The organism is Muriicola sp. (assembly GCF_049669965.1).
Classification (GTDB): Bacteria; Bacteroidota; Bacteroidia; order Flavobacteriales; family Flavobacteriaceae; genus Muriicola.
This window is the reverse complement of sequence record NZ_JBATLB010000058.1, coordinates 1-57014: the sequence shown is the minus strand read 5'-3', so window position 1 is coordinate 57014 and position 57014 is coordinate 1. Positions and strand designations below refer to the sequence as shown.

Sequence of the window (57014 nt, the reverse complement as noted above, 5' to 3'; positions counted from 1 at the left end):
CTTGGCTGTAACCGTACACTGTCCTTAAAATAGGCAGGGATTAGAGAGATCTTATCGCTTTTATAGAGGGTAACTACATTCCCGTAAAGTGGGAGGGAAGTTATCTCGGGCGAGAAGGCACTATCGTAATCCTCCCAGGCCCAACCCGGCCCAAACCTATCCTCAACATAAGATCCTGTAACATACTTCAGAGTTTTAAATCGTTTTATGAACTGAATGCTGCTGCTATCCTGAAAATGGGGATGTAGCGCAGAAGGGTCACCCGTTCCTGAAAAGTAAAGCGTATCTTGTTTATTCACATATTTTAAGGCAGGAATAGAATCTGGCAGAATTTTTAAAGCCGTGTAAAGCGTAAAAATCTTCGTATTACTGGCAGGTGTAAAATATTTATTGCTATTAATACTTAATAGAGTATCCGCGTTTTGAGGATTATAGATCAGCAGGCCCGTAAAATGATCCTCAAAACTATCCACACGTAGTGCTTGCAAAACTCTTTTCTTTAAACGTCTTTCTTTTTGAGAGGCACAAGAAGCTAAAAATATGAATATCAGTACAATAAGACTTTTTCTAAGAATTGTCTTAAGACTTATGTATGCGTATTTAGCTGTGTATTTCATCGATGATAAAGTGAAATTATCTAATATTTAACTAACCCCATGCAATAATAACTACCTTTTTTTTGTTAAATTCGATGAAACAGTCTAACTACTAAATACGCACGTATGGCTAGAGCTATGTTGGAGTATTACAAAACAGTACTCCAGAAAGTCAGTTTCGATGCTAAATTGTTTAGCAAAGAACTGCAAAAAGCAATTTCGAAGTTGTTACCTTATGAAATTGAAGAACTAAAACGCTGGTTGCGCCAGTTCATCTGCGATAAACCCGAATTACAAGAGAGTTTATTGTACATAAAAGCCTAAAAATAACCGCCTAACTGGCGGTTTTTTTGTGGTACTTTCTGATTTGTATCCGGTCAATTCTGCGACAACGGACTAATAATATTCACATCCTGAAATTTTATCGCTCCCCTCACCACGGAGTCTATGACATCTCTGAGCGCATTCGTAATGTGTAGCTTCAATTCCTTTTTGTGATAAATAAGGCTAATTTCTCTGGCGGGTGGCGGATCCTGAAAATACCGCAAATTAGATCTTTTACCTTCATCGAGTTCCAGGGTATTCAAATAGGGCAACAGGGTCATGCCTAGCCCTTCATTCGCAAGATTTACAAGAGTTTCGAAGCTACCGCTTTGTAGTTGGAAGTGCTCATCCTCTACTTTTCGGGATGCCTTACATAGATTTACAACTCCTTCACGAAAACAGTGTCCGTCTCGCAACAGTAATATATCCTTGATATCTAATTCCTCCGGTTTAATTTTATCTGCATTCCTAAGTCGGTGGCTTGGCGGTACGTAACCTACAAAGGGCTCGTAGTAAAGCGGCCTTTCGGTAATAAACTCAATATCGAGTGGGGTAGCTGCGATACCTGCGTCTAGATGACCATCCTGCAAATTTCGTATCAGGCTGTCTGTATTTTGTTCTTTGATCACTAAGTGAACCTTAGGATATTTGTTGATAAAGGTTTTCAGAAACATGGGTAACAGCGTGGGCATTACGGTAGGTATGATCCCCAGGGTAAAATCACCCCCGATAAATCCTTTTTCCTGATCAACAATATCCTTGATCCTTTTAGCTTCATTAACAATATTTTTAGCCTGGGCAACGATTTTTTTGCCTGCTTCCGTAATGGATATGGGCTTTTTGCTTCTGTCAAAAATTCTCACATCCAATTCATCTTCCAACTTTTGTACCTGCATACTCAAGGTAGGCTGGGTAACAAAGCTTTTTTCAGCAGCCACCGTAAAATTCTGATATTCTGCCACTGCCAGCACATACTGCAATTGTGTTATGGTCATCTTAATAATTTTATGCAATAAATTTATAAAAACTATCAATAAAACTTATGATTATACCTAATTATAATTCAATAACTTTATGACATAAAAATATATGTTATGAAACTAAATAGTATTGGATTAGATACAAAACAGTCTAGAGCGCTTGGAAAAGAATTGAATATTCTTTTGGCAAATTTTCAGCGTTATTATATGAACCTCAGAGGGATTCACTGGAACATAAAAGGAAAGCGCTTCTTCGATCTGCATCTTAAGTTTGAAGAGCTGTACAATGATGCTAACATTAAAGTAGACGAAGTAGCTGAGCGTGTGCTTACGCTAGGAGAGGTGCCTTTGCACACCTTTGAGGATTATATCAAGAATGCAAAAGTTCCTTTGGGAAAGAACGTCACGGTGGATGAAGAGGCCATCCGACTAATTGTGGATTCTTTGACGGAACTGTTAAAGATAGAACGTCGCATCTTACAAGCCTCTGCCGATGCCAATGATGAAGGGACTAATTCTATGATGAGCGACTTCATTACAGAACAGGAGAAGACCGTTTGGATGATGAAAGCCTGGCTCACAGAAGAAATATGATCAAAAAAAAGCCCACTTAGAAGTGGGCTTTTTAATGCTTGTATCTTTTAAAACCGGATGCTAAGCTCTAAATCTTCATCTGCTACCTCAAATTTAGCAGCTTCGAAAGTGGGTGGCCCCATCACCATTTCATTCCCAGACATCCCATAACTTTCTGTGGGCATTCCATTAGAATCGAAGTCCATATTTTTATTACTATTCACATCGTGCATTACCATTAACGCATAGCTACCGGGTTTTACATCCTTAAATATGAAGCTTAGAGAACCTTTCTTTGCTTCCACCGCCATGTTGTCAATTCCGTTGGTTTTCATAAAAGTGTTGGCCGTGTGAAGTCCGGCTAGAATTTCACCTCCGTCCGAAAGCACATTTTCTACAGTGACCACAACGTTTACTCCGGTGGCTTCCTGAGCGTGTGTAAAATTCAAACTAAGAGCAAAAGCGAATAAGAAGATTAATTTTTTCATAAGAATATTTTTATGGTTTATAATGCCTCAAAGATGAGATCATATAACCAAACATTGGAATGAGAAATACCCAATTGTAGAATTGGGCGACCCAATTGTAGTTTTGTGTTTCATTATTTGCAAAGTTACCTTTCACTTCATTATCAAGAACCAGCAAACATAGAAATGCTTCGATAAGGAAAGTCTGCTTATAAAAGTTAGTACATATAGACATGGGTAAAAATTTTCAGAGAAAACCCTAAGAAACCCAAAACTCATAGTGTAAGTTTTTAAAAGGAAATTACAGGTTTCCCTGAGTGGATAGATACAGAAACTATGGAATATTGCAATAATAAAGAGTAGTTGTTACATAGAACTTGGGAATAATAACGCTTTTTTTTAAAAAACTAATACGAAATAGCTCCCCTACCTATGAATAATTAACAGGTTGAATTTGAACACATTGGACAAATATTGATAAAACAAAAAACCACAAAATCGATGAATAACACCATTCTTTAACATTATTGAGGTTCTTCATCGAAATTTGGTTCTTCGCCGTGCATTTTAGCGAAAAAAATTGTCAGCTTATCGTTCTTTTCTCAACTTGTCAATCCAAATCTAAAGTAACTATTAACCTATGTACTAGAAATTACTCCTTCTTAATTTTATTATTTTATTCTTGGCTAAAGGTGATCCCACCTTGTGAAAGGAGCTATGATTTAGTGCAGAAAATACTTGTGCCATGTTCTGCAATAATCTATCTATTTTCAAGGATTCTGTTTGTGTTGTCCATTTTAGGTTTTGGGCATTGATTATGTTGAGTCTTTCATTTTCGGGACACCTTTTTAGCCAGGATGAAACGCCTTTTGTTTCATATAACGTACCTTTTCAAAATCTCTTAAAATTTAATCGATTTCTCATCAATCCAACCTTTTCTACGGTTCGGGAAGATAAATCGTATATCAACTTTTTTCACAGAAGCCAGTCGGCCTATTTCCAGGATAATAATCAAAATTATTTCCTGAGTTATAGCGGGAGGATCAACGACAGAACCGGTCTGGGAATTAGTGTTTACAATCAACAGCAAGGTCTGGTCTCCAATGTAGGTGTCCTGACTAATTACGCCTATGGAGTTCGCCTTTCAGACAAAAGTAATTTAACCTTTGGATTCAATATTCCCTATTACAGGAGTAGTTTTGATGAATCAAGGGCAATTACCAATGAGGAAGATCCTGTATTGAATTCATTCAGCGAGAATTCTGTCATCGCTTTTCAACCCGGGATCAATCTGTCTTTGGGGAGTTTTGACGTAGGTCTTTTTGCAGAAAACATCTTCGATTTCAATTTTAAAACAGGCGAATCGATCACGGAGTTCAATGAAAAATCCTTTTCGGGACATTTACAGTACACCCGTAATTTTGAGTATGCCAAGGGAATATTTGAAAAAGGCCGACTCATGCCATTGGCCAGGATACGAAAGGTGGGAGAAGAGGAATTTAATTTCGGGGGAGGTATCATTTTAGACCTTCCGCGACTTGGGTGGTTACAGGCGGGTTATGACAGTTTTTACGGCGGATCTGCCGGGGCGGGATTTAACGTGAACAGCCGCTTATCTCTCGGCTATAATTTTGAAAGGGGATTCGCCCAGAACATCAATAATTTTGGCATTACCCATGAGATTTCAATTGCTTATAATTTTATTCCAACCCTTACCGAGAATATGGTTCAACGTGAATCGGATGAGGAAAATGATACAGATTACCTAGATGTAAAAAGGAGGATTAAGAAAAATAAAAATCCACTATTTCTTGAGATGGATAAACTTCGCAAACTCAATCGTGCGAATTATGCTGTGATTAATGAATTGATATATAAATTAGACTCCCTCGAAAATTTCATAGGTTCTGAAATGGAACGACGATTTGAATTGGCCGTTCGCAGTAACAGACAAGAACTCGATGCTTTGAAAGCAGCTTATGGCGCACAACAACAGCCAGGAGTATTCGCTAAGAACGAGGACCCTAATCCTGCTAAGGAACAGTATCGTCTTACCGAATCTACTAAAATGCAAATGCAAAAGAACCTGGATTCTTTGAAACGCTTAAGTCAGGTTTCCCTGGCTCCCAATAAAAAGGAGACACCGCACACTATGGTAGGCAATCTTCTTGGCATCCCTGAAGGTCATTATGTCATTGCCAATGTTTTTGAAACCCAGGAATATCTTGAAAAATTCCTCGCAGATCTTAAGGACCAGGGGATTACTGCCGGACATTTCAAAAATCCTATCAATGGACTCAACTATGTCTACCTGGCGCATTATGAAGGAAATGAAGAAGATCTGGAAAAGGTGAAGACCAATTTCAGAGAAAAATATGGTAATGAATTGTGGATCATGAGTATTGAGAAAAACAATAACTCTAGAATGGCTACCCTGAACTTTGATGATTAATTCCTGATGTTGGGCTGTAGTATTGAGATCTGCCGGAAAAATGGTTATCTAATTATCGCAAACTTTGGCCTGGTTGTAGTGCGAAAGAATGTTAAATTTAATTTCGCTGAATTCAATCTTAAGCCCCGGAGGTACGTTTGTTGATAATTTCTATTATCCAATAGATGAGTTGTCCGATGCCATTCGCAAAGATGAATAATAGGATCCAAACCAGGAGCATATTGTTCTCCCTAAGATTCGGATTGTTGGCCGCATGTACGATGTAAAAAACAAGACTCCCGAAAGAGACCAAAATCGCTATTAATACTATAATCAGGAATATTACAATATTTCCAAATACTTGAGAATTAGAATAGACCCCAGATCCAAGATCCATGCGGTCTGTATTCTGGAATAAGAAAAACAAGAATATAAAATAAGCGATCATACCCAGAAAAATTATTGCTATGGGCCCTATAGCGAAGAATCCCTGCCAGAATTTACTTTGTAACATGGTAATTATGAGTTTAGGTTTACCCTAAAGTTAGGATTTTTAGCGAAAGGATGGATGTTAAAAGGCCCGGAATTTTCGGGGCCTTTTCAATTGGTTGATTAATTGGTGATTGTTGAAGTTTAAATAGCCCTGCAAGGCTATTCCAGGTTAGGGGGTTGTAAGGTGTATCCCAATTGCTGTAAAAGATATAATTCATTGTAATAGGTCTCTTCTCTCGATATTTTTCCGTCTTCAGTAAACTGAAAAAAAGATACTCCGGCTACTTTAGTCTTTTTACCAGTGGGCAAATACTCGGCAAATTCACCTGTGTTGGTTCCTTCGAAGCTCCAGTTACATATCAATTGGCGGTTATTCTGCAAGATATCTTCAATGGTTATTTTCAAATCCGGAAAGGCGCGAATGTAATTTTTTATATACGCTTCCAATTCCAAAGGGCCTTTTGCTACCGTGATTCCGTTGAGTTCCCTTGTAAAGTCGTCTGTCATCAAATTACCAATGCCGGTCACACTGTGTTGGTTCCAACAAGAATCCACATACAGCTTTAAGGCGGCTTCCTGAATTTCGTCGTACGCTTTATCTTCTTTTTGGACAGATTGGCATCCAAATAATCCGGTAAGCAATAATAGCGATAAGAGTATAGCACTTTTCATACGGCTCGTTTTCCATTTCAGACAAGGTGCCCTGCGCCCAATTCTAATGAAGGAAAGAATAATAAAGCAAATAACTTTAACTAGGAGGACGAAGCGGTTATTTAACTGTCCGAAACTGCTATTTTTTTTAGCCTGGACCCGGGATACTGTTTTTTTTGTATCTTGAGAAGCCTCATTGTCACTTTAATGAGAAGAATCATGAAATGAGAAATCGTCTTTTAAGAGTCGTTTCTGTTACCCTCTTTTCTTTTTTGAATGGATTCATAGGCACGACCCAAATTATAGACTTCAAGGAAGAAAATTCTTACAAAAGAGTTTTTATTGATACAGATAATTTTGGCCCTTCCTATCTGGATACTCTTCAAATTGCCTATACAAAAGCTCCCACGGATTCACTTAAATTTTTGATCTTAAATGACCTGGCCTATTATTGGCATACCCGCGATCTAATTAGCGCATATGAATTCACAAAGATCGGTTTACAGGAAGCAAAAGCTAAAAATAGTTTTCCATGGTTGGCTCGTTTCAGGATCACCCAAGGGGCCATATTGTTGCGAAATGAGCAATTAGACAGTGCTCAGTTCGTCTTAGATTTAGCAAAGCCCGATATCGATCAAAAAAACCTGCCTTTTTTGTACACACAACTAGGTTACGTCCATGAGCGCAGAGGGGATCTCAGTAAAGCAGCCGAATACGCACTGCAATCACTTCGACTTGGTGAAGAATTAAAAGACCTGCATGCCATGGCAGTAGCCCATAGCGATCTGAGCAATCTATTCTGGAAACAAGGGAAATATGACAAGGGAATAGAACAGGGATTGCTCTCCCTTTCTTTATTTGAAACTATTGGGATGAGTGATCTCGACTATGATTTTACACTTTATGTGGTAGGGAATAATTACCTGTCGCTTGGAGAATTAGAAAAAGCACGCACTCAGTTTCTGCATGCCATCGCCATCGGGGAGCGCTATGGTTTTTACAATAACCTCAGTGATGTCTATATTTCATTGGCAGAGTTGTATGGCTTGTTAAACAATTATGCCCAGGCAGAGGAAGCCTCAATGAAGGCAATATCTTTTTCTGAGCAATTGAACAATAGTTTTATGCTGATGAGATCCTGGTTGTCTCTGGGTAAATTACAGAACATGCAAGGAAAATACGTATCGGCGGTAACCAGCCTTACTAATTGTATCGAGGTGGCCACGGAAAACTTCGGGGATGCTTTTTATTTAAGTGAAGCCTATCAGAATCTTGGAAGAGCTTATGCGGGTGGGCATAATTATAAAGAAGCCTATATGGCCTTTGAGATATATGACGAACTAAAAAATGAAGTTTTTACGGCGGAGGCTTCGGAACGCATGTCGCAGATCCAAACGGAATTTGAAGTAGCTAAAAAGGAGAATACCATTCAGCTGCAAGGTACACAGATCAAAAAGCAACAGACCATACAGACCTTAATTATGGTTGTATCCATTCTTCTATTCCTTTACTTGTTATTATTATTCAAAGCTGCCAGAACAAACAGGCGCAAGAATAGATTATTGGAACTGCAAAATGAGGAAAAGGAATTTCTACTAAAAGAGATACATCACAGGGTGAAGAACAATCTGGAGATCGTTTCGGGTTTGTTATCCCTTCAGTCCGAACAAATAAAAAATCCTAAGATCCGTGAGGCCATGATCAATAGTCAGCAACGGGTTCACAGCATGAGTATGATTCATCAGAAATTGTATCAGGGAAAAAGCCTGTCTTGTATTGAAATGAAAGACTATTTCCAAAATTTAGGCAATCATGCCATTCATACCTATGGGATGGAGGAAAGAGTAACTCTTAGGTGCGAGATGGACGAGTTATCTGTAGATATAGACCATGCCATCCCTATTGGACTCATAGTGAACGAACTACTGTCTAATGCACTCAAATACGCCTTTCCGGACAAATCTGTTGGGATAATTCAAATTAGGCTGCAAAAAAGAGATTCTATTCTTCACCTTGAGGTAGCTGATAATGGAATTGGAAAAAGCGAGACGAAAGGCTCTGAAGGAACTGGTTTTGGCACGCAACTCATTGCCTTATTAACAACCCAATTGGATGGGGTTATGAACCTGAGCATTGACCATGGCACCGTAGTTACATTCGATTTTCAACTCCCCAAAGCGGCATAAAAATGGAATCTAAAACACGAGTTCTTATTGTAGAAGACGACATGATCATCGCGGCCAATATGTCACTGCAACTATCTAAATTGGGTTATGAGATCTCAGGGATAGAATCAAGAGGTGAGGAAGCCCTTATCCATGTGAAACTAAATACTCCGGACGTAGTTCTAATGGACATCAATTTAAAAGGAAGTATAAGTGGAATTGAGACGGCCCATGCTATGCAAATCACAACAGACATCCCCCATGTGTATATCACAGCTAACAATGATGAAGCAACTTTTGAGAAGGCGAAAAAGACCCATCCCTTTGCATTCATTGCCAAACCAATTAATTTGCAAGAACTGCATCGCACCCTTTCCTTGGTAACAGAGCAACAAAACAGAAAGAACACAGCAAACGAGAAAGAGGAGCTGATCGAAGTTTTAAACGATAGAATCTTTATTAGGCACCATGGACAGATGGAAAAGCTTTTGCTGGAAGAAATACTATTTGTGGAAGCAGATCGCAACTATTGTAAAATCGCAACACCCAAAAAGCCCTACGTTTTAACCGCCACCCTGAAGGTGATGGAAGATAAATTGCCTGGGTCACTCTTCGTTAGAGTTCACCGGTCGTACATCGTAAATATTAAGCGATTAGATGTGGTGGCCGAAGGTCATGTAGAGATCAACAGGAAGGTAATCCCTTTAAGCAAATCGTATAAAGAAACATTGTTGAGGCATTTACAAACCATTTGAACTGCATTCGCTCCGTTTTTTGAGGTAAGGGTCTAAGAATCTTTTGTTCCTCTTTTCTTCATGATATGTGAGACTTGTAGGCTTCCTGCGTCCTTTTTATGATGGAGTTCATGGATGATCCTGGCATGATCTTCTTCTCTTCCCTGAGACAACTTATAAGCAGCTTGAATCTCATTAATTTTTATCCTAAATCCAACGACCCCTCTAACTTGCTTTAAAGTAGCAGGGGACATGTCCTTTAGAGAAACAGGCGTTTTCTCCTCTTTTTCGTAATGCGCTACCAACCCATGTAACCAGCTTAGTACTTCAGATTCTGACATTATACTAAGTGTCCCATAGATATGAACGGCAATATAGTTCCAGGTAGGTACCTCTTCTTCTTTATACCAGGAAGAGGAAACATAGGTGTGAGGTCCGTTGAAAACACAAAGCACCTCGGGCTTAGTTTCAAATGCCTTCCATTGCGGATTGGCCCTGGCAATATGGCCAATAAGAATATCATTCCCTTGGTCGTCTTTATCTAATTCTAAAGGAGTATGCGTTGCCCAGGGTTTTCCCTGTAGTTCATTGATCAGGATGGCAAAAGAATTAGACGATATAAAGTCTTTTACTTCAGCCAGATCTTCATTCTTGTATTGAGATGGAATGTACATAACAATTGCTAAACACTAAAAATATACAAATTATGCCATTTTAAGGTCCATAAAATTACAGATGGGGACTTAAAAGGAACAATTCGGTGAGTTAGGTTTTTTACCCAGGTAAAAAGAAAGGAGATTTGTAAAAGAGTATCAAAAAAGCATTGATGGTATCCAGTGTTATTGGCTGCAAAGAATAAAATCATGTTTTTAGTACCTTTAATCAAAGGGCGATTGTTTAAATGCTTTTTTAATTGTGAAATACATGAAAGAATTCTCAAAAATTATCAAAGTATCTATTCTGATCACGGTAGGTATCGTGCTGTTGAATCTGATAATCAATTTTGGACAACCGGTACAGCTAATGGAATTACTGGAACGGATAGGAGTAAGCTTTATATACAGTTTTGTGCTAACCGCTGTAAGTTCCTTGTTTCATGTCTACGCGACTAAGCGCTACAGTTGGGAAACACAGGCCCAGAAACGGCTTTGGTTTGGGGCTATTGGTTCTGTCGTCGTAACGGTCATGGCCTTTGGATTGGTGAGATGGTTTGTTGAAGTGATCATTTACGGGATGACGTTTGAAAACTTTGTGGCCAATGAACGCGTTTATTATTACGTGATTGCACTGACAATTACCCTGGTGGTATCACTTTTTATTCATGCCTTCTATTTTTACAAGGCACTGCAGGATTCAAAAATAAAGGAACAAAAAATCATCGCAGGGACAGCCTCTGCCAAGTTCGATGCCCTTAAGAACCAATTAGACCCTCACTTCCTTTTTAATAGTCTGAATGTACTTACCAGCCTTATTGAGGAAGATCCGCAGCAGGCACAACGCTTTACTACTGCACTTTCCAAAGTGTACCGATATGTTTTGGAACAAAAGAACAAAGACCTGGTTCCTGTAAACGAGGAGCTAGATTTTGCTAGGACATACATAAAACTCCTGACCATGAGGTTTGAGGATAGTATTGAGTTTAATATACCGGAAACATGTAGTATTCAGGATGCGAGGATTGTTCCATTGTCCTTACAATTGCTACTGGAGAATGCGGTAAAACACAATGTGATAACTTCAGAAAAACCACTGAGAATACGAGTGTTTGAAGAAGACGGATGTCTGGTGGTCACCAATAATCTGCAGGAGAAGCAGGTAGTGAAAAGAAGCAGTGGGGTAGGATTGCGTAATATTCAGCAACGGTACTCCATCCTGTCTAACAGAAAAGTAAATATTAACAAAACAGCATCAGAATTCAGTGTAAAATTGCCGATGCTCACCAAACAAATTGGAAGTATGGAAACTCAGAAAACATTTATTGAAGATAAACGGTATGAAAAAGCGAAAGAACGGGTGGAAGCCATAAAGGGGTTCCTGGGGAACTTAACTGCCTATTTAATTGTAATTCCTTTTTTAATGTGGATCAACTACAGGTCTTCCGATTTCCCATGGGTAATATTCCCGGCTTTAGGCTGGGGATTTGGGATCGTAGCACACGGAATGGAAGCTTACGGATATAACCCTCTTTGGGGTAAGAACTGGGAAGAGAAGAAGATAAAAGAATTGATGGAGAAGGACGATTTCTAAAAAGCAGCATTCAAAGGACTTCCAATGGTGGAGCATACCAATAATACAATTCATCATCAAAAAACCACAATTGAGTTGGGTTCTTTTAGAAAAACAAGGAAGTCTTACGAAATTTGATTAACCAAAAAACACAATAAAACACTAATCATGGAAGATTTTAGCAAAGAGAACAAATACCTACGCGCCAAGGACCGCGTGGAGCGATTAAAGAAATTTTACGGAAACCTAACCTCCTATGTACTGGTTATCTCCGCTTTGGCGGTTATCAACTACCTAACCAATGAATGGCGGTATATGTGGTTTCTCTGGGCTGCCTTTGGATGGGGGATAGGAATAATTTTTCACGCCATTGGCACCTTCAACCTAAATCCGTTCTTCGGCCGTGATTGGGAAGAGCGTAAGATCAAGGAATTAATGCGAGAGGATGACGAGATAAAACGATGGGAATAATTAAAGTAAATTAAAGAGTTATGGAATATCAGGATATAGAGAACGAAAAGTTAAAAAGGGCAAAAAAACAGGTGGAAGAGCTAAAGGGCTTTTACATTCATCTTGCCGTATACATCATAATAAACTCCTTTATTGTAATTAATATTCTAATTAGGGCCTTAAACGATGGGGATACTTTCTGGCAGTTTGGCACCTTTTTTACGCCATTTTTCTGGGGTATAGGCCTGGCGTTTCACGCCGCCAAGGTGTTTAACTATAACCCCATCCTCGGTAAGAATTGGGAAGAGAAACAGATACAGAAGTATATTGAAAAGGACAAGCGCGATGCCGCTAAATTCAAATAATCATGGAAGACGCAAAAATAAGTGCCTATAGAAAAGCACATTTACGTGTACAAAAACTAAAACGGTTCTACAAACACCTTACCGTTTATGTGATCGTAAATGTTATTGTAGTTTTTTTTGGTCTACGGGGGATAGATCTGCTCAATACCAAAACCATGGAGGTAGATGCCTATTATGTACCATGGCTTCTTTGGAATATTCTCAGTGTTCCTATACTTTGGGGGATTGGGCTATTGATGCATGGAGTAAGTGTATTTAGACCGACCTTCGGATTTATAAAAAACTGGGAACAGCGACAACTTCAGAAGATCATGGAGGAAGAATACAGAAAGGAACCCCCCATGTAGTATATTGCTCTTTCAAAGAAGCTCATAAACAAGGAAATCCAATTATGAATGTATTAATTATTGAAGACGAAAAACCTGCTGCCCGCAGATTAGCCAGGATGTTAGAGGTACTTGGGGTTAAGGCTTCCAACATTCTGCATTCTGTAGAAGAATCAATACAGTGGTTTCAGACAAATCCCCATCCCGATCTAATATTTTTGGATATCCAACTTTCGGATGGACTCTCATTTGAGATCTTTGAAGTGCTAGAGATCAAGAGTGCCATAATTTTCACTACTGCATTTGATGAATACGCTTTACAGGCATTTAAATTGAACAGCATAGATTATCTTCTTAAACCAATAGACGAAGAAGAATTGGAAAAGGCAGTGGCTAAATTCAAAAGTCAAAGTATCACCGCTCCAAAAATGTCTATCGATTTTGAAGATATAAAAAAGCTATTGATCAATCCGGTAGAAAGGGAATACAAAAAGAGATTTACAGTAAAGGTTGGGCAGCACCTAAAGATTGTACATGCAGATGATGTTGAATGTTTTTACAGCGAACACAAAGGTACCTATGCGGCAACTATTGATGGAAGAGCTTACCTGCTAGACACTACCTTGGAGCAACTGGAAACCGAACTAACTCCAAAAATATTTTTCAGAGTAAGCAGAAAATATTTTGTGAATATCAACCATATCAAAGACATCATTTCTTACACTAATTCCCGCCTTCAGATTAAGTTAAACAAGACTTCAGACCAGGAAATCATAGTGAGTAGGGAGCGAGTTAAAGATTTTAAGTTATGGTTGGAGTGAAAGCGGTTAAAAAACTGAAAATATGATAGTTAATAACTACCATAGATTTTTCTTATAGTCCTTTTTCCGGGGTATTTTTCTCTTTTTTTGTAACTCTGTTCTCATCGAAGGATGAGGGAAGTAAGGCCGGTATTAATTTAATAAAAATAGGTAATAAAACGGCGCCTCCGGGTAATAAAAAAATGGCCAGGGAAGGAACGCTTTTAAAGACATCCATCAGCTGCTCTTGAATCTTTTTCTTCTCATCTGCACTTAATTCTTTAACCGCACCTTTGGAAATCAGAAAGACCAATTCCTTACTTTCTGATAATTCTTTTTGAAGTCTTTTACTATTTCGCATGATCAGTTTGTTGACCACCTTGGACATGCTGTCATAAAATTGAACTGCCATATTGGTTTCCTTTAAAAAGGAAATATTGCGTTCGTTCTTTTTAAAAAAACTACTTATATCTTCGAGCGATTTAGCAATATGGTCCTTAGGGAATCCCATATCTTTTCCAATCCCATAAATAAATTCGGACTCTTTGTAGTCCAGGGAAAAATCTTCCCAAACGGTAAGACTGGCCACATCCAGGAAATACTGATTTTCCCAAGGAGAACAATTGTTAAGAAGGATCTCCCGATAGGAGCCGTCAAATTTTTCTTCGGCTTCATCAATAAAAGAAAGGGAGGAAGCAAATAATAGGGACAATTTCTCATCCGTCTTGTTCATTTCCTTGGCGTTCAGGGCATGGTACGTAATATTGATGGTTAGATACTCGAGTTTTTTGGCCTGCTCCCTGATCTGTTCCCCTGCTCTTAGATAATATCTAAAGGTTAACACATCAATAAACAATAGGGAATTGGTGATGATACTATTAAAAGTGCGACTAATAACATTATCATCCAGATATACTCTGGAATCGATTAGTTTTTCTAATTGGGCTGAGGTCTTGCTTCCTGTGAGTATCTTGTTCAGGAATGAGATCTGGCTAACATTCAATTCCTTATAAAATGCGAAGATAGTTTCCAGGAATACGTCAAAACTGGTATCGCTACGTTCCAGGGCATAAGTAAAATAAAGCGCTGTAAGGAGATTAATTTTGGCCTTCTCGTCTTCCGACGGGGAGTGTTCAATGGTTATAAATGATGGGATTTCCACATTTATTCCATAGACAAATCCGTTCTTTTTTAGGCTTGCATATAGGGTTGAGAAGTCGGAATAGACTCCTGTTTTATTACTGACAACCTCTCCAAATTTATTGATCCATCCTGGTCCCGAGGGATTCATGATACGTAATTTTGGACCAAAGTACGCTAAAATTTGGCTTTTCTAATAGCGCTGAACCTCCTTTCGATTACGGAAATCATATTTTTATGCACACCAATTTAATGGCAAACGCTGTCTAAGAGGCCATACTAGCTGCTTTTTCTAACAAAATTTTAGGAAATTACAGACGAAAAGACTACTTTTATCGTTTAAGTACAGGCTTTCATGATGCCCCAAGTGTTACGAAAGACAAACTAAGTGTAAAAACTGAGTATTAACCGACCCGAATCACCTACGTTATGGAATACTTCCTTTTTTTCAGCTGGACAGTCGCTATGCTTCTTGTATTTGTAAAAATATGGATGGCTAACCGTTCTTTGCAAAACTCGCTGCGCAAATAAGCTCCCCCAGGTTTATAAAATATAATTTCAACGTATTTATATATTGGTGGAAATCCATATAGGTTTCCAGTATCCAAGCTAAAAAAAAGCTGCCATTTGGCAGCTTTATTAATTTTATTGGATGAATATCATTTTATGATACCGGTACAGCTAACTCTGGCTCCGGCGCCACCAGTGGGCTGGGTGGTAAAATCATCAGTTCCTTGATGTACAATCACCGCTTTGCCAACTATATTTTTGTTCTCATCATCACATCCTAAACACCAGAGGTCTGTGGAGAATTCTATCCGGGCATTGCCATTTGCATCTGCTGTTAAATTACCAATATCACCCCTGTGAAATCCACCTTCTTGGCCCCATTGCCCATGAGGTTCTGCAGTTGGGTTCCAATGGCCACCGGTTGAAGTGCCATCTGCTGCGGAACAATCTGCCTTTTCATGAATATGGATAGCGTGTACTCCGGGCGTCAGACCACTAAAGGTTCCTACCATACTTATTTTATCATTTTCTTGAACGAAGGTTACCTCACCAGTAACACCACTTTCACTTTTCGGTTCCATTTTAAAGGAAATCATCTCAACTTCTACTGCTTCTTCCATGGTTTCTTCCATTTCTTCAGCAGCTTCACTGGCCTCCTTTTTTGCCTCCTTACAATTGTAAGATCCTATAAGGATAAGGCCTACTAATACTATTTTTAAATATTTCATATTATTTTTTTTGAATTAACATATAAAGTTAAACAATTATAAGAGGGATGCCAATTTTATGGTTTAAGATTTTAATAGGTCCATAGGTTTGCGATCCCACTTCATAAATCTGCAAAAATGATAAGCGCCTTATTAATTCGGGGACTTCGACTTCCTGCGCAAGTCCGGATTATAGAAAAACCCCACTTGAATTCTATCAAAGTTGGCTTCATTAAAGTGATTCTTCAGATAGCCCAGTTGCAGATTACTATTCTCGGTAATATGCACGCCAATAGCTGCGTATAAGCGATTTTGACCAAATATATCGTCCTGCAGGTTTATAAATACTTCGTCGTATACATTGACAAAAAAGGTATTGGTTAGGGGCAGGGTAAGCTGTAACCTGTACCGTGCCCTGTGCTGCGTATCGGTGGTTTCGCCAAAATCAATAAAGCGCTGCTCTAGCCTATACCGATGTTCAAACAAAAATTGCCCGACCTTATTCTTAAGGATAAGTTGCTGAAAGATCCTGTTTTCTTTGGAATCTATTTCGTTCGGAAATTCTTCAAACGTCCCATCGGTTGCTATATACGCGTATCCAAAGGTTGCTATGGCATCGGGATTTATATGGTAGTTTAGGCCCGTCCTTAGCAGTAGCTGATTAAAATTTCCTGTTGTTTCATAAAATCGAATTTGGGCTTCAGAATGTATACTTAGCTTATCTGAGACCTTATTAGTTCCAAAGTACATATACCAGGCGCCCCAGTCATCTTCTCCCGTATTCTGAGCGAAACCAACAGCACTTATTAAAATAGCAAAACACAGAGTTATTCGTCTCATTCACCTTGGTTGTTTAATTCAATAGATTGCCCGTCTTGTATAGGTTTCCCCTTATCTTCCTTTAAGTAGACATCTAAAAATTCCAAAACTTTGCTATACGCTTCAATTTGATTTTCTTTTTTAACAAAGCCATGGCCTTCGTCCTCAAAGAGTACATATTCTACCGGGACCCCATTCTTCCTAACACCAGCCACAATCTCATCAGATTCTATCTGAAGTACCCGTGGATCCTGAGAGCCCTGTAATACAATCAATGGCTTTGTTACCTTATCGGTGTGAAAAAGAGGTGAGATGGCCCTAAGCCTAACAGAGTCTGCACTATTAGGGTCACCAAGCTCTTTATAAAGGGCATCTTTAAAAGACTCCCACCATGGTGGAATACTTCTAAGTGTTCGGATCCAATTGGTAACACCAAACAAGTTTACCCCTACGGCGAATTCTTCCGGGGTATACGTCAGGGCGGCCATAGTCATATAACCACCATATGACCCGCCTATAATACCGATTTTATCAGGATCTATTTCTGGCTGGGAGGCCAGCCAGTTTTTTCCTTCTACACAATCTTTAAGATCTTTATCCCCATGATTTAAATCGTCCATTTGGTAAAAGGTTTTACCATACCCACTACTACCGCGGTTATTTACGGCAAGGATGGCATACCCATGATTCACCAGGTACTGAATAAAGGAACTAAAGTTTTGTCTGCTTTGTCCGCCCGGACCACCATGCACCCATACAAGCGCGGGCACCTTGTTGGTCTCAGATGCCTGATGAGGCTTGTAGTAAATGGCCGGTACTTCCAGGCCATCAAAAGAGCTAAATCTAATTACTTCAGCATTTACCAGATCTTGCCGTTGAATCTCTTTGTTGAGCACATCCGTTAGCTCAGTTTGCTCTTTGGTCTCAATGTTATAGACATAAAGGTCAGAAGGTGCATTGGATCCGCCTGCATAAAATCTCATAAGACTTTCATCATCGGAAAAGGCCACATCTGTGATATCCATCTCCCCAATAGCGGGTAATGCCATCAGTTGGCCCGTAGCAACCTCCATAACTTCAATACTATTCTTAGCATCTTCGTTGATATAGGTTACCCTGTATTTTCCATTCTCTGTGAAATAAGATCCCACTATGTCCCATTCTTTTTCCAATACCTTCTCGCGCGTGCCTGAAGTTACATCGTACCTCATCAGATATGAAAATTCAGAACCCTCATCAGTAGTATATAAAAAGCCGGTATTGTCTAAAGTGAAATCCTGGGCACTATTGGCACTTTGATTTTCATTTATTTTGATCAGTATTTCATCATCCAGATTGTATAAATACAGATCACTATCATTGGTATTAATAGATTTGCTCAAGGCTACATATTTCTCATCATGAGAGATGGCTTCAAGATTATACCCCTCATCATTCTGATAGATGAGGGTAGGGGTAAAAGTAGCCAGGTCCATTTTATACAGATCTGTATACCTGTTGTCTCGCTGATTGGAGCCAAAAAATAAACTTTTATCATCGTTGGCCCATCGGTAAAACAATGACCTGCTGCCTTCAAAAGGTGTAAGATCTCTATGGGATCCATCTCTATCCCTGAGATAGATATGATAGATTTCATCTCCATTATTATCCATTCGAAACAACATCCGTTCGTCTTCCGGAAAATAAGAGATCGCAAATACAGAAGAACTGTCCGATTGCGTCACAGGCTGAAGTTCTCCTCCCGCTGTGGCAATGGTGTACATATTATAAATCCCAGATCTGTTACTGGTAACCAGTAATTTGGATAGATCTGGTGAAAAACTCCCACCCCCTACATTCTCATTATCCATCATTTGTTCAATAGTGTAGGATTTTAGATTTTGGACGATGGTATCTTCCTTATTTTCCTTGCAATTCCAAAGAATTACGAGCATCAGTAAGAGACTAATTTTTTTCATGATCATCTTTTTAGATTTAATCTTTATTGTTAGGTATTGTAACGGTTTTTCTACCAAGACTTAATCCATTGTAATGGATGCAGTTTCCTTAAACTTTGAGATACTAAGGGGCTCTATGGTGTCCTTGTAGTTTTTCCAGTCTTCCCTAAAAAAGGTATTGGTCTTCTCCAAAGCCCCCTTTAGGTCTGCTTCCGCGAATTCTATGAGTCGGGTCTCAGTTTCCGTGATCCCGGTTTTTCGCGATCTTACATATTGGTAGGCATTCCCAATTCTCCTTGTAACAGTAAGCTCCGGATTGCGGGTAATTCCTTGTCTTTTGTCTTCTTTTCCCAGATAGATATCTATAAGTCCATCAATTTTCTTTGAAATATCCTTAGAAGCCTTGATGGCATCCTTAAATGCTTCTTTATCTAGCTCTTTAAGTTCCTTTTGATATTCGTCTGCCACTTTTTTACTTTCTGCAAGTTGTTTAACGGCATTGGCTGCGGTCTGGGTAAAGCTTTCCAGTTTTTTACTGGCTTCATAGACTTCGTTGATGACTCCTGCTGAGGTATCCAATCGTGGATCGGAAGCAACTGTGATCATGGTTTCATCCGATGCTTCACCCAAGGAAACAACCAGCTTGTAGGTACCCGGTTTTACATTTACCCCACCGGCTTCTCTGTTTCGCTTTCGGATGGTACGCGAGGGCCTGTCCGGACCTTTTTCGTCCATATTCCAATAGACCCTGTGGAAACCTGCCTTTTCTGGTGTTTTGAATTTTAAGGTCCTTATCAGTTTATCCGCGTTGTAGATCTGAACTTGTACGGAGTCTTTTGTTTTTTCCGTTTCATTTCCTTCTCCGTTTTCATCTTCTTTGGCCTCATCGTCTTCTTCCTTCCCTTCATCAGACTCTTTCTTTGACACTTCCTTTTTATATCCATCCTTTAAGAAAAAGGTGATCATTGCACCTTCCTTCCGGTTTTCTGCATTAAATAGGGCATCGGCTCCAAAACGGCTACCGGTGGGTTGCTGATAGGCTGCCTGGTAAGCGGTAGGCGGATCGAATACTTTAATATCCCTCAGCAGTATCCCCGGATCTGCCGCAACAGCTCGCAGGGGCCTTATATCATCTAACACCCAGGCGGCACGCCCAAAAGTTCCAATAACAAGATCTTGCTCCCTTGGGTGTATTGCAAGGTCCTTGGTGGAGACGGTAGGAAACCCTTCTGTCCATTTTTGCCATTTTTTAGTTCCATCGAAGGATACATATAGTCCGTCGTCTGTGCCAAGGAATACAAGATTCGGATTTTCCGGATCCTCTACAATAGAAAGCGTATAGCTTTGAACATCATTCTGATCTACGATCCGTTCCCAGGTCTTCCCGTAATCCCTCGTTCTAAAGGCATACGGAGTGTAATTAAACCTTCTGTAATCATTTGCGATAAGGTATGCTTCGCCCAGGTTTTTAGTAGCCCTGATCTGCGGGATCCAACTACCTTTAGGGAGTCCTTTTATGTTTTGGGTAACTTCTGTCCAATTCGCACCGCCATTCTGGGTAATATGTACCCGTCCGTCATCGGTTCCAACCCACAGCATATTTCTTTCTACCGGGGAGGGTTCAATGACCAAGATAGTGCAGTGGTTTTCCGCACCGGTTGCATCCATGGTGAGTCCTCCACTTTCACTTTGCTTAAGTTTTTCAGGATCGTTAGTGGTCATATCCGGGGAGATCACTTCCCAGGTAAGGCCCTTATTGGTGCTTTTATGTACAAACTGACTGCCAAAATACACGGTATTAGTGTCAAACGGATCTTGTCCGATACCCGCATTCCAGTTAAATCTCAATTCGGTGGTGGCATCTGGTGGGGTAGGACGTACGGTGTAGTTATTCCCGGTGATATGATCGTACCTGCTAACAAATCCCTGCTGACTCATCGCATAGCCGTAACGCGAATCCTCTTTGTCCGGTACCACGTCAAATCCATCGCCAAAGGCAATCTCCTGCCAATAGCTATTGCGAATTCCCTGGTCTTTCCAGACATAGGCCGGGCCGCGCCATGAACCATTATCCTGCATGCCCCCATAGACATTATAGGGAAATTCATTATCTGTGCTGATATGGTAGAACTGACCCACGGGTAGGTTCCCTATAAACCGCCAACTGTCACCTCTATCCCTTGTGATATTCATCCCTCCGTCATTTCCATCGATCATAAAGCTCCCATCTTCGGGATGGATCCACCAGGCATGATGATCCGGATGTACTCCATTGGCGACCCCATAGGCCGGCATTAATTCAGTAAAATTTTTACCTCCGTCTTCTGAAACATTCACATAGGTAAAGACCGAATAGACCCTGTTCTCATTTTGTGGATCCACATAGATCTCGGAATAGTAAAACGGTCTGTTCCCAATATCACTTTTGTTATTGATCATTTTCCATTTAAATCCGCCATCCTCGGATTTGTAGAGCGCATTCTTCTTAGCTTCCACCAGTGCATAGACCACCGAAGGTTTACTGCGGGCAACTGCAACACCTATCCTCCCCAATTCCCCTTTGGGAAAGCCTTCTTCTTCGCCTATCTTTTTCCAATTATCCCCTCCGTCGTGCGTCATATAAAGTCCACTTCCTGCACCTCCGGATTTAAAGAACCAGGGATCTCTTTTGTGTTCCCACATAGCGGCAAATAGTTTATTTGGATTCGTTGGGTCCATTATCAGGTCGGCAACCCCCGTCCGGTTATTCACAAAAAGTACTTTGGACCACGACTTGCCGCCGTCTGTTGTTTTAAAGACCCCACGTTCCGGATGTTCCCCCCAGGGAGAACCTATGGCCCCCACATATACTGTGTTAGGATCTGCAGGATCTATAATAATCCTGTGAATATGTCTCGTTTTTTCCAATCCCATGGCCATCCATGTCTTGCCACCGTCGAGCGACTTATAGACCCCATAACCTCCGTTGAGGCTATTCCTTGGATTTCCTTCTCCTGTCCCTACCCAGATAACCGAAGGATTGCTTTGTTGGATGGCTACCGCACCGATAGAGGCAGTTACTTCCTTGTCAAAGACCGGATTCCAGGTAATTCCACCTGAGGATGATTTCCACAACCCGCCTGAGGCGGTACCCACGTACATAAGATCCGGATCGGTGTGGACCACATCAATGGCTGTTACCCTTCCACTCATGCCGCCAGGGCCTATGTTTCGTGGTTTTAGGTCCTGGACCAGGTCCATTTTAAAATCTTGTGCAAAGAGGGAGACAGATGCCAACAGCATCACTGAGAGTAAACTTTTTTTCATAGTTGGTGTTCGTTCGAAGTTAGATTGTTAAATATACCAAAATCACTCCTTGCAACTCTTAAAGAGTTGTTAATGAAGTAGAGTATATTTTTTAAATTAATTCCGGATAAAGAAACTCCGCAGACACAAGATTGGAATCTAAATTTAATGGATAAGCTATATATTTACAGCAAAAGCAACGATGACCTTTTCTAATAGCTTATTTCTGGGATGCCTTTTTGTGGGAATAGCCTTCTTACTAATGGGAAATTTACTCAGGATTTTTCCGCCTAAAAAAGTAAACAGATGGTATGGGTACAGGACGTCCTCTTCAATGAGATCTCAGGAACGATGGGACTTTGCCCAGATAATAGCCGCCAAGGAAATGATCAAACAAGGTTTTCTGCTTACATTGTTTGGAATCTTTACAGGGTTCTTCTTTCATTTTGATGAAATGACCAATGTAATCCTAATTGTGTCCTTGGTTTTGGTTAGCAGTATCGCTATGATCTACTTTACAGAAAGAGCCCTGAAAAAGAATTTCTGAATTGCTTTGGCAAGGCATGGAAGAGGCCAAGAACAGCTTACATCACTAATTTTCCTGTTTTAGTATTTCCCCATCCTTCATAACCATCTTTATGTTTTTTATGGCCAATATATCCTTAGAAGGATCTCCTTTTACAGCAATTAGATCTGCCAGATAGCCTTGTCTAATCTGTCCCAGATTGTTTAAATGAAAAACCTTTGCATTTACACTAGTAGCGGTCTTTAAAACCTCCAGTGGTTGCATGCCGTAAGAGACCATTAATTGCATCTCCCGGTAGTTCTCTCCGTGGGGAAAGACCCCTACATCACCTCCAAATACTATGGTAACTCCTGATTTTAGCGCAAGGTTAAACGAGATTTTCTTCGCTTTAATCCTATCGGGTTCACTTTCTTTTTCTTTATCCCAACCCATGTATTGTTCAATGGCATCACCAGCAGCCAGGGTAGGGCATAAGGCCACATTATTTTTTTTCATTAATTCAAAGATCTCAAGAGTGCCCCCGTCTCCGTGCTCAATAGTTTCTACACCCGCCATTATGGCGCGGCGCATACCTTCTGGGGTACTGGCGTGCGCTACTACATAGCTCCCTGCAGATGTAGCGGTAGCTACCATAGCTTCCAGCTCCTGAGGTAAAAACGTTGGCTGAGAAGGAGCGCCCGGGGTCCATCTGTAGTCTGCATAAACCTTGATAAAGGAAGCGCCATTCCCAAGTTGCCTGCGCACCGTCTTAATAACCTCATCTATACCACTGGCAGTTTCGGCTCCCAAAGGTACGCTTACACCATCGTGAAAACCCTTTGGGCCGTATGCCCCTGTAGCAACAATGGCAGGACCTGCCACCAGTAATCGGGGTCCGGGAATGATCCCTTCATCTATGGTCTTTTTTAAATAAACATCCGTGTATCCCGCTCCTTCTGCACCCAGATCGCGCATAGTGGTGATGCCGGCCATTAGAGAATTCCTGGCATGGACAACTCCCCTAATAGCTCTTTCTGCTGGAGATTCCTTTAAGACCTGGTCATTCCAGGATGTTTCATTATATGGATGTAACAAGAGATGAGAATGACCCTCAATAATGCCGGGCATCAATGTCATACCAGGAAGGGAAATTTTTGTTACGCCTTTTGATCCCTTAAATCCTTCAGGGGTGCCTGCGTAGGTTATTATGTTTCCGGTAATAGTAACAACCCATCCTGAATGCATCGTCTCACCATCAAATACGCGATCTGGTACCAATAGGGTTTGACCAAGACCGTGAAAGAAGGTAAAGAAAAAGACTGCAACAGATATTTTTTTTAAAACCGATGTTAACACAATGAGATGTTTAAAGAATTTCATATCCATCTGATTATTGATTTTCTGCATGTGACGCGATGACCTTAAGTTTTTTGTCGATGGTTTTCCGATCTATCCACCTGCCCGCGATCATTACACCCTCTAATTTTTTTAGTGCTTGCATATCTTCCAGCGGATTTCCCCCTAAAAGCAACAAGTCTGCAGCCAAGCCTTCCTTTATTTGTCCGAATTCTTCTTGGCGTTCAAAATAAATAGCCGGATTCATAGTGCCACTTTGAAGGATCTGAAGCGGAGATAATCCAGCATGGAGCATTCCTTCTATTTCGTGATGAATAGAGAAGCCCGGGACATTGAATAATTGAGGGGCGTCTGACCCTAGTAGCATTCCGTGTCCGTTTTCTTGTAAAGCCTTGATCAACTGAAGTCGGATTGCATTAAATCGCTCCCATTGAACTTCACTAAAACCTGTGTCTTTTCCCATGGATTGTTCTTTACGGATCTTCCAGTTAGTGAGGGTGGTCACCGGCATATAGCTCATTTCCGGCTCTCTTAATAGTTGGTCTGATGAAACCGGGGCAAACCAACGCTCAAAGAGACTTTGAGTAGGGACTATCCATACCTTATTCTTCTTGGATAATCCAACCAGGGAGGGGATCAGCGTAGTATCGGCCAGCATAGTAAAATCATACCCAAAAAATCCATTTTCTCTTGGATTTACATGGGCGCTCTCAGGAACAAGGCCTTCCAAAAACCCATCTACGTGATCAATAGAAGAGTAGCCGCTATTCAATGCATGGCGTATACCCACATCTACAGGTACATGACCTGCAAAGGGAATATTTACCTCGTTTGCAGTCATTACTATCTGATCGAATACCGGTCTTAAAATACCAGGGTGAATTTTTAGAAAGTCGTACCCATCTTGCTGATACTGTGTAACCTTGGCTTTAGCTTCCTCCGGGGTCCTTACGGTGTTGCCATTAAGCGATGGGCTGGAGGTAAAGATTCTGGGACCCAGTACCTCGCCTTTAGCCACCATTTTTTTAAGTTCGAGGTGCGATGGGTGCCCCAACATTCCTCGGATAGTTGTGATACCATTAGAGAGGTATAAAAAAAGGATGTCTTCCAATGATTCTTTTGAGACCGGTGGGGAAGGAATATGAGCATGCATTTCCGATAAACCAGGTATCAGGAACTTGCCTTTCCCGTCAATTACTGTTTGATAAGAATTTAAATCCTTGACCGACGTTAGAATTCGTCTGATCTTACCAGAGTCTATCTCAACAAATTGATGTTCTAATATATTTCCGCTAGACACCTCTATGATGGAAACATCTGAAATAAGAGTGCCCGATGTTATCTTTTGCTCGGGTGTTGGTTGGCATGATCCCAGAAGGATTACACAAATAAGGATAAAAAGTCGTTGCATTGCAATAGTTATTTATAGGTGAACAAGGTTGTCCTTTAGCTTGGAAACGCTTGTGTTCTGTGAAAAGGTAAGGTAGAAAGAATTACCGATTTAGAAACCTTCTCAATCCTATAAAAATGAAAATTAAAAGAGAAAAACCAATAAAAAAAGGAATGATATAGTCCTTCAGATCAAAAACCAGCATCCCGCCTATTATCAATAGTTGGAAACCAAGACCAAATGTTGATACGGTTGTCATAAACCACTTCGGTAATTCTTTGCCCTCAACTGCTTCCCGATCCAAACGGTAAATTATCTTATCAAATGGACCATAGAAAAAATGATAGATATTGAAAAGTAGGGTTACATGTTGTTGTTTTTCCCCTGCCATGGCCTTGGGAACTTCATTTTCAAATACTCTACTGGTGGTATCGCCATTGAATCTGTTACGCAGTATTACATAGTAATAATTGTATAGGGTACCTTGTAATTGAAGCCCGAATAATGCAAGGATTGTAAAGATTACGGATCCTTCGGTTACATACCAGATGGTTGTTAAAAGAAGGATGTTTAAGATAATATCGGAGATAGAATCCAGGTAACGACCTGTATATGAAGGGGTTTTCTTTAATCGGGCCAATTCGCCATCGGCGGCATCTAGTATAGATTTTATCACTAACAATACGGCCGCTGCCCAGTAGTATTGTAATAATATACAAATGGTAGCCATAATGCCACATACAACAAAACTGAGCGTAATATGGATGGGGGTTGCGGAGGTATTTTTAAGTAAAATGGCTATTTTTTTTCCTGCAGGTCTTCCATAATCTGAAAGGTCTACAAAGCGATGTTTCTTTGGTAATTTAGACATGATAGGAACGGCATCTTCACTCGAAATTTACTAAGAACGATAACACGCTGGCTTAGTGAGAGCAGAAAATGATTGTGCAAAGGTATCTTATTTTAATTTAACCTTTTGGCTTTGATATAAAGGTTCTTATCTACGACCATTTGGGCTGCCTTAGATAGTTTATCGTTTTTCCAGTCCGTTGTTGGAAAAAGCCAATGGGTAGTATCCCCAATGAAAATACGCACCGGCATATCAAAGTCCGGGACAACATCGGTATACCTGTATGTAATAGTATCTTCTTCTATTTTATATAGGAGCGTTGGGATCTTATTTGTCCTCAGATATTGGTTAAAAAAGGCAGTGAGATCTATTCCTGTGTGCTCGCTGAGATAATTTTCAATTTGATCAGTGGTGACGGTTTGATGATAAAATTCTGAATTCAGTCCGCGCAGAATCCCCCGCCATTTATCATCGTCTTCCAGCAATTGTCTGAGGGTGTGAAGCATATTGGCGCCTTTGTAATACATATCGCCAGAACCTGATTTATTAACGCCATACGGACCAATGACAGGCCGGTCATTCCGAATATTTCGGCGGGTGCCCACAACATATTCGGATGATGCGGTCTTGCCCTCGTGATAATCCAGGTAAAGATTTTCTGAATAGGCTGTAAAGCCCTCATGGACCCACATATCTGCCATATCCTTATACGTAATACTATTGGCGAACCACTCGTGGCCGGATTCGTGAATAATAATAAAGTCGAATGTCATTCCCCATCCGGAACCAGACAGGTCATAGCCCAGATAGCCATTTTGGTATTTGTTTCCATAGGTAATAGAACTCTGATGTTCCATACCCAGATAGGGTACCTCAACCAACTTATAGCTGTCCTCATAGAAGGGATAGGGTCCGAACCAATATTCAAAGGCTTCCAGCATAAGGGGTACTTGTTTGAATTGTTCCTTGGCCTTTTCCAAATTTTCTTTTAGCACATAGTAAGAAATCTCTAAAGGACCCTTTTCGCCGGCGTAGGTCTCTTCATATGAGGTATAGTCGGCAATATTTACATTCACTCCGTAATTATTGATGGGGTTCGCAACATACCAGTCGTATGTCTTGCTGTCTTCTTGCTCATGAACCTGTTTAAGTTTGCCATTGGCCACTGCCACCAGATCCTTGGGCACGGTAACCCGGATGGCCATGCTGTCTACCTCATCGTACATATGATCCTTGTTGGGCCACCAAGAACTGGCCCCCAGACCCTGACAGGAGGTGGCAACAAAAGGCTTACCGTTAGAATCTTCACGCCATGAAAAGCCTCCATCCCAGGGGGCCCTTATCGCTTCCCGGGGATTTCCGGAGTAATTGATCAAAATTTCATTGAGGTCACCCACCTGCTGAGGTTTATCCAGGCTTATAAAATGTGAATAACCCTTGGTTGTGTAGCTCAAAGGTTTTCCATCTTGAAATATGCTTAAGATCTTCATGGGTTGTTGCAGGTCTATTTGCATAAGCTGAGATGGTTTCAACACCTTATAGCGAACTAGATTAGACCCTTCAATAAACTTATTATCCGGATCTACCTTTAGCTGCAGGTCATAGAAAGTAAGATCCCACCAGGCTCTTTCCGGAGTGATACTGCCGCGAAGGCTATCTTGCTGTGTAAACAGCTGTGCATGCCCATTATGGGCCAGTAAAACACTCAAAAGCAGGATGCAAAAACGGCTGTATTTCATGTTATTCGTTTAGATAGATGGGTCTATTATCAAAAGATACCCGTAATCGCTGGCCTCCAGAATAGATCGCATATCATTTGTGGTAAGAAGCGCTTCCAGGGCTTTAGTCTTATCTGAAGCATTTTGATAATACGACTTTGAAATAAGGTAGCCCAGGGCATATCCCAGGTCGTTTGGCCTGTCTTCAATAGATCCACCATTGTACATCCAATTAGAAAGATCATCTGAATACAATTCTCGTTGGAGGTCCTCGGATATTGCCTTAAAATTTTCCGGAATTTTCAAATATTCCAATTGGGTAGTTTGTATGGGATCTCCTGTTGTAAGCTCTACCAGGAAATCACAGACCCCTTCTTCAATGATCTTGTTAAGTACTTTATCCTTGTTTTCAGTATCGCCGTAATTTTGCTGAAAATGCATCAATTCATGAAGAATGAGTTGGGGAAGTTTGTTTATTTCCATGATGGCCTCTTTTTGCCATTCACTTAATTCTGTAACTGGCATTGTATCGGACCTTCCGTACATATCCCCTCCAATATACAATCCCATTTCGGAAGCGGTACCACCGGAATTTAACAAGCCGGGCACCATAAAGACCTTAGGGAACACCGCACTGGGATACAAGGATTTAAAAGACTCCATGGCCAGGGCAGTTTGTTTCTTTAGTCCCTCCAGATCTTGGTTCTTTAAATATTTCTGCAGATAGCTATAGTAAGCCGGGGAGCCATTGATCATTTGTCCGTACATATTTTCAACATTGTAATAGCGGATAGCGAAATAGTCTCTGATCTCCGGAGGCCCTGATAGAATAAACTCCTTTAAATAGATTTTGGCACTATCGGGATTAGCTTTTGCTCGTTCAAAATAGGGCCAGAATTGATCCATTGACCTCATTTCCAGGGTAAAATTTGAAATATTATGGAGTCTTGTTTTCAAAGAATCGAGACGTTTTTGAAGATGTTTCACCTCCTTGGTTTTCATGTCTTTAAGGCCTGGGTATTGTTTTAAGATGGTGGGATTGGCCATTCCGTAATCCAGGGCCTTGTGGATGTAAAACACCGTAGAGTCTAGTTTATCTGAAAGTTGATACAGGGAGGCAGCTTCCATGTAGAGCTCCGACGAATTCAGGTCCCTGTTTGCGATAATGATCTCTCTTGCAATATCATCAAAGCGATTGGCACGCTCCATTTTCTCGTAATCCTCAAAGAGGATGTTGAGGTCAGGAAGGTAGCCTGCAATAGTGGGGGGAGTAGTTTCTTTCTGTTCTGGTCCACAACCAAAGAGCAGCATACATAGGCCCCCCAAAAGTCCTTTAGTTATAAAGCGATTTGCGGTCATATTACCTTAGTTCCGGAAAATACCATTGGGAAACACAACCGGACTTTCAAATCCTTCTGCACTCACCGCGGCAACCCCAAAGAAATAATTATCTATAACGATCCCTTCCAGGGCGAACTCATCAATATCACCCACCAGCCTGCTGTGATCCCAGGTAGGGGAGGTAGTATCTCGCCAGTAGATCTTGTAAGCGACTGCGCCTTCTGACTTGCTCCATTTTAAAATAGCAGACGGGGCAACGATCCCCCCGATCTGAACTTCTTTAGGGGCAGGAGGTGCCCAGGCCAGAGAGGCCAGATTAATAGCGTTCACGGCAGTCAGTTTCTTGGCGTATTCGAAATTTACGTGTTCCAATACGTCACCATATGCTGTCCCATCCTCAAGACGTATATCCTGATGTTGTTGGGTGTAATTTTCATGGGCCTCCATGATCCTGATGCCCGGAAAACCTTCGTCATTGAAAGGTCTGTGATGCCCTCCTCTGCCAAATCTGTCCAGACGGTAAATAAGCATTGGGTTCATTTCGGGCATATAGGTCCTTGTGGTCTTGTGAATATAGCGGGCCAATTGCCTTGAAATTCCATCTACCTCACCTCCATAAAATCTTCGTGCATTTCGCTCACGCTCCGTTTCAGTAGGAGGAACAGGTTCCGAGAAGATCCTGAAATCGCGATTGCTTATCACACCATCTACTCCTGTAATATTACCTATCATATCATTGTTTAAAACCCCAATAATGTCCCATCCTTTTTCTTTGGCAAATGCCGCCAGGAATTTACCCCCATCCAATCCCTGTTCTTAGCCAGATAAGCCGACATAAATAATACTATTGTCAAAATTGTATTTGGACAGTACCCTTGCAGCCTCCATAGTGCCTGCCATTCCACTGGCATTGTCATTGGCCCCCGGAGATTCTGAGGTGTAATCAGTTGGGTCACTAACCCTGGAATCTATATCTCCACTCATAATGACGTAGCGATCCGGGTATTTGGTGCCTTTTTGGATGGCTAAGACGTTTACCACCTTCACATCTTTAACTATCCGCTGATTATCCCCTTTTTTTACCAGGGTTTGATGATAAAATACATCCAGGCAATTGCTGCATGATACCGATATATTATCGAACTCACTTTTTATCCAACGCCTGGCCGCGCCAATTCCCCGTGTTGAAGAAAGGGTATCACTAAGGGTATGGCGCGTACCAAAATTTGTCAGTTGGGTGACATCGGCTTTAATACGTTCCGAAGAAACGGTATCAATGATGTCGTAAATGTCCTTAGAGGATTGCCCATACGAAAACTGTAAAGAGATGATCAGGACAGGAATAAATAGATATTTCATAGTAATTATTTTCTGTAATTTTTATCGAACCAGGTTGCATGCAGGTAACATAATGGGCCTAACAAGCCATAAAAGAATCCTGGCGCTCCAAAGTTAATACCAACTTTTAAAACTCCTAATATAATCGACACTAATGCTGTAAGTGTATATAGAGAAAAATGCTGGGCATAAAAAAGTAGCTCTATCGAAGTATCCAGTACTTTGGTCTTTTTATATGCTCTGTAATACATGAGCGCATAGCATAAAAAAATGATGGCAAATCCTAAACCATACATCACAAATAAGGAAGCCAATTCGTCCCTGTTGATCGCCTGTAGGCCCATCCATGAGTTGATGAGCGACTTTAATGGAAATACGTAATACAGTACCACAAAGAGGAGAATGGAATTTAAGGCAATGATCCAATTGTCTATGTAACTATTTCGTCTGAAGAAATTATAGTGCACTTTCCACAGGATCACCAAAACAAAAAAACTGACTCCAAAACTTATAAAACTGCTTGCTTTGGCTCCTGTGACCAAAAGAGTATCATTCATGTCCAGGGTTACCACCATGAGGGTGGCTCCAAAGGCAAAAACACCATCACTAAAAGCCTCCACTCGGTTATTGTTGTGTAAAAACTTCATATGCTCTGGGATTAATTGGATGGAATTTCGGCCACCAGGGCCAGTTTTCCAGATATAGCATTGGGAGTGATCCGTGAAATATTCGAGATTTTATTTTTCGGGAATTCTGTCAGTACTTTCCATTGGCTTTCGCCAGCCTCAGGGGATAGTCCGAGGAGTGAATTATCCTTACCTGCCAAAATGGTTCCATTTATCAACCAGCAAATATCCTGAACCCCGGGAGGAAGAGCAGCGAGTAATTTTGTTGCTCCGGAAATAGGATTCATTGACTTTATTTGCAAGCCGTCGCCTTCATTACTGATAAAACTGATGAGTTCTGAGTTGGGGATCTTGTGGAGAGATCTACCTACATTTTTTTGGAAGGTATAGTTGGTGCCATCCTTTAAATTTGAAACCACCAGGTCCATTCTATTATCCACTAATACCGCGGATACCAGAATATCGGGGCTATACCACAGGTGATATCCAACCTTCAGTTTTTTTAGTAGCACACGAGAATCTCCGTTTAGCCAGTTATACTCATACAAAAGTTGGGTCCCGTCCTTATCTAGCCTAATAGCGGAAAAAGCCTTCTTTCCAGGGATCTTCAGAGGGGAGTATTCGCTGCCGTTTGGGGTGTTTGTTTTCCATTGCAAACTATCCTTGTTCCGGTAATATGCGGCAATATCTGTTTGGCTGTTGCGGGTGGAGGAGAATAACAGCAGATTGTCATTGTAAAAAGAAGGTTGGTTGTCATAGCCCGGATTGTTCGAAATATTCTGTAAATCTGAAAAATCCAAACCTTCTGAAGTGACATTCAGCGTAAGCACAAATACTTCGGTATTTGCCTGAGCCATCCCTAAAAATGCCCATGAACTACTGAGCAGGAGGAGTAAAATATTCTGGAACTTATATTTTTTTTTCTGTAAACCTTTGGAGTAAGTCGCGTACATTTTTTATGCTGTCTAGATAGTATTTGGCCTGTGTTTTCTGTCTGCCCACCTTCACCGTTACTGCTGTCTCCGGTAATTCCTGAAACATAAACTCGTCTGTCCAGTCATCTCCGATTGCAAACACAAAATCGTATTCTTTCTGAGTAAAAATACGCATTGCAGCTCTTCCTTTATTCACATTACTGCTTTTTATCTCCATTACCTTATTGCCATTCAACACACTTAGATCGTCATTGGCAATTAGGCTTCGAAGTACCGTATTCAATTCGGAGGCTCGTTTTTGCCCAAAGTCGGGATCAGTATTTCGGTAATGCCATGCCAGGGAATAATTCTTTTCCTCAACAAAACTGCCGGGTGTTCTGTCTACAAAAGACTCTAACACAGGCAATATCTTTTCCATCCAATCTTTCTTCACATTCTCGAGCATTGTAAATTCGGAGCCATTCTCTGAAAGCCATACGCCATGTTCTACGATCATGTTGTATTTCTTCTTCAGGAACCAGCGTTCAAAAGTTTCCTTGTCGCGTCCACTGATGAGATAGACATCGGTATTTGGCAAGTCGGAAAGTTGGTCTATCAGTTCATACAACGCGGCATCCGGAGCAGCTTTTTGGGGATCGTTTTTAAACCCGGCCAGGGTGCCGTCATAGTCTAAAAACAACAATCGGCGTTTGGCTTTTCTGTACTGGGACATAATGATATTTGTAAGATCTACCGATAAGCGTCTGGTTACGTAGGTAGGGTCCTTATCGCTCTGTATGGTGAGGGATCTCATAAAGTCGTTGGCCCATTTTTCTACATTGTAGCGTTCCAGTCTTTTTTGTAAAACACTATTTCGCTCTTTTTGTTCCTCCTCAGGCATTTGGATCGCCCGGTGAATTGTATCGGCTATTTGCTCAAAATTATTCGGATTGATCAACAGGGATTCATTCATTTCATTGGCAGATCCGGCCATTTCACTTAATATAAGTACACCGGTCTTATCCGTACGGGTGGCAATGTATTCTTTGGCCACCAGGTTCATTCCATCCCGGATGGGGGTGAGCCAGGCAATGTCGCATGATGTGTACAGATCAATGAGATTATCAAAAGGCATAGAGCGATAAAAATACCAAATGGGTGTCCAGCTAACTGTGGCCAGTTCCCCGTTGATCCTGCCAACGAGTTCATCTATTTCCCTCTTCAACAGTTGGTATTGCGGTACATTAGATCTGGAGGGGACTGCTAGGATAATGAGTCGTACCTTTTCCTTGTATTGCGGATATTTTTTTAAAAAGTATTCATAGGCATTTAAACGTTTTGCAATTCCTTTTGAATAGTCTAAGCGATCTATGGATAGCAGAAATTTGGCATCTGGGGAGGCCTCTTTGTGTTTGTTTAGTCTCCTTTGAAGTTCTGACTGATCTTTTTTTGAAAGCGATTGATGTTGTTTAGCGGCTTCACTAAATTTTGCATAATCTATCCCCATGGGGAATGAATCTACTTTCACCACCCTATCGTCCGAATAGATGTCATTAAAACTAACTTCCAGTCCAAGGATACGCCTCACAGAGCTCAGAAAATGGCGTTCGTAGTCATAAGTGTGAAATCCGATTAGGTCGGACCCCAGAAGGCCCATTAATACTTCTTCACGCCATGGTAAGGTCCTGAAAATTTCATAGGAAGGAAAGGGTATATGGAGAAAAAAGCCAATAGAAATATCGGGTCTTTCCTCACGCACCATCTGAGGTACGAGCATGAGCTGATAGTCGTGAACCCAAATAATATCATCTTCAGCGGCCTCCTTCAAGATGGCATCTGCAAATTTCTGATTGACGGCTTTGTAGGTGTTCCAGCTTGCCAGTTCAAACTCCGCATACTCCAGAAAATAATGAAAAAGTGGCCAGATAGTTCGGTTGCTAAAGCCGTAGTAAAATCCATCCACCTCTTCTGTGGTCAGCTTTACTTTGGAAGAACCATGTTGGGCTAAGGCCTCATCGATCTTTTCTTCCAGTTCGTGGGGAATTTCTTCCTCCGTTAGTCCGCTCCATCCAATCCAAAGGCTTTGCCCTTCAGAATGTACAGATTTCATTCCTGTAGCCAATCCTCCTACACTAGGGATCGCGATGATCGATCCATTATCAATTTGCAATTGAACAGGGAGACGATTTGAGATTATGATAGTTTTGGCCATTAAATGAATGTTTTTAACTCCTTTTAGCTTTAATTTCTCTAAATTTCGTCAAATTGAGGCGCAATTGCAATGAAACCAACATTTTTACAAGATTCGCATTTATGGACAACTTAGATTATGGAATTATAGGAAATTGTAGAAGTGCGGCACTTGTGTCTAAAACGGGGGCCATTGAATGGAGCTGTCTGCCCGAATTTGACTCATCGTCCGTTTTTGCAAAATTATTGGACGAACAAAAAGGAGGTAGTTTTAGTATACAAGTGGCGCCAGATTATTCCGTAGAGCAACGCTACAAGAAACATACAGCCATTCTTATTACAAGGTTCAGTGAGGGGGAGAATATTTTTGAGGTACACGATTTTATGCCTCGCTATCTAAAGGGTGCAAATTCATATTATGGGCCACCTGAAATAGCTCGCTTTATAAAACACATTTCAGGTAAACCTAGTTTTAGTGTTCAATATGACCCCAGGTTAGCCTATGCAATGGGTAAGACACATACCTATGTTAAAAAGAAATTCATAGTAAGTTTAACGCAGGGTGAAAAGTTTGAGACGGTTTTTCTCTATACCTCCTTTAACAAGAACGCCGTAGTTGAGGGTAGGGTAATGGAGGTTACCGAAAATGGTTATTTCCTGTTGGCATATAATGAAAAGATCTTTCAGCCAAGCACCCGAAAAGTTTACCTGGACCTGGAAAGAACTAAGGTATATTGGTTAAACTGGAGCAATAAAACTCCCAACTACAAGAAATACAACGCCCAGATAAACCGCAGTGCCATTACCCTGAAGTTATTAACCTATAACAAAACCGGGGCAGTACTCGCTGCCGCAACTACTTCATTGCCAGAGACCATAGGGGAGGTTCGCAATTGGGATTATAGATTTTGCTGGATCCGCGATGCGTCTATGGCAATTAAAGTAATGGCAGATCTAGGACATACTAATGTAGCCAGAAGATACCTTCAATTTATAGTAGATCTTATTCCCGATAAGGATGAGAAGTTGCAGATCATGTACGGTATCAATAAGGAAAAAAAATTAACGGAAAAGACCCTCGATCATTTAAGTGGTTATAAAGGGTCTAAACCAGTACGGGTCGGAAATGCCGCTTATGAACAAAAGCAAAATGACATTTATGGAATTTTGATGGATGTGCTTTATGAACAATTGATCAAACACAGCACTGACATCGAAAATGGGGAGGAATTATGGGGCATCACCAAAGGTATTGTCTGGATCGTAGCGAAACACTGGGAAGAACCCGATAAGGGAATTTGGGAGTTCCGCACAGAAGACAGACATTTTACCTTTTCCAAGGTATTGTGCTGGGTAGCCATAGACCGTGCTATCAAAGTGGCCAGGATCTTCCGTAAAACTAGGAAGATAGAAAAGTGGAGCCTTCTGGAGCAAACTATCAAAAAGGATATCATGGATAATGCGTGGAATGAAGAGGCAGGGGCCTTTACACAATCCTACGGGTCTCCAAATTTGGATGCGGCAGTACTGCTCATGGAGTCTTATGGCTTTATTCCGGCACGAGATCCCAAATTTATAAGTACAGTTAAAGCCATTGAACGAGAACTCAGTAATGACGGTTTGTTGTATCGCTACAAGAACGAGGATGATTTCGGATTACCCTCTTCCTCCTTTACCATCTGTACTTTTTGGTTTATCAATAGCCTTTTTAAGATAGGAGAAGAGGAGAAAGCGATGGCACTTTTTGACCGATTGTTATCTTATAGTAATCATCTAGGCCTTTTTAGTGAAGATATTGATTTTAAGACCAAAAGACTCTTAGGAAACTTTCCTCAGGCCTATTCTCATCTCGCCTTGATTGAATGTGCGATTAATTTTTCAAAAAAAGCTACAGAGCAACAGGTCCTGGAATCTATGCAGTGATCAAAGCGACTCCTTTCTGTTTTATGAGGGTAAGTAATTCTTCTAATGCTGCTGGGGTTGTAAATGGGTTCATGATGGTAGTTCTCAGAAAATGCACCCCCCTTATCTTGGTCTGCACGATATAGAAGGTGCCCTCTTCTAATAATTCAGTCCGTATTTTTTGGTTGATTTTATCAAGTATTTCATTCGATACACCTGCTTCTACAAAACGAAAACAAACAATGTTAGACATGGGCGTTGTGGCCAGTTGTAATTTTGGATCTTTACCGATCAAAGCTCCAAAGGCCTGTCCCAGATCATAAAGTGTAGTTACATTCTGATCAAAAACAGCCTCTCCGTATAATTTTAAGAGCAAGAACCACTGCAAACTCATCATGGTCTTGGTACACTCAAAGGTTCGTTTTGCCAGATTGTACCAATCTTCTTCTTCCGAATCTTGAAGGAGATAGTCTGCATGCTGACTAAAAGTGGTATGGGAATACTGACCTTCACGAAATATTAGCGCGGTGGTAATTGCAGACATAAGCATCATTTTATGCCCATCTATAACCACAGAATCTGCCTTGTCAATACCCTTCACTGTGTGTTTATACTTTTCAGAAAAGATGGCAGCACCTCCGTGAGCGCCATCCACATGGAACCAAATGTCTTTTTCAATACAGAATGAACTCAATGCGGTGAGGTCATCGTAAATGCCGGTGGCGGTTGAAGGGGCAGAACCTACCAGTGCAAATATATCTATCCCCTGGTTTTGGGCATCTTTATAATATTTTTCAAGGAGGGTAGTGTCTATGGAAAAGTCTGAGTTCACTGGTACCTTAATGATACCTGCTGTACCCAATCCCATGATCCTGGCAGCCCGGTCCACACAGTAGTGTGCTTCCGCAGATACCATAACCCCTAATTTCTTGGAACTTCCTTCATTCCATACATCCTGCGCTACTTTAGCCTTTCTTGCTGCAAGCAAAGCCGTTAGGTTGGCAAGAGTTCCCCCTGAGGTAAGAATTCCTCGCGATTCTTCCTTAAAACCTAATTTTTTAGCGAGTAGATCGGTAACTATTCGTTCAATTGCTGTGGGGGCCATTCCCATTTCGTAAACAGCCATACCGTTATTGAGAAAGGAACTAACAAGACCGGCCAAAGCAGCCTGCGGAGCGGGGGCACAAACCTGGTGACCAACATACTTGGGATGGTGCACGTGTGTGGTATGTTTTAATATTTCAGGGAAGAAATCCTTTATATTTCCTTTTTCCTGGAATTCAATCCAAAAATTCTTCTCATCATCCGGCAGGTTCCATTTTATGACCTGGTCATTTTTTTGATGTACGGTAGCATCGAGATGATTGGCAAGGAGATCTATTAAGTCATGGCCCTGTTGCCGGAATTTTTCCGGAGAGTACACTTCTTTTAGGAGTTCAGGTGTCATAGGGTGAATGGTATTTACCTTATTGTTCAGTGGATCTTTGCTGATGATCTTCATTTGCTAAAATAGCGAGAAACGTACTTAATTAATTACATTTGGGCTATAACAATTAAAATCAATTTAAAATGAACTTTAAAGTTTTGTTTTTATGCTTATTAATGGGGGCAATTGTTTGGTCCTGTAATGAAGATACCTCAGAAAAAGCTGTTGTAGTTGCCGAAGAGACGTCTTTTGAGTACTTGGTAGAACAGTTTGCAGACATACAGATTCTGCGCTACCAGATCCCGGGATTCAACGAATTGAGCCTGGACCAAAAAAAATTGGTATACTACCTTTCACAGGCCGGATTGGCCGGGAGGGATATTATGTGGGATCAGAATTACCGACATAATTTACAGATCAGAAAAGCCCTTGAGAGTGTTTACGAAAAATATACCGGGGATAAAACTTCCGATAATTGGCAAGCATTTGAAACCTATTTGAAAAGGGTTTGGTTCTCCAATGGGATACACCATCATTATTCCAATGACAAATTAATTCCGGAATTCACTCCGGAGTATTTGACCGAGCTTTTACAAGAAACTAATACCGATTTAAGTGGTGAACCTTTTGATGTGATCTTTAATGAACAAGATGCTAAAAAGGTGAACAAGAAAAAAGGGGTAGACAATGTGGCGGCATCCGCAATCAATTTCTATGATCCGTCCATTACAGACAAAGAGGTAGAAGACTTTTATGCCAAGGCTTACAAAGGACCGGAAGGAAAGCCAGTAGAGTCTGGGTTAAATACTAAATTGGTGAAAAAAGACGGCATGCTTATGGAGGAGGTGTATAGATCTGGTGGTTTGTACGGCAATGCGATAGATGAGATCATAAAATGGTTGGAACTGGCTAAAGGAGTTGCTGAAAATGAGCAACAGGCCAATACACTCTCCTTGCTGATAGACTATTATAAAACCGGAAGTCTGGATACCTGGGATGCCTATGCCATCTCCTGGGTGAATTCAAAAGAAGGGGATATAGACTGGATCAACGGATTTATCGAAGTTTACAATGATCCAAAAGGGTATAAGGGTTCCTATGAAAGTATTATCCAGGTAAAGGATTTTGAAATGTCTAAACAAATGGCAGTTTTATCCGAAAATGCCCAGTGGTTTGAAGATATGTCTCCCTTGATGGAAGAGCACAAGAAAAAGAATGTGGTAGGGGTATCTTATAAAACAGTGAATGTAGCTGCAGAAGCAGGAGATGCCTCACCCAGCACGCCTATTGGAGTGAACCTTCCCAATAACAACTGGATACGACAAGATCACGGCAGCAAGTCGGTATCCTTAGGAAACATTATTGATTCCTACAACAACGCAGGGGGATCGGGGCGTTTAAAAGAATTTGCCAATGATGCGGAAGAGATCGCCCTGGAGGAAAAATACGGTAAAATCGCTTCTAAATTACTTACCGCTTTGCATGAAGTGGTTGGGCATGCCTCCGGGCAGTTGAATGAGGGGATAGGGCAACCCAAGGAAACGCTTAAAAATTACGCCTCTACCATGGAAGAAGGGCGCGCAGACCTGGTTGGTTTGTACTTTCTGATGGATCCAAAATTACAGGAACTTGGTCTAACTGATAATTCTGAGGAATTAGGTAAGACCTCTTACGATCGGTATATCAGAAACGGACTGGTTACACAGTTGGTACGCATAAACCTGGGAGATGATATAGAGGAAGATCATATGGTGAACCGTCAATGGGTATCGGCCTGGGTTTTTGAAAAAGGGAAGGCCGAGAATGTCATTGAAAAGGTGGAACGCGATGGCAAGACCTATTACAATATTAACGACTACAGTAGACTAAGAGAACTTTTTGGGGAATTGCTCAGAGAAACCCAAAGGATCAAATCTGAGGGCGATTTTCAGGCAGCACAAGACCTTGTTGAAGGGTACGGAGTAAAAGTAGACCAGGAACTACATGCGGAAGTACTGGAGCGAAATTCGGTCTTTACCTCTTCACCTTACAGTGGTTTTGTAAACCCTGAATTGGTGGCGGAAATGAATGATTCCGGGGAGATCATTTCTGTATCTGTAGAACAAGCTGCGACTTTTGCAGAACAGATGATGGAATATTCCAAAAACTATAGTTTTCTGAAATAAAGGAATAATCGTACAAATGCTCTAAAACAAAAACCGCCCATAAGGGGCGGTTTTTTATTGAAAAGGTTATTCTATTAACTGTCGAATGTATAGGCGTTATCTGCCGCAACTTTCTCTGCCACTACGTTTCTTAAGGCAACAACATTAGGCTGATTGGTGTATTTGGTAAAACGTTTCAATCCCATCAGCATCATACGTTGCTCATCACCTTCAGCAAAGGAAACAATAGCTTCTTTCCCTTTCTTTATGACGGTATCTACCGCTTCGTACAAATAGAGTTGTGTCATGGCGATCTGAACGGTTTGTGATTCTTTCCCGTTTCGCTTGGCATTTTTCTCGGTTCGCAGCAAGGTAGACTCAGCCATATAGATCTCGATCAGTATGTCTGCCGCGGCCAACAATATTTGTTGATGGGACTCCAGATCCGGTCCGAATTTCTGAACGGCACTTCCTGCGATCATTAGAAATACTTTCTTAAGTCGGGAAATCAGATCCTTTTCCTCTGCGAATAATTCAGAAAAATCGGGCGTGTCAAAAGAAGGGATACCCATCAATTCTTCGCCTACTGCCGTGGCGGGACCAAGAAGGTCCACATGGCCTTTCATTGCTTTTTTAACGAGCATGCCTACTGCCAGCATTCGGTTAATTTCGTTGGTGCCTTCATAGATCCTGGCAATCCTGGCATCTCTCCAGGCCTTTTCCATCGGGGTGTCTGCACTAAAGCCCATTCCGCCGAAGATCTGTATTCCTTCATCTGTAGTATTTTGAACATCTTCCGATACAGCCACTTTTAAGATGGAGCATTCTATGGCGTATTCCTCAACACCTTTCAATTCGGCTTCCTGATGTGAGTTCCCTTCGGCCTCACGAATAGAGATTCTATCCTCAATATTCTTGGCGGCACGATAGCATGCAGATTCGCCTGCATAGGCATTCGTGGCCATTTGGGCAATTTTGGACTGAATGGCCCCAAAATTTATTATTGGCGTTTTAAACTGTATGCGTTCATTGGCATAGTTCACGGCCTCATTTAATACGCGCCTTTGAGCTTCTAAACAAGCTGCTGCCAATTTAATTCTACCCACATTCAGGGCATTCATGGCGATTTTAAATCCGTTGCCTCGTTCGGACAGCATATTTTCAACCGGCACTTTGGTATCATTAAAAAAGACCTGGCGGGTAGAGGAGGAGTGTATTCCTAATTTCTTTTCTTCTTCACCCATTGAAATTCCATTCTTTGGGTCGTTTTCCACAATAAAACCTGTAATGTTCTTATCGTCTCCGATTCGGGCGAAAACAATGAAAAGACTACAAAATCCGGCATTGGAGATCCACATTTTTTGACCTGTAATACTGTAATGCTTGCCATCTTCAGAAAGAACGGCCTTAGTTTTACCTGAATTGGCGTCAGAGCCGGCTCCGGGTTCTGTAAGACAATAGGCACCAAACCATTCGCCTGAAGCTAATTTTGGCACATATTTTTTCTTTTGTTCCTCGGTTCCATAAAGCGTAATAGGCAGTGTGCCAATCCCGGTGTGAGCCCCGAAGGCAGTACTAAAGGAGCCAGTTGCACCAGAAATATAATCACATACCAGCATAGTTGATACAAAGCCCATTCCCATGCCTCCGTATTCAGTAGGGACTGCAATACTCAATAAGCCAAGTTCTCCGGCTTTTTGCATACACTGCTCGGTAAATGCGTAATCTTTCTTTTCAAAGCGTTCCCAGTGGGCCCAAAGTTCACGATCTACAAACTCTTTTGTACTGTCGCGCATCATCTTTTGTTCCTCATTGAGGTCTTCCAGGGTGAAAACGTCTTCACAGTTGGTTTCCTTTACAAGGAACTGGCCACCTCGTAAAATATCTTTATTTAATGTTTCTGTACTCATCGATATACTATTTTGTATGATTCTAATTTAAAAATTCAAAGATCCCAGCGGCACCTTGCCCGGTCCCTACACACATGGTTACCAACCCGTGCTTGCCTTTCATCTTGCGTCTGCGCATCTCATCAAAGAGTTGTACGGACAATTTTGCACCTGTACATCCCAGTGGGTGACCCAGGGCAATGGCCCCACCATTAACATTTACAATATCCTGGTTCAGATCCAATTCGCGCATCACTGCGAGGGATTGAGATGCAAAAGCCTCGTTTAGTTCTATAAGTTCTATTTGATCCAAACTCATGCCTGCTTGTTTCAGAGCCTTTGGGATGGCCTTTACCGGTCCAATTCCCATGATCCTTGGTTCTACCCCTGCAGCGGCATAATTGACCAACCTGGCTATGGGCTCTAATTTCAATTCCTTTACCATCTCTTCACTCATGACTAGCACAAAGGCGGCGCCATCACTCATCTGGGAAGAATTTCCTGCGGTAACACTACCATTCGCCGCAAATACCGGACGCAATTTTGCCAATACCTCTTTAGTCGTATCCGCTCTGGGACCTTCGTCTTTAGTAACGGTATATTCAGTACTTTCTTTTTTTCCTTTGGCATTTACAAAGGTGTGCTCAATAGTTATGGGTACGATCTGGTCCTGGAACTTCCCTTCCTCCTGGGCTTTAAGCGCTTTCATATGCGAGTTAAAGGCAAATTCATCCTGATCCTCTCTGGAAACTTTAAATTGATTAGCAACAGCCTCGGCCGTTAAACCCATACCCCAGTAGTAATCTTCGTTGCCCTCTTTAGCCGTAGCATAATCAGGGGTGGGTTTATACCCACCCATAGGAATATAACTCATACTCTCAGCACCACCCGCAATGATACAATCTGCCATTCCTGCCTGGATTTTTGCGGTTGCAATACCAATAGTTTCCAATCCGGAAGCGCAATATCTATTTACGGTCACACCGGGAACATCTTCTATCTTAAGACCCATCAGGGAAATTAGTCGAGCCATATTAAGCCCCTGTTCAGCTTCCGGCATGGCATTCCCAACGATGACGTCATCAATTCTTTTTTTATCGAGCTGAGGTACCTCCTTCATAAGGTATTCTATCGTTTCGGCCGCTAATTCATCGGGGCGTTTAAAACGAAAAAGACCTCTGGGTGCCTTTCCTACGGCTGTTCTGTATGCTTTTACGATATAAGCTGTTTTCATGTTTTAATTTCTAAGGGGTTTACCAGTTTTTAGCATATGTTGAATCCTTTCCAGGGTTTTTCTTTCTGTACATAGCGAAAGAAAGGCTTCACGTTCCAGATCTAGCAAATATTGTTCACTTACATAGCTGGCTTCAGACAAGTCGCCTCCCGCCATTACGTACGCCAATTTATCGGCTATTTTCTTATCGTGTCCGGAGATATAATGACCGGCTTCCATAGAGTCTGTTCCCACCAGGAACATTCCCAAAGCCTGCTTTCCCAGTACTTTTACATCGGTCCTGGGAACGGGTTGGGTATAGCCAGATTCTGCCATTAGCTTAGCATGGGCTTTAGCTGTAGCAATTTGACGATCTTTGTTCACGACCACAATGTCTTTTCCTTTTTGCAGCACACCAAGATCGAAAGCTTCATAGGCCGAGGTAGATACCTTGGCCATTCCTATGGTTAGGAAGTATTCCTGAAGAACGTTTAGTTCCACGTCGTTCTTTCTGAAGGTATCAGAGGCTCTAAGGGCCATTTCTTTAGACCCGCCACCGCCGGGTATCACCCCAACGCCAAATTCAACAAGACCCATATATGTTTCTGCAGCCGCAACTACCATATCTGCGTGTAAGGATAATTCGCAACCTCCTCCCAAAGTCATTCCGTGAGGAGCAGAGACGGTAGGGATAGCAGAATAACGCATCCTCATCATGGTATTCTGGAACATTTTAATGGCCATATTAAGCTCATCATATTCTTGTTCCACCGCCATCATAAATATCATACCAATATTGGCCCCTACAGAGAAGTTGGCTCCCTGGTTACCTACCACAAGACCCTGAAAGTCTTTTTCAGCCATGTCTATGGCTTTATTTAGTCCCATCAGCACATCCGCGCCTATGGTATTCATTTTAGACTGGAACTCTACGTTTAAGATGCCATCGCCCAGGTCTTCCACCACTACACCACTATTCTTAAATACTTCCTTGGACTTGCGAATATTATCCAGGATGATAAAGGCATCTTGTCCCGGTACTTTTTTCATCGCTTTTAGCGAAATATCATAGAAGTAGGAAGCTCCATCCTTCACTTCATAAAATGAGGTGATGCCTGCTGCTTTCATATCCTGTATCCATGATGCTGCTTTTTGATCTTCAGAGGTGATCAGGTCCAGACCTTTATCCAGGCCTATGGCGTCCCAAATTTGGAAGGGTCCGTGTTCCCAACCAAAACCTGCCTTCATGGCATCATCTATTTTGTATAATTCGTCTGATATTTCAGGAATTCTGTGAGATACATAGGCAAATAAGACCCCGAAACTCTTGCGGTAGAATTCACCGGCTTTATCCTTGCCGCCCACCAATATGTTAAAACGGTCTATGACCTTATCAACGGTCTTTGTAAGTTCTAGTGTTGCAAATTTTGCACTCTTTTTGGAACGGTATTCAAGGGTATCTAGATCAAGGGTGAGAATCTCACTTTTCCCATTGGCCTGTGATTCCTTTTTGTAAAAGCCCTGACCAGATTTACTCCCGTACCACTTATTATCGGCCATGGTTTTAATAAAGGTGGGGACTTTAAATAATTCGTGGCGTTCGTCCTTTGGGCAATTCTCGTAGATCCCGTTGGCCACATGAACAAGTGTATCCAGGCCAACTACATCGACGGTTCGGAAGGTGGCCGACTTTGGCCTGCCAATGACCGGTCCGGTAAGTTTATCTACTTCTTCTACCGTTAATCCTAATTCTTTTACGGCATGGAATAGGCTCATGATACTGAAGATCCCGATGCGATTCCCAATAAAAGCAGGGGTGTCTTTAGCCACTACAGAAGTTTTACCCAAAAACTTTTCGCCATACCCATTTAGAAAGTGCAGTACCTCTGGTTTTGTCTTGGGACCAGGGATTATTTCAAAGAGCTTGAGATATCTAGCCGGATTAAAAAAGTGCGTACCGCAGAAATGCTGTTGAAAATCTTCACTTCTTCCTTCACTCATAAAATGAATGGGGATCCCGGAGGTATTAGAAGTTATTAGCGTACCTGGAGTTCTGTGTTTTTCAAGACTTTCGAAGACTTGTTTTTTGATGTCTAGTCGCTCTACGACCACTTCTATGATCCAATCTACCTCGGCTACTTTGGCAATGTCATCTTCCAGGTTACCTGTTTGAATCCTTTTTGCGAAAGAAGCGTGATAAATAGGGGAGGGTTTCGATTTTAAGGCGGCTGTAAGGGAATCATTTACAAGTCGATTCCGCACACTGCGATCTTTTAAACTTAGGCCTTTTGACTTTTCCTTATCGGTAAGTTCGCGAGGAACTATATCCAATAATAAGACTTCTATCCCGATATTGGCAAAGTGACAGGCAATGCCACTTCCCATGATCCCGGATCCGATTACGGCTACTTTTTTAATATGCTTGTTCATTAATTAGAATACTATTAATTAGTTGCTGATTCCTTATGGTAAATCTTTTTTTCTGTGATAACCTGATTTATGGTCTCCATTACCTCAAAAAAACCTTGTAATTGTGATTCTGATAATTGATCTTTTACTGCTTCATTAAATCTCAATACTGCATCTTTAGAATCCTTTCTTTTTTCGAGGCCAAAAGGGGTTAAATATATGAGGACACCTCTTCCATCTTCAGGATTTGGTTTGCGCTCTATAAGCCCTTTTTCTTCCATACTTTTTAAAATCCTCGATAAACTTGTTGCTTCCATACCCATTTTCGGGCCAAGAGATGTAGAAGGAGTTCCCTTCTTTGGATCAATGCTCAGAAGTGTAAAACCGACGGCCATCGTGGAGTCGAATTTTTTTGCTTCTTCATTGTACATTCTTGCTACCATTTGCCATGTGGCACGAAGCGCATAATCTATCGTTAATTCTTGCATAGGTTGTTATAAGCCCCTCAAAGATATAAAAATTTATTATGCATGCATAATAAATTTAAATAATTTTATAATGACAGAAAGCAGTTGCTCCGTTTTGAGAGGTCGTACGAATTATTGGTAGCTAAGGCCTTAATCTATGTATGATGAGTTCATAGCCCGTCTAGAGTGGAACTTTTAGTACTTCTATAAAGTTATGGCCTAGTGGCCGTAGATCTCATTGTAAAGTGAGAGGTATTTTTCTTTGATGATCTTTCGTTTAAGCTTCATGGTCGGAGTGAGCTGCCCTCCATCTAAGGTCCATGCTTCCGGTGTTAGCTTGAAAGCCTTAACTTTTTCCCATTTGGCAAATTGTTCGTTTGCAGCATCCACTTCTTCCTGCATCCGCGCCAGCAGGTCTTCGTCCCTAACTATTTCCGCAGGGGTTGCCAAGGTCTTTTTATGTCTTTTGGCCCACTCGGCAACAAATTCAAAATTAGGTTGAATAAGTGCTGCCGGCATCTTTTCGCCTTCTCCGACCACCATTACCTGCTCAATAAAACGAGATTGTTTAAGCCTGTTCTCAAGTAACTGAGGGGCCACATATTTACCTCCCGAGGTTTTGAACATTTCTTTCTTACGGTCTGTAATCCACAAAAATCCATCGCTGTCTATTTCACCAATATCTCCTGTATGGAAATAATCGTTGGTCATTACTTCTTTGGTTTTTTCAGTGTCCTTATAATAGCCCATCATTACATTGGGACCTTTACAGAGAATTTCTCCATCTGCTGCGATCTTAATCTCTATCCCATCTAAAATCTGGCCTACGGCACCAATTTTCCAGCCGTGATTTTTTTCACAGCTCACCGAAATAACCGGCGAAGTTTCGGTAAGTCCGTATCCTTCCATGACAGGAATACCTGCCGCACTAAAAATTCGCGACAATCTTGTCTGCAAAGCAGCGCTGCCCGAAGTCATGGTCTCCAGGTTTCCCCCAAGACCTTCTTTCCATTTACTAAAAATGAGTTTTCTTGCGATGGCTAACTTTTGCTCATACCACCAACCATTGGCCCCATAGGGTTCATACTTCAAACCTAAATTCACTGCCCAGAAAAATAAAGTCCTTTTAATCCCGGTAAGTTCAGTACCCTTATTGATAATATTGTCATAGACTTTTTCCAATAGCCTGGGAACTACCGTCATAACATTGGGTTTAACCTCTTTAAGGTTTTCACTAATCTTATCTAGGCCTTCCGCAAAATATACACTTATGCTGCAGTATTGGTAAAGGTATAAGACCATTCGTTCAAAAATGTGGCAAACAGGCAGGAAACTAAGGGCGGAACTTCCTAATCCAAGTGGTATTCTTGGCTGACTGGCAATCACATTAGAGACAATATTATTATGAGAAAGCATAACCCCCTTGGGTCTGCCAGTGGTACCGGAAGTATAGATCAAAGTTGCCAGGTCTTCGGGCTTTACGGCATTTTTACGCATTTCCACTTCCTCCTGATAGCTGGTATCCTCACCCAAAGAAAGTAACTCTGTCCAATGCTTGCATCCATCAATCTCGTCAAAAGAGTAAATTTCTTTCAGGGAAGGAACTTGCCCCTTAATACTTTTAACTTTTTCCAAAACTTCCGTGCAGGATACAAAGCAATATTGAGCTTCAGAGTGATCGAGTATATAAGCGTAATCTTCTTCGGAGATAGTGGGGTAGATTGGCACGTTTTGTGCACCAAGCTGCAACACAGCGATATCTACAATATTCCATTCGGTTCTGTTGGTCATTGAGATCACGGCAATCTTATCATTAGCCTTTACATTGAGCTTCAACAAAGCCCTGCTAAGCGTATTTGCTTTTCTGATATACTCAGTGGTAGATGTCGCCACCCATTCGCCTTTGTATTTACTAATTAAGGCTTTTTCCAGTGGAAAATGTTCTTGTTGATAGTAGGGGATGTCGAAAAGTCGAGTTACACTTTGCATACGTTAGAATTAATCGTTCTTGCAAAGTAAGAAAAGGGAGCGGGATTTTAAAATTCTGTTCGTTTTAAATTATGAATTGGTTTTTAACCAATTCCTGGCATTCACAAAAGCTTCTAACCAGGGTGACACTTTATCCTTTCTTTCCGGGTAATACGCCCAGTTCCATGGAAAAATACTTCGCTCTATATGCGGCATGGTAACCAGATGCCTTCCTGTATTATCGCAAAGCATGGCTGTGTTGTAAGCACTTCCATTAGGATTTGCCGGATATGATTCATAGCCATAGGTTGCTACAATGTTGTATTGATCTGCTGAATACGGCAGTGAAAACTTACCTTCCCCGTGAGAGATCCACACCCCTAAGGTAGTTCCCTCAAGACTGGATAACATCACCGAGTTATTTTTTGCGATGCGAACAGAGGTAAAATTACTCTCGTGTTTATGAGAATCATTATAGGTCATCTTGCCATGGATGCTATGTTCAGGATTGATCAGATCTAACTCCATAAACAACTGGCACCCATTGCATATACCCACAGACAAGGTATCTGGCCTTGCGAAGAACTGTAAGAGGGAATTACGGGCTTTTTCGTTGTATTTAAAGGCACCTGCCCATCCTTTGGCACTTCCCAGAACATCAGAATTAGAAAAGCCTCCGACGGCACCTATAAAACTGATCTCTTCCAGAGTTTCTCTTCCGGAAATAAGATCTGTCATATGCACATCTTTTACATCAAAACCTGCAAGGAACATGGCATTGGCCATTTCCCGTTCAGAATTACTCCCTTTTTCCCTTAGGATAGCCGCCTTGGGTCTTGGGCCATCAAATTTTGGTACTTGTCCTTTAAAATACTCAGGAAACTTATATTGTAGGGGTTGATTTTTATAATTCAAAAACCGATTCCTGGCCAAATCCTGCGCCGTTTGTTTGCTATCTAATAAAAAGGAGGTTTTGAACCAGATATCGCGCTGCTTGTGCACATCAATTTCAATGGTATCCCCGCTATTTTTAAGTATCAGTTGCGGGTTGGAGGATACGGTTCCTATTTTGTGAAAATCTACCTTTGCTTTGGTCAGTACCTTTTCAATGGATGCGTCTTTTGACTGAAACACCACCCCTGTATTTTCTGCAAAAAGCAACCTGGTAGTATCCTTTTCCTTCAAAGCGTTGAGATCTAGCTGGGCTCCAAGATGATTGTCTGCAAAACACATTTCGAGCAGGGTAGTGATAAGTCCGCCCGAAGCCACATCATGCCCTGCTACAATCTGCTCATCTTTAATGAGCTGTTGCAGTACGTTAAATGTATTCTTAAAATATTCCGGGTCTAATACAGATGGAGCAGTTTGTCCCACCTTGTTCAGCACCTGCGCAAAGGACGATCCCCCAATATTAAATGTGTCTTTAGACAGGTTAATGTAATATACAGGCCCACCTTGCACCTTAAATACAGGCTCTACTACTTTGGTAATATCGCTACAATGGGCTGCCGCAGAGATGATAACGGTTCCCGGTGAAAGTACTTCCTGATCCGGATATTTTTGTTTCATGGAAAGTGAATCCTTCCCGGTTGGTACGTTGATGCCAAGGGAGATCGAAAACTCCGAAACAGCTGTAACTGCTTCATAAAGCCTGGCATCCTCCCCCGGATTTCTGCAGGGCCACATCCAATTGGCTGATAAAGAAACGGAGGTAAGTCCATCTTCCAAAGGAGCCCAAACTAAATTGGTCAATGCTTCAGCAATACTGTTAAGGCTACCAGCCTTAGGATCAATGAGTCCGGAGATTGGAGAGTGCCCAAGGGAAGTAGCAATACCCTCTTTTCCTTTAAAATCCATCGCCATTACCCCAACATTATTGAGTGGAAGTTGCAGAGGACCTGCACATTGTTGTTTTGCTACCCTGCCGCCAACACAGCGGTCTACTTTATTGGTAAGCCAATCCTTACATCCTACAGCCTCTAATTGTAAGACACTTTCCAGATATTCTTTAAAGTGTACCAGGCTATATGCAGGGTTTTGGTAGTCTCTTTGTATGGAGACGTCTGTCATAATGGTCTTAGGGGAACTGCCAAACATATCTGCGAGTGCCAGATCCATAGGTTTTTCATTCCTTTTAGCAGAAGTAAAGGAAAATCGATGATCTCCTGTGGCTACACCTACCTCGTACATGGGGGCCCTTTCTCTTGCAGCGATCCTGGCCAAAAAACTACTGTCTTTGGGGCTGATCACAAGACCCATTCGCTCCTGAGATTCGTTTCCAATGATTTCTTTGGCAGAAAGGGTAGGGTCGCCAATTGGGAGCTTATCCATATCAATGGCCCCGCCGGTATCTTCTACAAGTTCGGACAGACAATTGAGGTGCCCACCTGCTCCATGGTCGTGAATGGATACAACCGGGTTTATATCATTTTCCACCAACCCACGAATGGCATTGGCGGCTCTTTTTTGCATTTCAGGGTTAGATCTTTGCACGGCATTGAGTTCAATGGCCGCACTAAACTCACCTGTATCCGCACTGGAAACGGCTGCGCCACCCATTCCAATACGATAATTGTCCCCCCCGAGTATAACGATCTTATCACCTTTTTTAGGGGTATCCTTTAAGGCCTGGGAGGCTTTTGCGTATCCTATGCCGCCGGCCATCATAATTACCTTATCATAGCCAAGAACCCTATCGTGTTCCTGGTGTTCAAACGTAAGAACAGAACCGGCTATGAGGGGTTGGCCAAATTTGTTGCCAAAATCGGATGCTCCGTTAGATGCTTTGATAAGGATATCCATGGGTGTTTGATATAACCAGGGTCTTTTTTGAACCCCATCTTCCCAACTTCTTCCTTCTGCCAATCTGGAATAGGAGGTCATGTAGACAGCGGTTCCTGCCAGAGGTAAAGATCCCTTACCACCAGCCAATCTATCCCGTATCTCCCCGCCCGACCCTGTGGCAGCACCATTGAAAGGTTCTACTGTTGTGGGGAAATTATGTGTTTCAGCTTTTAGGGACAAGACAGAATCGAAAAGTGATTCCTTGTAGAAATCTGGTTTGTCTGGAGAAGCAGGAGCAAATTGTGTTACCGTAGGGCCTTTTACAAAAGCTACGTTGTCTTTATAGGCGGATACGATGGAATTTGGATGGGTTTCGGAAGTTTTTCTGATCAGTTTAAACAGGGAAGAAGGTTTTTCTACTCCGTCGATAACAAAAACACCATTAAAGATTTTGTGACGGCAATGCTCTGAGTTCACCTGACTAAAGCCAAAAACCTCAGAATCTGTTAATGGTCTTCCTAATTTTTTAGACAAAGAATCCAAATACTGAATTTCTTCATCGTTCAGGGCCAGCCCTTCTTTTTTGTTATAGGAATCGATATCACGAACGGATAGAATGGATGCCGGTTGTACGGCAATGGTAAATAAATCCTGCGTTAGACCGTTGTATTTCTGCGATAGCATGGGGTCAAAAGCTTTGTGATCTTCCGGCACCCCCTTAAATTCCTCTATTCTGCTGATTCCGGAAATTCCCATGTTCTGGGTGATCTCTGTGGCATTTGTACTCCAGGGTGTGATCATTGCAGCTCTTGGACCTACAAAAAAAGCGTCTACAGACGCTGATGAAAGACAGGGTAGCTTTCCAAACAACCAGGTCAGTTTCTCTTTGTCGAGATCGTTGAGTTTGGCATTCGTTTCTACCGCAATTATTTTCAATAAGGGATCCCCGAAGAAATAGATCATTTGAGAGCTTAGTTGAGGGTTTTAAGAAGCCACAAATTTAAACTAATTCTATGTTTTTTTTGAGGCGAATAGTCAACAGTTTTCAAGGGAGATTGTTCATTACTTTTCTTTGGAGGTTTCTTTGGGAACCTCAGTTTTTTGCAACAAAGCCATATAAAAACCGTCATAACCAGAGCTATGGGCAAAAATATGCTGTTCCTTAACCAGAGAAAAAGTCTTTCCTTCTTCACTTTTTAGGAATCCTTCAACCTGCTTTGAATTTTCCTGAGGGAGAATAGAACACGTGGCATAAACCATTTTACCGCCATCCTTCACCATCTTGCTGTAATCTCTTAAAAGTTCTTTTTGTGTTTGAGTGATCTTTTCCAGGAATTCAGGACTGAGTTTCCATTTGGTATCAGGATTGCGTTTAAGAACTCCAAGACCCGTACAGGGAGCATCAATAAGTACCCTGTCTGCTTTATTATGAAGTTTTTTAATCACTTTGGTGCTGTCTATCAGCCTTGTTTCCAGGTTATGCGCGCCATTTCTTTTGGCCCTCCGCTTTAATTCATGCAGTTTGTTGGCATATATATCCAGGGCAATAAGTTGACCTTTATTTTCCATTAGTGCGGCCAGGTGGAGTGATTTACCTCCGGCACCTGCACATGCATCTACCACCCGTTGTCCGGGAGAAACATCCAAAAAAGGTGATACCAATTGAGATGATGCGTCCTGCACTTCAAAAAGGCCCTCTTTAAATGCCTCTGTAGCAAAAACATTGGCTCTTTCTTTTAACTGAAGGGCATGAGGATAACCTTTCACAGTATCTGCATCGATCCCTTCATCATACAGCCTTTTCTTTAAATACGGAACGGATGTTTTAAGGATATTGGTCCTTAGCACTACAGGAGCCAGCTGATTAAGGGCATGGATCTCTTTGTTCCACTTGTTTTCTCCCATGGATGTAACGCCTATTTCATCGAGCCAGTCAGGAATAGACTCCCGGTATATTCTGATTTTGGACAGTTCATCAAATCGCCCTTTGATCCTTCTGGTGGGGGTATCTTCCAATTGTTTCCAGTCTGGAAGTGAAATTCCTCGTAGCACAGCCCAAACAGCAAAGAGCCTAAAAAAGTTAGCTCTGCTGAAGGGTTCTTTTACTTCGGCAATTTCTGAGTATAACCGTTTCCATCGCACTATGTCATATACCGTCTCTGCAATGAATCCACGGTCCCTGGAACCCCACCGCTTGTCTCTTTTCAGGATCTGTTCAACGGCTTTAGAGGCATATATTCCTTCATTGAATATCATCTGCAGACCATCTACTACCCCGAACACTAAGTTCCTATGTAAACGCATTGGTTAAATTTAGACCGCAAAGGTACCCTTTTGCCGAGGAAACCGTTTATTTTTGAGTAAATTAAATACCATGCGCTACATCTTAGTTTTTTTTGGTTTTCTAATATTCTGTAGTTGTACAGAACGTCTACCATCCCACAATTTCACTAGTGTGGATGTACGTATCCTTTTTAATGACTCTGTAAGTATCCGGGCCTTAGAGGTGATGGATGGCAGCGTGGCTTTTGCCGGCAATGGAGGTGTTTTCGGCGCCATTGACCTAAGGACCCAGCAGATACAGGCAAAACAACAGCGCTTCGACACAATCTTTCCTGAATTCAGGGCCATTGCACATACGAATGCTGATTTTTTTATGCTGTCTGCCGGAAGACCCGCCCTGTTGTTTAAGACCGGAAATCAGGGCCTTATGGAATTGGTGTATACGGAAGATGGTGAAGGTGTTTTCTACGATGCGATGGCATTTTGGAATGATATGGAAGGGTTGGCGATAGGCGATGAAATGAATGGATGTTTATCTATCCTCCTTACCAGAGATGGCGGAAATACCTGGCAAAAGACCCCATGTTCAGAATTACCAAAGGCCTTAGCAGGTGAAGGTGCTTTTGCGGCAAGTAATACAAACATTGACATAATAGGAGACAAGGCATGGGTAGGTACCACTGAAGGAAGGGTTTATTTTTCTACCGATAAAGGAAAAAGCTGGGAAGTGATACAAACGCCCATACAACACGAAGAAGCAACACAAGGAATTTATACGTTGGATTTCTATTCTGATAAGATCGGAATTGCTATGGGAGGAGATTATACCAAGCCCTCCGAAATGCTTGGAAATAAGGCCTTTACCGAAGACGGGGGAAAAACCTGGAGCCTCATTGCAGATGGGATGTTGCCGGGCTATAAAAGTTGTGTACAGTTTGTGCCCAATGGAAATGGAAAGGAAGTGGTAGCAGTTGGTTTTACAGGAATTTCCTATTCACAGGATGGGGGCAGCAGTTGGGAAGATCTCTCAGAAGAATCTTTTTACACCCTTCGTTTTGTCAACGATTCCACGGCCTATGCAGCCGGTAAGTACCGAATTGGGTTACTTCAATTTAAATAAAAAAGGGTAGACACTGTCTACCCTTTTTCCGACTAACATACGACTCCTTGTTGTAAAGTCGACCCAAATCTAATTATACATAAACAACTTTGTAGGTTCTGCCTATTTTCTGGTAGTGAATCCCTTTATAGGCAAAATACTTTCTTCCTTTAACAAAGACCACTCTATGACCTCTTGGCAAAGTTTTTATAACGATCCCTCTAGGGGCAGCACAAACAACATACTCCTTACCGCGGGCCTTATACCATATCCCAGAGGCAAAATGATAGTTGATCCCCCTGTGAAGTACTATACGAGGTTTATGGACAGTGGTTACAATGGTACCATGTTTTGGATATACTTTTACAATTCGTTGCGCATTGCCAGCACTAAGCATACCAAAAAAGGCAATGATCACTAATCCTATTTTAAGATTTTTCATAACAATCTATTTAATGGGTTATAGTACTAAGACTATGTGATGTAAACATGGTTTAATGCAAAAGGAGGCCTAATGCCTCCTTTTTTATGCTTTTTATCGAAAATTGGCTATTGCCTTCGTTTCTGTATTTGCTGTAAGAGCCTCTTTTTAAAATCGTCTTCCGCCTTGATCAATAAAAAGGTTTTACGTGCCGAGATCAAATTGTTCATCTTCTTCAAAAATGCCATATTGCGACTATTCCTTTCATTCTCCAGGGCAAGGAACTCGTCCATCAGGGATTGGATCTCCTGATCGGACATATTTTGAAAATTCTGTAACCTGGCTCTCACTTCTGTGCGCTCCCGCATCCGCAATTTCTCTATGGCATCCTCATGCTCGTTATAGACCGGCCAAAAGACGGCGGCCTCATCGCTCGATAGGTTTAAGCGTTCGGTAATAAAAGCGATCTTAAGCGATTTTATCTTGTCCATGCCAGTCTGTGCACTAAGAAAATTAGTGGCCGCAAAAAAAGCAATGATGAGAAATTTACTGATATGCTTCATCTAAGTCGATATTAAATTCATCTAAATCATCTATGGTTTCTTCCAGATAGTCCATGATGTGTTGATCATCCATTCCTGTTTCTATAAACTCATTTATATCCAGGTTGGTTACCGGGATCACCTCTGCGATTTCATAGCTGCTTAATTGTAATTCCTGAGATTCAAAATAGGAGGTGATGTCCCCTTCGCCCAGGTCATCAAAGCTTAAGGCCCGCGGTTGGTTCCACTTTAAACCAACGACCAGTACAAAAATGGCTGCCACAGCAGCTGCCGCGTACATATAGTTTTTGTAGGACTTTAATCGTATTACAGGAGTTTCTTGCACCCCGGACTTTTGTAGGATCTTTTTCTCAAGATCCTCAAAATATGTTTCGGGCACTGTAAAGCCTTCTTCTTTCGAGAATTTTGAGGCGTTCTCTTCCTGCATCCTATCCTGAATGCGTTCCGCAAGCCCCTCAAAATATCCAGGAGGTGTTTTAAATACGGTTCTTTTAGGTATCTTTTTCATTGTTTAGGTTTGACACTACTTCCGAGCGATGGTTTAATTATTTTCAAGGAAGCCCTCTATTTTTTTAACTGCCAAATGGTAGGAGGCCTTTAATGCTCCCACCGATGTATCCAGTATTTTTGAGATCTCTTCATATTTTAATTCTTCAAAATATTTCATATTGAAGACCAATTTTTGTTTCTCAGGCAACCGGGCAATGGCTTGCTGCAATTGTAACTGAATGGCATCTCCCTCAAAATATACATCTGCCTCCAGGGTGTTTGCTTTTCGTTCTATAAGTTCATCACTGCTTACCCCCAGTTTTCTCGATTTTGTCTTTAAAAACGTCAATGCTTCATTGGTTCCTATTCTGTACATCCAGGAATACAATTTACTATCGCCTTTAAAAGTATCTATATTCCTAAAAACTTTGATAAAGGTATTTTGCAGCACATCGTCCGCGTCATCGTGATCTAACACAATTCGTCTTATATGCCAGTACAAACGCTCTTTATAGATGCTAATTAGCACCTCAAAAGCCTTCGCCTGGGTATCTTTTTGCTTTAGCTCTTTAACTAAGGTTTCTTCAGCAATCAAAGTCAGTTGTTATTCAAGTAAGACACCAATTTGGTTAAAAGGTTTAATCGTTTGTATATCACCTTCTAAAATAACCATTTTATCGCTCCATATTTTCTATCAAAGAAAACAGAAGCTAGGAAAAAGATTGCATGGCCACCAGTTTATGGTATACCCCTTTCTTTTTTAATAGTATCTCATGAGTGCCTTGTTCTATAATCTTACCCTTTTCGAGGACAATAATGGAATCAGCATTCTGAATAGTAGATAATCTATGGGCAATAACAAGGGAAGTTCTATTTTTCATTAGCTTTTCCAATGCATCCTGCACCAATCGTTCACCTTCCGTATCTAATGCAGACGTAGCCTCATCCAGGATCATGATGGGCGGATTCTTTAAAACGGCCCTGGCAATGGAGAGTCGCTGTTTTTGACCTCCGCTTAATTTGTTGCCACTATCGCCAATGTTGGTATCGTACCCCTTGGGAAGTTGTACTATAAATTCGTGAGCATTGGCTATTTTGGCAGCCTCCATGATCTCTGCCTCGGTGGCATTCGCTTTTCCGAGGGCTATATTATTTCTTACAGTATCATTAAAGAGAATTGAATCCTGCGTCACTAAGCCCATCAGATGCCGTAGCGACTGCTTGGATACCTGTTTGATGGGGATCCCATCTATCTTTATCTCCCCCTCGTTTACGTCGTAAAAACGTGTCACCAAATTAGTAATCGTACTCTTTCCGCTACCCGATTGGCCCACCAGGGCAACCGTTTTTCCTTTGGGTACTTCTAAAGAAAAGCCTCGTAAAACCCAGTCTTTCTCATATTTAAACGAGATGTCTTCTATGGAAATAGCCGTAGTAAACTGTTCTAAGTTTTTGGGTTGTTCAACTTCTTTGATAGGGTTTTCCGTTTCCAATATCTCCAGTACCCTTTCTGCTGCTGCATTCCCTTTTTTAACTCCATAGGAGGCCTTGCTAATTGCCTTTGCCGGTGTTAATATATTGTAGGCCAATCCCATATAGGCTATAAAGGAAGAAGCATCTAGCGTTTTATCTATCAGGACCATCTTCCCCCCAAACCATAGTAATACCCCAATAACCACAATGCCCAGAAATTCTCCTGTTGGGGAGGCCAGGTTCTGTCTGTTCAGCAGTTTGTTGGAGAAATGAAAGAA

At 41.5% G+C, this 57014-nt stretch carries 46 protein-coding genes and 1 pseudogene; 14 read left to right on the top strand and 33 right to left on the bottom strand.

The features are described from left to right. Positions 1-488: D-alanyl-D-alanine carboxypeptidase (locus WBM49_RS03715; protein ID WP_424370721.1), on the bottom strand; the 488-nt coding region annotated here is incomplete at its 3' end. 234 nt (positions 489-722) lie between these two features. Between WBM49_RS03715 and WBM49_RS03710 the strand changes: the two genes are divergently transcribed. After that, on the top strand, positions 723-920 hold the full coding sequence (locus WBM49_RS03710; protein ID WP_424370720.1) for a hypothetical protein: 198 nt from the start codon (positions 723-725) through the stop codon (positions 918-920). 53 nt (positions 921-973) lie between these two features. On the opposite strand, the gene WBM49_RS03705 is transcribed toward WBM49_RS03710, so the two are convergent. Beyond that, positions 974-1915 carry a LysR substrate-binding domain-containing protein gene (locus tag WBM49_RS03705; RefSeq protein WP_424370719.1) on the bottom strand — a complete coding sequence of 314 codons (942 nt, stop codon included), beginning with the start codon at positions 1913-1915 and terminating at the stop codon, positions 974-976. Between the two features lie 99 nt (positions 1916-2014). Between WBM49_RS03705 and WBM49_RS03700 the strand changes: the two genes are divergently transcribed. Continuing rightward, the gene (locus WBM49_RS03700) at positions 2015-2494 is read left to right on the top strand and encodes a Dps family protein (protein WP_424370718.1); all 480 of its coding nucleotides are present in this window, start codon (positions 2015-2017) and stop codon (positions 2492-2494) included. Positions 2495-2541: 47 nt separating this feature from the next. Here WBM49_RS03700 and WBM49_RS03695 read toward each other — a convergent pair whose 3' ends face one another. Further along, positions 2542-2961, bottom strand: a complete 420-nt coding sequence (locus tag WBM49_RS03695) for a DUF2141 domain-containing protein (RefSeq protein WP_424370717.1) — start codon at positions 2959-2961, stop codon at positions 2542-2544. Between the two features lie 724 nt (positions 2962-3685). Here WBM49_RS03695 and WBM49_RS03690 point away from each other — a divergent pair. Further along, positions 3686-5392 carry a PorP/SprF family type IX secretion system membrane protein gene (locus tag WBM49_RS03690; protein ID WP_424370716.1) on the top strand — a complete coding sequence of 569 codons (1707 nt, stop codon included), beginning with the start codon at positions 3686-3688 and terminating at the stop codon, positions 5390-5392. Between the two features lie 118 nt (positions 5393-5510). Here the strand turns inward: WBM49_RS03690 and WBM49_RS03685 are convergent, their stop codons facing one another. Both WBM49_RS03685 and WBM49_RS03680 read right to left on the bottom strand, forming a co-directional pair. Then, positions 5511-5885 (bottom strand): hypothetical protein, encoded by a 375-nt coding sequence (locus tag WBM49_RS03685; RefSeq protein WP_424370715.1) that lies wholly within the window; start codon positions 5883-5885, stop codon positions 5511-5513. A 137-nt stretch (positions 5886-6022) separates the two neighbouring features. Continuing rightward, a complete protein-coding gene (locus tag WBM49_RS03680; RefSeq protein WP_424370714.1) occupies positions 6023-6535 on the bottom strand; it encodes an ester cyclase in 513 nt (170 codons plus the stop codon). Positions 6536-6738: 203 nt separating this feature from the next. Between WBM49_RS03680 and WBM49_RS03675 the strand changes: the two genes are divergently transcribed. Together WBM49_RS03675 and WBM49_RS03670 are read left to right on the top strand one after the other, a co-directional pair. Continuing rightward, positions 6739-8700 carry a histidine kinase dimerization/phosphoacceptor domain -containing protein gene (locus WBM49_RS03675; protein WP_424370713.1) on the top strand — a complete coding sequence of 654 codons (1962 nt, stop codon included), beginning with the start codon at positions 6739-6741 and terminating at the stop codon, positions 8698-8700. 2 nt (positions 8701-8702) lie between these two features. Beyond that, positions 8703-9434 carry a LytR/AlgR family response regulator transcription factor gene (locus WBM49_RS03670; RefSeq protein ID WP_424370712.1) on the top strand — a complete coding sequence of 244 codons (732 nt, stop codon included), beginning with the start codon at positions 8703-8705 and terminating at the stop codon, positions 9432-9434. A gap of 32 nt (positions 9435-9466) precedes the next feature. Here WBM49_RS03670 and WBM49_RS03665 read toward each other — a convergent pair whose 3' ends face one another. Beyond that, positions 9467-10087 (bottom strand): FMN-binding negative transcriptional regulator, encoded by a 621-nt coding sequence (locus WBM49_RS03665; RefSeq protein WP_424370711.1) that lies wholly within the window; start codon positions 10085-10087, stop codon positions 9467-9469. 250 nt (positions 10088-10337) lie between these two features. On the opposite strand from WBM49_RS03665, the gene WBM49_RS03660 reads away from it, so the two are divergent. The 5 genes from WBM49_RS03660 (at position 10338) to WBM49_RS03640 (ending at position 13601) form a co-directional block, all read left to right on the top strand. Beyond that, the gene (locus WBM49_RS03660; protein WP_424370710.1) at positions 10338-11660 is read left to right on the top strand and encodes a 2TM domain-containing protein; all 1323 of its coding nucleotides are present in this window, start codon (positions 10338-10340) and stop codon (positions 11658-11660) included. Positions 11661-11807: 147 nt separating this feature from the next. Continuing rightward, complete coding sequence (locus tag WBM49_RS03655) at positions 11808-12110, top strand: 2TM domain-containing protein (RefSeq protein WP_424370709.1); 303 nt, start codon at positions 11808-11810, stop codon at positions 12108-12110. Between the two features lie 20 nt (positions 12111-12130). After that, complete coding sequence (locus tag WBM49_RS03650; RefSeq protein WP_424370708.1) at positions 12131-12454, top strand: 2TM domain-containing protein; 324 nt, start codon at positions 12131-12133, stop codon at positions 12452-12454. Between the two features lie 2 nt (positions 12455-12456). Next, positions 12457-12801, top strand: coding sequence for a 2TM domain-containing protein (locus WBM49_RS03645; protein ID WP_424370707.1), 345 nt, complete (start codon positions 12457-12459; stop codon positions 12799-12801). Positions 12802-12845: 44 nt separating this feature from the next. Then, positions 12846-13601 (top strand): LytR/AlgR family response regulator transcription factor, encoded by a 756-nt coding sequence (locus WBM49_RS03640; RefSeq protein ID WP_424370706.1) that lies wholly within the window; start codon positions 12846-12848, stop codon positions 13599-13601. A 52-nt stretch (positions 13602-13653) separates the two neighbouring features. Here WBM49_RS03640 and WBM49_RS03635 read toward each other — a convergent pair whose 3' ends face one another. From WBM49_RS03635 to WBM49_RS03615, 5 genes are all read right to left on the bottom strand, one after another. Further along, the gene (locus WBM49_RS03635; RefSeq protein WP_424370705.1) at positions 13654-14871 is read right to left on the bottom strand and encodes an LETM1-related biofilm-associated protein; all 1218 of its coding nucleotides are present in this window, start codon (positions 14869-14871) and stop codon (positions 13654-13656) included. Between the two features lie 508 nt (positions 14872-15379). Beyond that, entirely contained in the window at positions 15380-15958 is a 579-nt protein-coding gene (locus tag WBM49_RS03630; protein ID WP_424370704.1) for a superoxide dismutase family protein, read from the bottom strand. Positions 15959-16090: 132 nt separating this feature from the next. Continuing rightward, on the bottom strand, positions 16091-16777 hold the full coding sequence (locus tag WBM49_RS03625) for a DUF2490 domain-containing protein (RefSeq protein WP_424370703.1): 687 nt from the start codon (positions 16775-16777) through the stop codon (positions 16091-16093). Beyond that, the gene (locus WBM49_RS03620; protein WP_424370702.1) at positions 16774-18714 is read right to left on the bottom strand and encodes a S9 family peptidase; all 1941 of its coding nucleotides are present in this window, start codon (positions 18712-18714) and stop codon (positions 16774-16776) included. The genes WBM49_RS03625 and WBM49_RS03620 overlap by 4 nt, the downstream gene beginning before the upstream one ends. A gap of 60 nt (positions 18715-18774) precedes the next feature. Then, positions 18775-21999 carry a VPS10 domain-containing protein gene (locus WBM49_RS03615; RefSeq protein ID WP_424370701.1) on the bottom strand — a complete coding sequence of 1075 codons (3225 nt, stop codon included), beginning with the start codon at positions 21997-21999 and terminating at the stop codon, positions 18775-18777. 241 nt (positions 22000-22240) lie between these two features. On the opposite strand from WBM49_RS03615, the gene WBM49_RS03610 reads away from it, so the two are divergent. Continuing rightward, a complete protein-coding gene (locus WBM49_RS03610; RefSeq protein ID WP_424370700.1) occupies positions 22241-22525 on the top strand; it encodes an SdpI family protein in 285 nt (94 codons plus the stop codon). A gap of 45 nt (positions 22526-22570) precedes the next feature. On the opposite strand, the gene WBM49_RS03605 is transcribed toward WBM49_RS03610, so the two are convergent. The 9 genes and pseudogenes from WBM49_RS03605 to WBM49_RS03565 form a co-directional block, all read right to left on the bottom strand. Next, on the bottom strand, positions 22571-23863 hold the full coding sequence (locus tag WBM49_RS03605) for a metal-dependent hydrolase family protein (RefSeq protein ID WP_424370699.1): 1293 nt from the start codon (positions 23861-23863) through the stop codon (positions 22571-22573). A 10-nt stretch (positions 23864-23873) separates the two neighbouring features. Beyond that, positions 23874-25250 (bottom strand): amidohydrolase family protein, encoded by a 1377-nt coding sequence (locus tag WBM49_RS03600; RefSeq protein WP_424370698.1) that lies wholly within the window; start codon positions 25248-25250, stop codon positions 23874-23876. 82 nt (positions 25251-25332) lie between these two features. Then, entirely contained in the window at positions 25333-26100 is a 768-nt protein-coding gene (locus tag WBM49_RS03595; RefSeq protein WP_424370697.1) for a CDP-alcohol phosphatidyltransferase family protein, read from the bottom strand. Between the two features lie 92 nt (positions 26101-26192). Beyond that, positions 26193-27818, bottom strand: coding sequence for a M1 family metallopeptidase (locus WBM49_RS03590; protein ID WP_424370696.1), 1626 nt, complete (start codon positions 27816-27818; stop codon positions 26193-26195). A gap of 9 nt (positions 27819-27827) precedes the next feature. Next, complete coding sequence (locus WBM49_RS03585; RefSeq protein ID WP_424370695.1) at positions 27828-29156, bottom strand: DUF2268 domain-containing putative Zn-dependent protease; 1329 nt, start codon at positions 29154-29156, stop codon at positions 27828-27830. 6 nt (positions 29157-29162) lie between these two features. Continuing rightward, positions 29163-30497: pseudogene (locus tag WBM49_RS03580) on the bottom strand (M28 family peptidase). A gap of 5 nt (positions 30498-30502) precedes the next feature. Continuing rightward, positions 30503-31123: a TMEM175 family protein gene (locus WBM49_RS03575; protein WP_424370694.1), complete on the bottom strand. Its 621-nt coding sequence runs from the start codon at positions 31121-31123 to the stop codon at positions 30503-30505. A gap of 11 nt (positions 31124-31134) precedes the next feature. Beyond that, on the bottom strand, positions 31135-32055 hold the full coding sequence (locus tag WBM49_RS03570; RefSeq protein WP_424370693.1) for a hypothetical protein: 921 nt from the start codon (positions 32053-32055) through the stop codon (positions 31135-31137). Beyond that, positions 32012-34228 (bottom strand): bifunctional alpha,alpha-trehalose-phosphate synthase (UDP-forming)/trehalose-phosphatase, encoded by a 2217-nt coding sequence (locus WBM49_RS03565; protein ID WP_424370692.1) that lies wholly within the window; start codon positions 34226-34228, stop codon positions 32012-32014. Before WBM49_RS03565 ends, WBM49_RS03570 begins: the two co-directional genes overlap by 44 nt. Positions 34229-34329: 101 nt before the next feature. Between WBM49_RS03565 and WBM49_RS03560 the strand changes: the two genes are divergently transcribed. Then, positions 34330-36129 (top strand): glycoside hydrolase family 15 protein, encoded by a 1800-nt coding sequence (locus WBM49_RS03560; protein WP_424370691.1) that lies wholly within the window; start codon positions 34330-34332, stop codon positions 36127-36129. Here WBM49_RS03560 and WBM49_RS03555 read toward each other — a convergent pair. After that, positions 36119-37609 (bottom strand): pyridoxal phosphate-dependent decarboxylase family protein, encoded by a 1491-nt coding sequence (locus WBM49_RS03555; protein WP_424370690.1) that lies wholly within the window; start codon positions 37607-37609, stop codon positions 36119-36121. The two genes, WBM49_RS03560 and WBM49_RS03555, sit on opposite strands and share 11 nt — an antisense overlap. A 68-nt stretch (positions 37610-37677) precedes the next feature. Here WBM49_RS03555 and WBM49_RS03550 point away from each other — a divergent pair, with 68 nt between their 5' ends. Next, complete coding sequence (locus WBM49_RS03550; protein WP_424370689.1) at positions 37678-39699, top strand: dipeptidyl-peptidase 3 family protein; 2022 nt, start codon at positions 37678-37680, stop codon at positions 39697-39699. Between the two features lie 74 nt (positions 39700-39773). Here WBM49_RS03550 and WBM49_RS03545 read toward each other — a convergent pair whose 3' ends face one another. The 7 genes from WBM49_RS03545 to WBM49_RS03515 form a co-directional block, all read right to left on the bottom strand. After that, entirely contained in the window at positions 39774-41588 is a 1815-nt protein-coding gene (locus tag WBM49_RS03545) for an acyl-CoA dehydrogenase family protein (RefSeq protein WP_424370688.1), read from the bottom strand. Positions 41589-41610: 22 nt separating this feature from the next. Next, positions 41611-42801, bottom strand: coding sequence for an acetyl-CoA C-acyltransferase (locus WBM49_RS03540; RefSeq protein WP_424370687.1), 1191 nt, complete (start codon positions 42799-42801; stop codon positions 41611-41613). A 3-nt stretch (positions 42802-42804) separates the two neighbouring features. After that, positions 42805-45210, bottom strand: a complete 2406-nt coding sequence (locus tag WBM49_RS03535; RefSeq protein ID WP_424370686.1) for a 3-hydroxyacyl-CoA dehydrogenase NAD-binding domain-containing protein — start codon at positions 45208-45210, stop codon at positions 42805-42807. A 14-nt stretch (positions 45211-45224) separates the two neighbouring features. Further along, a complete protein-coding gene (locus WBM49_RS03530) occupies positions 45225-45677 on the bottom strand; it encodes a MarR family winged helix-turn-helix transcriptional regulator (RefSeq protein ID WP_424370685.1) in 453 nt (150 codons plus the stop codon). Between the two features lie 198 nt (positions 45678-45875). Beyond that, entirely contained in the window at positions 45876-47645 is a 1770-nt protein-coding gene (locus tag WBM49_RS03525) for an AMP-dependent synthetase/ligase (protein ID WP_424370684.1), read from the bottom strand. A gap of 69 nt (positions 47646-47714) precedes the next feature. Continuing rightward, a complete protein-coding gene (gene purL / locus WBM49_RS03520; RefSeq protein WP_424370683.1) occupies positions 47715-51371 on the bottom strand; it encodes a phosphoribosylformylglycinamidine synthase in 3657 nt (1218 codons plus the stop codon). A 99-nt stretch (positions 51372-51470) separates the two neighbouring features. Continuing rightward, entirely contained in the window at positions 51471-52712 is a 1242-nt protein-coding gene (locus tag WBM49_RS03515; protein ID WP_424370682.1) for an RsmB/NOP family class I SAM-dependent RNA methyltransferase, read from the bottom strand. A gap of 151 nt (positions 52713-52863) precedes the next feature. Here WBM49_RS03515 and WBM49_RS03510 point away from each other — a divergent pair, with 151 nt between their 5' ends. Then, complete coding sequence (locus WBM49_RS03510) at positions 52864-53811, top strand: WD40/YVTN/BNR-like repeat-containing protein (protein WP_424370681.1); 948 nt, start codon at positions 52864-52866, stop codon at positions 53809-53811. Positions 53812-53884: 73 nt separating this feature from the next. Here WBM49_RS03510 and WBM49_RS03505 read toward each other — a convergent pair whose 3' ends face one another. From WBM49_RS03505 to WBM49_RS03485, 5 genes are all read right to left on the bottom strand, one after another. After that, positions 53885-54232 carry a DUF6515 family protein gene (locus tag WBM49_RS03505; protein WP_424370680.1) on the bottom strand — a complete coding sequence of 116 codons (348 nt, stop codon included), beginning with the start codon at positions 54230-54232 and terminating at the stop codon, positions 53885-53887. A 107-nt stretch (positions 54233-54339) separates the two neighbouring features. After that, positions 54340-54774 (bottom strand): hypothetical protein, encoded by a 435-nt coding sequence (locus tag WBM49_RS03500; protein ID WP_424370679.1) that lies wholly within the window; start codon positions 54772-54774, stop codon positions 54340-54342. Continuing rightward, a complete protein-coding gene (locus WBM49_RS03495; RefSeq protein WP_424370678.1) occupies positions 54758-55282 on the bottom strand; it encodes a hypothetical protein in 525 nt (174 codons plus the stop codon). The genes WBM49_RS03500 and WBM49_RS03495 overlap by 17 nt, the downstream gene beginning before the upstream one ends. Before the next feature lie 33 nt (positions 55283-55315). Continuing rightward, entirely contained in the window at positions 55316-55858 is a 543-nt protein-coding gene (locus WBM49_RS03490) for an RNA polymerase sigma factor (RefSeq protein ID WP_424370677.1), read from the bottom strand. Positions 55859-55973: 115 nt separating this feature from the next. Beyond that, on the bottom strand, positions 55974-57014 hold a 1041-nt coding region (locus WBM49_RS03485; RefSeq protein WP_424370676.1), incomplete at its 5' end, for an ABC transporter ATP-binding protein.

Excerpts from the sequence above, each read along its gene's own strand:
- WBM49_RS03710 (WP_424370720.1), top strand. The coding sequence starts at position 723 with ATGGCTAGAGCTATGTTGGAGTATTACAAAACAGTACTCCAGAAAGTC.
- WBM49_RS03705 (WP_424370719.1), bottom strand. The coding sequence starts at position 1,915 with ATGACCATAACACAATTGCAGTATGTGCTGGCAGTGGCAGAATATCAG.
- WBM49_RS03700 (WP_424370718.1), top strand. The coding sequence starts at position 2,015 with ATGAAACTAAATAGTATTGGATTAGATACAAAACAGTCTAGAGCGCTT.
- WBM49_RS03695 (WP_424370717.1), bottom strand. The coding sequence starts at position 2,961 with ATGAAAAAATTAATCTTCTTATTCGCTTTTGCTCTTAGTTTGAATTTT.
- WBM49_RS03690 (WP_424370716.1), top strand. The coding sequence starts at position 3,686 with ATGTTCTGCAATAATCTATCTATTTTCAAGGATTCTGTTTGTGTTGTC.
- WBM49_RS03685 (WP_424370715.1), bottom strand. The coding sequence starts at position 5,885 with ATGTTACAAAGTAAATTCTGGCAGGGATTCTTCGCTATAGGGCCCATA.
- WBM49_RS03680 (WP_424370714.1), bottom strand. The coding sequence starts at position 6,535 with ATGAAAAGTGCTATACTCTTATCGCTATTATTGCTTACCGGATTATTT.
- WBM49_RS03675 (WP_424370713.1), top strand. The coding sequence starts at position 6,739 with ATGAGAAATCGTCTTTTAAGAGTCGTTTCTGTTACCCTCTTTTCTTTT.
- WBM49_RS03670 (WP_424370712.1), top strand. The coding sequence starts at position 8,703 with ATGGAATCTAAAACACGAGTTCTTATTGTAGAAGACGACATGATCATC.
- WBM49_RS03665 (WP_424370711.1), bottom strand. The coding sequence starts at position 10,087 with ATGTACATTCCATCTCAATACAAGAATGAAGATCTGGCTGAAGTAAAA.
- WBM49_RS03660 (WP_424370710.1), top strand. The coding sequence starts at position 10,338 with ATGAAAGAATTCTCAAAAATTATCAAAGTATCTATTCTGATCACGGTA.
- WBM49_RS03655 (WP_424370709.1), top strand. The coding sequence starts at position 11,808 with ATGGAAGATTTTAGCAAAGAGAACAAATACCTACGCGCCAAGGACCGC.
- WBM49_RS03650 (WP_424370708.1), top strand. The coding sequence starts at position 12,131 with ATGGAATATCAGGATATAGAGAACGAAAAGTTAAAAAGGGCAAAAAAA.
- WBM49_RS03645 (WP_424370707.1), top strand. The coding sequence starts at position 12,457 with ATGGAAGACGCAAAAATAAGTGCCTATAGAAAAGCACATTTACGTGTA.
- WBM49_RS03640 (WP_424370706.1), top strand. The coding sequence starts at position 12,846 with ATGAATGTATTAATTATTGAAGACGAAAAACCTGCTGCCCGCAGATTA.
- WBM49_RS03635 (WP_424370705.1), bottom strand. The coding sequence starts at position 14,871 with ATGAATCCCTCGGGACCAGGATGGATCAATAAATTTGGAGAGGTTGTC.
- WBM49_RS03630 (WP_424370704.1), bottom strand. The coding sequence starts at position 15,958 with ATGAAATATTTAAAAATAGTATTAGTAGGCCTTATCCTTATAGGATCT.
- WBM49_RS03625 (WP_424370703.1), bottom strand. The coding sequence starts at position 16,777 with ATGAGACGAATAACTCTGTGTTTTGCTATTTTAATAAGTGCTGTTGGT.
- WBM49_RS03620 (WP_424370702.1), bottom strand. The coding sequence starts at position 18,714 with ATGAAAAAAATTAGTCTCTTACTGATGCTCGTAATTCTTTGGAATTGC.
- WBM49_RS03615 (WP_424370701.1), bottom strand. The coding sequence starts at position 21,999 with ATGAAAAAAAGTTTACTCTCAGTGATGCTGTTGGCATCTGTCTCCCTC.
- WBM49_RS03610 (WP_424370700.1), top strand. The coding sequence starts at position 22,241 with ATGGGAAATTTACTCAGGATTTTTCCGCCTAAAAAAGTAAACAGATGG.
- WBM49_RS03605 (WP_424370699.1), bottom strand. The coding sequence starts at position 23,863 with ATGAAATTCTTTAAACATCTCATTGTGTTAACATCGGTTTTAAAAAAA.
- WBM49_RS03600 (WP_424370698.1), bottom strand. The coding sequence starts at position 25,250 with ATGCAACGACTTTTTATCCTTATTTGTGTAATCCTTCTGGGATCATGC.
- WBM49_RS03595 (WP_424370697.1), bottom strand. The coding sequence starts at position 26,100 with ATGTCTAAATTACCAAAGAAACATCGCTTTGTAGACCTTTCAGATTAT.
- WBM49_RS03590 (WP_424370696.1), bottom strand. The coding sequence starts at position 27,818 with ATGAAATACAGCCGTTTTTGCATCCTGCTTTTGAGTGTTTTACTGGCC.
- WBM49_RS03585 (WP_424370695.1), bottom strand. The coding sequence starts at position 29,156 with ATGACCGCAAATCGCTTTATAACTAAAGGACTTTTGGGGGGCCTATGT.
- WBM49_RS03575 (WP_424370694.1), bottom strand. The coding sequence starts at position 31,123 with ATGAAGTTTTTACACAACAATAACCGAGTGGAGGCTTTTAGTGATGGT.
- WBM49_RS03570 (WP_424370693.1), bottom strand. The coding sequence starts at position 32,055 with ATGTACGCGACTTACTCCAAAGGTTTACAGAAAAAAAAATATAAGTTC.
- WBM49_RS03565 (WP_424370692.1), bottom strand. The coding sequence starts at position 34,228 with ATGGCCAAAACTATCATAATCTCAAATCGTCTCCCTGTTCAATTGCAA.
- WBM49_RS03560 (WP_424370691.1), top strand. The coding sequence starts at position 34,330 with ATGGACAACTTAGATTATGGAATTATAGGAAATTGTAGAAGTGCGGCA.
- WBM49_RS03555 (WP_424370690.1), bottom strand. The coding sequence starts at position 37,609 with ATGAAGATCATCAGCAAAGATCCACTGAACAATAAGGTAAATACCATT.
- WBM49_RS03550 (WP_424370689.1), top strand. The coding sequence starts at position 37,678 with ATGAACTTTAAAGTTTTGTTTTTATGCTTATTAATGGGGGCAATTGTT.
- WBM49_RS03545 (WP_424370688.1), bottom strand. The coding sequence starts at position 41,588 with ATGAGTACAGAAACATTAAATAAAGATATTTTACGAGGTGGCCAGTTC.
- WBM49_RS03540 (WP_424370687.1), bottom strand. The coding sequence starts at position 42,801 with ATGAAAACAGCTTATATCGTAAAAGCATACAGAACAGCCGTAGGAAAG.
- WBM49_RS03535 (WP_424370686.1), bottom strand. The coding sequence starts at position 45,210 with ATGAACAAGCATATTAAAAAAGTAGCCGTAATCGGATCCGGGATCATG.
- WBM49_RS03530 (WP_424370685.1), bottom strand. The coding sequence starts at position 45,677 with ATGCAAGAATTAACGATAGATTATGCGCTTCGTGCCACATGGCAAATG.
- WBM49_RS03525 (WP_424370684.1), bottom strand. The coding sequence starts at position 47,645 with ATGCAAAGTGTAACTCGACTTTTCGACATCCCCTACTATCAACAAGAA.
- purL (WP_424370683.1), bottom strand. The coding sequence starts at position 51,371 with ATGATCTATTTCTTCGGGGATCCCTTATTGAAAATAATTGCGGTAGAA.
- WBM49_RS03515 (WP_424370682.1), bottom strand. The coding sequence starts at position 52,712 with ATGCGTTTACATAGGAACTTAGTGTTCGGGGTAGTAGATGGTCTGCAG.
- WBM49_RS03505 (WP_424370680.1), bottom strand. The coding sequence starts at position 54,232 with ATGAAAAATCTTAAAATAGGATTAGTGATCATTGCCTTTTTTGGTATG.
- WBM49_RS03500 (WP_424370679.1), bottom strand. The coding sequence starts at position 54,774 with ATGAAGCATATCAGTAAATTTCTCATCATTGCTTTTTTTGCGGCCACT.
- WBM49_RS03495 (WP_424370678.1), bottom strand. The coding sequence starts at position 55,282 with ATGAAAAAGATACCTAAAAGAACCGTATTTAAAACACCTCCTGGATAT.